Source organism: Providencia sp. PROV209 (assembly GCF_028479485.1).
In the GTDB taxonomy this organism is placed as follows: Bacteria; Pseudomonadota; Gammaproteobacteria; order Enterobacterales; family Enterobacteriaceae; genus Providencia; species Providencia alcalifaciens.
Genome location: NZ_JAMPNR010000016.1, coordinates 115,344 through 173,014, shown reverse-complemented (window position 1 = coordinate 173,014; position 57,671 = coordinate 115,344). Strand labels below are relative to the sequence as shown.

Below are 57,671 nucleotides of genomic sequence, written 5' to 3'. Positions count from 1 at the left end.
CACCCCTCGCTCTACTGGCAACTTATCTTATTTATAAGAAAGTCGAAAAAGTCGCTAAAATTACTTGTGTCATTGTTATGGCGTTTGCGGCTTTAACCTTAATTTTCCATAGTGATGCCTTCATTAAATGGAAAGTCACTATTATTTATGGTTTATTCGCTTTAGCATTATTAATTAGCCAATGGTTTACCAAAAAGCCCATTATCCAAAGAATGCTGGGAAGTAATCAGGAAATTAAATTAGCTGATAGTTATTGGCTGAAACTGAACACCGCTTGGGCAATCTTCTTCATCGCTTGTGCCGGTATCAATATCTATGTCGCATTTTGGATGGCGCAAGACGTTTGGGTGAATTTTAAAGTGTTTGGACTCACTGCCAGTACCTTAATTTTTACGGTTCTGAGTGTCGTGTATATTTTCAAACACATGACTAAAGAGCCCCAAATAGAGAAGCCAAAAGAGTAATTTATTTCTCTAAAATAATATAAAAATAAATAAGCTGCGCACTTTCGCAGCTTTTTTATGCCTATCACAGCGATTTGTTACAATTATCTGTGACTGGATGTACTCTAGCGGTTTACTATACTTATATTTGTTTGCTATAAATGAGCAACAAAATCATAGTGTTTAATTCCCTTTACTAAAGAGTTTGATATGCAATTACCTAACGGTGAGCTCGTTTTACGTACTTTGGCAATGCCATCAGATACCAATGCGAATGGCGATATTTTTGGTGGCTGGCTAATGTCTCAAATGGATATTGGCGGCGCGATTTTAGCAAAAGAAATTGCTCTTGGTCGCGTAGTCACAGTGGCAGTCAATGGTATTAAATTTCAAAAACCCGTTGCTGTTGGTGATGTCGTTTGCTGTTATGCTCGCTGTTTAAAAACCGGAAAAAGTTCGGTGACAATCAATATCGAAGTGTGGGTAAAAAAAGTGGCAACCCATCCAGTTGGTCAGCGTTATCAAGCGACTGATGCTGTATTTACTTATGTAGCCGTGAATGATGACAATACCCCACGCGCATTACCTGAAGACAAACAACACTTTGAATTAGAAAGTTCACAACCTCAGGCTTAATCATTCGAATATCAAAAAAGCGCTTCATATGAAGCGCTTTTTTATTTTTACTCTTACATATTTAGTGTGTTTGCTTTTCTATACTTGGCTAACCGTTCCATCCACTTTGAAGTAGATCTCGGTGGTATAACCTTTTGCAGGTAATTTTTCATATTTCCAACGGTTCATCGCGCGTTTTACATCACGCTCAAACAACCCTTTTGGCGACGCTTCGACAAACTCAATATTTTGGACTCGCCCATCATCATCAATATCATAACGCACTTTTACATAGCCATTTTTTCCAAGGCGACGAGCACGATCAGGGTAATCTGGCGCTTGTTTGCTTAATGCTTTTGGACCGCGACTCCCAGAGGACTGGCTAGATACTGGCGCATTATTTTTGGCTGTGGTCTCGGCTCCACGCGTATTTACGGTGTCTTTTGATAGGATATCCGTGTTGGTAGCGGGGGTTTTATTCATTGCGATCTGTTTTTCAACAGGCTTTACAGGTTCCTGAATTTTTTTCGGTTCTTTTTTAGGTTCTTTCTTTGGTTCAGGTTTCTTTTTCACTACCGGCTTTTTCTGCGGTAAGACAATTGCAGGTTCCACTACAGGCTCAGGTTCAATGATAGGTTCAGGCTCTACCACAGGCTCAGGTTCAATGATAGGTTCAGGCTCTACCACAGGCTCAGGTTCTGACTGTGTTTCTGCAGGCGGAGTTGAAGCAGGTTCAGCAAAGGAAAGCATCGCTATCGAGATAGGCTCCTCAGGCTGAGGAAATTTCGGTTGATTAAAAATCCATGCCATAGCTAGGCCCGCATGAATTAATAATGAGATAGCAACGATGACTAACAGTCTGATACCACGCATATGCAATTTTTACCCTACACCAGTTTACTTATTGAATATGAGCAATAGTTTAAATGCAAATAGCAATCATATTCAATAAGGTTTAGCGAACAAAGTGAAAAATGTGAGTATAAACGTGAATACCCTTACTCAATCCACTGAGTAAATAACAGAGAATGGCGACGTCGATAGATATCCATTTTACGAATAGCATAAATTTTCATGTTACGGCGAGAGTGTCTTTCTAACCAACGGCGGCGGCGAACGACCTGTCTTAACATTCTCCAGCGCCCCACTTCTTGCCTACTGCGTCTCATTTTTTAATCCTTATCAGGTGGATGGTCATAACGACGAAATATTATATGCCTTTGTTTGCGAGAACCAAGAAGAAGTTATCCGCAAAAATACGAAAATGGTCAGTTTAATCATGATCCCGTTCTAGAGAACTTACCATTAATTGCACTTTTATTTATTTAACTCAGTTTTTATTCAGAACTTTTAGCAAATTCTGGTATGTTTATTCTTAGTCTATATTTAATAAGACATATTTTCTTTTTTCGACTCTTTTTCTCTTTGTCAGTGAGGCTTGTTATCCATTATGGCAACCGTCTACACCTTAATGAGTTGGTTACTTTTTTTCCTCTATTGGTTAATTGTTGCAGGGGTGACCATACGTATCCTTGTGACACGTCGCCCCGTCACTTCAGCGATGACATGGTTACTGATCATTTATATCCTGCCGTTGGTTGGTATCATCGCCTACGCAGCATTTGGTGAGCTTCATTTAGGTCGACGTCGCATCGATAAAGCACATCAAATGTGGCCATCGGTTGCCACTTGGTTAGAAAACTTGCGTCTCTCCAAGCATATCTTTGCCACCGATAATAGCCCCGTTGCAGAGCCATTATTTCAGCTGTGTGAAAAGCGCCAAGGCATTGCTGGCGTTAAAGGTAATCGCATTCAATTACTGACCACCAGCGAAGATTCGTTACGTGCGATAGCTAACGATATCAACAATGCTCAGCATACGATCGAAATGGTGTTTTATATCTGGCAACCTGGCGGGTTAGTGGATGAAGTCACTGAAGCATTACTCAATGCAGCGAAGCGTGGTGTTAAATGCCGTATTATGGTGGACTCTGCAGGCAGCTGGCATTTTTTCCGCAGCGATTATCCGGATAAAATGCGGGCTGCTGGCATTCAATTTGTCGAATCCCTGAAAGTTAACCTAATGCGTTTTTTCCTGCGTCGAATGGACTTACGTCAACACCGCAAAATTGTGGTCATTGATAACTATATTTCCTACACCGGCAGTATGAATATGGTCGACCCTCGTTACTTTAAACAAGATGCAGGCGTTGGTGAATGGGTCGATATTTTAGTGCGCATGGAAGGTCCTGTCAGTACCACATTAGGGATTGTGTATGCCTTTGACTGGGAAATGGAAACAGGGCAACGAATTTTACCTCCTCCGCCCGATACCAATATCATGCCATTTGAGCAAGATAATGGTCACACTACCCAAATGATTGCGTCAGGTCCCGGTTTTCCTGAAGAGTTAATACAGCAATCATTGATGACCGCCATGTTCTCGGCACGTAAACAGTTGATCATGACAACGCCGTATTTTGTGCCAAGTGATGACTTACTGCATGCGATTTGTACCGCTGCCATGCGCGGAGTTGATGTCAGTATCATCATGCCACGTCACAATGATTCTTTCTTAGTTCGCTGGGCTAGTCGTTCTTTCTATACAGAATTATTGGAAGCGGGCGTGAAGATCTACCAGTTTGAAGATGGATTACTGCATACCAAAAGTGTCTGTGTCGATGGCGAGCTAAGTTTAGTGGGATCAGTCAACTTAGATATGCGCAGTTTATGGCTGAACTTTGAAATTACCGTGGTCATTGACGATAAAAGTTTTGGTAGCGATCTCACGCTGGTTCAGTATGATTACATGGCTCGCTCCACACGTTTAGATATTGAAGAATGGGAACAACGCCCATTCTGGAATCGTGTCATTGAGCGCCTATGCTACTTCTTTAGCCCACTATTATAGTTTGATGCTTATTTATATAGTATTGACCGTTAGGAAAACGTCATGAGTCAAAATTCAAATATTAACCTAATCGATGAAGATGAAATCATTGAAATTGCCTATGACCTTTTCCTTGAAGGTGCAATGGAGAATTTGGAGCCTGCGGATCAAGTTATTTTCGCATTACAGTTTGAAGACTGCGGGGCTGCTGAAATTGTTCCGTTTAGCCAAGATTGGCATATTCTGGCGACTCAAGGGCTCCCTTTAACGCAAATGAGCGAAATCGTGATTGGGCTGGCTAAAAATCCTGAAGATGACATTGATGATATTTTTGCACGAATTCTGATCAGTCGAAATCCAAAACACCCTTTCCAACATATTGAATGGAAACAATAAAAATAAAAGATGGGGGAAATATTCCCTCATCTTTTATTAAACTTTATTCTGCTAAATCCAACTGCAAATGATGCTTCTTAATATAGAGACGCAGATTATTGCGAATATAATCACTCTTATCTAATGGGTATTTTTCCCACGCCGCCACAATATACGGTTCCACCCCATCAGCAAATTCAGGTGAACGCGCCACAGCTTGGATCGCGGTTAATGCAATTTCACTCTTATCCGCAATCATATACTCAAAGTAGTGATCGACCTTTTGACTAAAATTGACATCGTGGGAAGCAGCATTTAATGCACTGACAGCAATCTGACCATCCACATGACTAAATAAGTGTTGAAAATCTTCCACTTTGACCGCTTGTAATTCCTTGAGGATATACCCCGAAAAACTCACCGTATCTGCATGCTCGCTCTGTGCTAATTTGGCTAAAATAGCCGATTGAAACTTCGCTAAATCGGCTTTTTGATACCAATAAATCAGTTGTAACCCACGATTGATTTGCGCAGGATCTTGGCTCTCAAGCGTTTGGGCTAAATAGTCCGATGAAGCAGCAACGGAATATTTAGCTAATACTTCCAGTGCCTTCACATGGTAAATGTTGAGTATTTCGTTATCTAATATACGAGTGAGTTGCTCAATGCCCTTTTCCGATAATGACGGTAACTTTTTCAGTCCTTCTAGCGCCGCCAGTTTCGTTTTTTCATTATCTTCATGATGAAATAGGTTGAATAACGTCGTTTCATCACCGCCCATCCGATGCCCAAACCAGCCAGTATCATATTGCTGAATAATTTCATCTAGCCAGCGTTCATACCAATCCAAGAAATGACTTTCATAAGCAAACTGATACGGTGTTGGCGAGTCACACCATTCGTGGGTATAAACCAGTCGCCCAGCATGTTTGCCCGTCACCACCAGCAGAATGTCATAAGTACAACCGCAAGTTCCCAGATAAAATAGCCCTTGATGAAGTAAACTTTCTCGTGAATCGTACTCTTCGTCAGTGCAATCATCCGCCATTTGGCTCAATGTTTGCCACTCTTCATCGCTCATCGTTGGGCTAAGTACCGAAGGCAACGCAACTGAATCATAGCGACTCTCGCTGTCCTCAAAGCGTTCAATGCCATAATACGGTCCTGCACCGCCATTACCTAACTGAGTCATAAATGTCACATACTCATGTGGTAATTGTACCGCCATCCGATGCTGCCACTGCTCTATCCGCTCAATATCTAAGGGTGGATTGAGCTGATAATTGTGGCTATCTGCACCAAACAATGCCTCATCTATATCAACTTGTTGGGCGAGAGGGAGTTTTTGTTTGATACGTTGAATTTGATCATCCGCATAGCACTGATTAATGTTCTGCCATGTTTGTTGTAATTGTTGTAACGGCGGCGAAAGGTGGTTCATTAAGCGTCAATATCCTATAGATTGCATCGTATTGATTTTAATATCATATATAACACATTATTTTAAGAGACAACGATGATTGAAAACTCTGAAAATTGTCCCCCATAAAAAAGGCTCCGCTTTATTCATCTAAAGGGAGCCTTGAAAACGTGGATATCACCAATTATAGAGGATCAATTTTCAAACATGATACCGCATGCTTAAAGCTCCCTTCTAATAATGGACGTGTTTTCGCACATTCTGCATCAGCACTTGGGCAACGAGTTCTAAATACACAGCCCGACGGTGGATTAATCGGTGAAGGTAACTCTCCATCAAGTAGCTCAATTTGCTTGTTTTTTTCCTTATCAGGATCAGGAACGGGTACCGCTGACATCAATGCACGCGTATAAGGATGCAGTGGGTTGTTATACACCTCGTCATACGTCCCCAATTCCACAGCATGCCCTAAATACATCACCAAAACTCGGTCTGAAATATGCTTAACTACCGCCAAATCGTGAGCGATAAAGATCAATGAGAGTTTCATTTCTCGCTGAAGTTCTTGCAGTAAGTTAACCACCTGCGCTTGAATTGACACATCCAATGCAGATACGGGCTCATCACAAATAACCAGTTTAGGTTCTAATATCAGTGCGCGCGCAATACCGATTCGCTGACATTGCCCACCGGAAAACTCATGAGGGTAACGGTTAATCAGGTTTGGTAATAACCCTACCCGCATCATCATTTTCTTCACTTTTTCAGTGATTTCTGCCTGTGACATCTTAGGATGATACGTTTTTAATGGCTCCGCAATAATATCCCCGATAGTCATCCGTGGGTTAAGGGATGCCAACGGATCTTGAAATATCATCTGAATATCGCTGCGTACATTGCGCCATTGCTTATCGTTCATGGTCAGCAAATTTTGCCCAAGCCATGTTACGGTGCCGCTAGTGGATTTTACTAAGCCGATCAGAGCACGAGCGAAAGTCGATTTACCACAACCAGATTCGCCAACAACACCAAGGGTTTCCCCTTCATACAAACGTAATGTCACGCCATCGACGGCCTTTAAGCTTTTATCGGGTTGCCAAAACCACTGTTGTTTATCCCTGATAGAAAAATGCACTTTGAGATCGTTCACTTCCAACAGCACCTGCCTATTTTCTTGGTTGGTCATACTAATTCCTCCACAGGCTTAAAGCAGGCACGCAAACGAGATTGGGCAAAACTGGATAATCGAGGCTCTTCCTCTACACAGTGTTGATTCGCATATTGGCAACGCGGTGAGAATGGACAGCCTTTCGGTAAGCGTAAAAGATTTGGTGGATTGCCCGGAATGGTTGCCAAGTTATCATCATCACCGTCTAAGCGAGGCACGGCGGCTAATAAACCGAGTGAATATGGATGGGAGGGTTGGTAGAAAATATCCCGAGCGCTGCCATATTCCATGGTACGCCCTGCGTACATCACCAAAACCTTATCACACACACCCGCGACAACACCCAAATCGTGAGTGATTAAAATGATCGCCGTATCAAATTCCTGTTTTAGCTCATTCAGTAATGTCATGATTTGCGCTTGTACAGTTACATCCAATGCAGTGGTTGGCTCATCAGCAATGAGCAGTTTTGGCTGGCACAAAAGTGCCATCGCAATCATCACGCGCTGGCGCATACCACCTGAAAATTCATGTGGATACATATTCATACGTTTACGCGCTTCAGGCATTTTTACGGCATCGAGCATACGAACTGACTCTTCAAATGCCCCTTTTTTACTCAGTCCCTTATGTAACATTAAGACTTCAGAAAGCTGAGTACCAATCTTCAAATAAGGATTAAGCGATGTCATTGGGTCTTGGAAGATCATTGAAATCTCTTCCGCACGCATGCGATTAAGCTCTTTTTCCTTGAGATTTAAAATCTCACGACCATTAAACATGGCTGAGCCACCCACTCGACCATTTTTTGCCAGTAACCCCATGAGTGCGAACGCTGTCTGCGATTTACCTGAACCAGATTCACCCACAATACCCAGCGTTTCTCCCGCACTCAATTCAAAGTTGAGTTTGTTAACCGCTGTCACATTCCCATCTTGGGTTGCGAATGTGACGTTCAAATCATGCACCGATAATAAAGGGCTTCTGCGTGTTGAGTTTTCCATAATAAGCCCCTTAGCGATCTTTCGGGTCGAGGGCATCACGTAAGCCATCGCCGATAAAGTTAAAACAAAACAGCGTGATAACTAAGAATCCAGCGGGGATCAACAGTAACCACGGCGTGACTTCCATAGAGTTAGCGCCATCACTGAGTAAAGCTCCCCAGCTACTGAGTGGCTCTTGCGTTCCTAAGCCAAGGAAGCTTAAGAATGACTCAAACAGGATCATACTTGGGACTAATAATGATGCGTAAACCACGACTACACCCAGTACGTTCGGTACGATATGACGCAGGATAATGTGGCGCGTGCTAACACCGCAGACTAACGCCGCTTCAATAAACTCTTTGCGTTTTAACCCTAATGTTTGCCCACGCACGATACGCGCCATATCCAGCCATGACACCATACCAATTGCGACGAAAATCAGCAGGATATTGGTACCAAATAAGGTGACCAACAAAATAACGAAGAACATAAATGGGAAGGAGTTTAAAATTTCCAATAAGCGCATCATGATGGAGTCGACTTTACCACCCACATAACCCGCTAACGACCCATACAATGTTCCCACGACAACCGCCACCAATGCCGCTGCAACGCCGACCATCAATGAAATTCGTCCACCAATTGCCACACGTACAAGTAAATCACGACCTGAAGCATCCGTTCCGAAATAATGCCCCGTAGCCCAATCGGGTGCTGTGGACATCATCTCCCAATCCGTATCGTCATACAGAAATGGCGATAACATAGGGGCAAAAATCACAAACAAGGTGATACAAAATAGGACACATAAGCTGACAATCGCCGCACGGTTATGCATAAAACGCCGTCTTGCATCTTGCCAGAGGCTGCGCCCTTCAATATCCAGTTGCTCAGAAAAATTTTCCAGAGCTTCACTATTTTTGTTGTTTAATAACATAGTGTTTCTCCGGCTTAGTAACGAATTTTCGGGTCGATGACAGCGTATAACACATCGACAATGGCATTAAAGGCAATGGTTAAAACCCCAACTAAAATAGTCAAGCTGAGCACCAACGAGTAATCACGATTTAAAGCCCCATTCACAAATAGCTGGCCAATACCAGGTAAACCGAAAATGGTTTCAATGACCATTGAACCTGTGATTATCCCGACAAAAGCCGGTCCCATATAAGAAAGCACAGGCAACAACGCCGGTTTTAAGGCATGGCGGAAAATAATGGTACGCAGTGGTAACCCTTTTGCGCGCGCAGTACGAATAAAGTTTGAATGCATGATTTCAATCATCGAACCACGAGTAATACGTGAAATACTGGCAATATATGCCAAAGAGAGCGCCACCATTGGCAATATCATATGTGTCACATTACCGCCATCCCAACCCCCACCGGGGAGCCATTTCAAATGAATGGCAAAAATCAGCACCAAAAGAGGTGCCACAACGAAGCTTGGGATGACAACCCCCGTCATGGCGAATCCCATGACTGTAAAGTCCCATTTAGTATTTTGATTTAAAGCCGCAATGACCCCCGCTGTAATACCAAATAACACCGCAACCACAAACGCCGTTGCACCGAGTTTTGCAGATACAGGAAAGGCTTTCGCGACTAGCTCATTCACACTGTAGTCTTTGTACTTAAAGGAAGGACCGAAATCCCCTTGTGAAAGTTGGATTAAATAATTGAAGTATTGCTTATACATGGGATCATTCAGGTGATATTTCGCCTCAATATTCGCCATAACTTCAGGAGGCAATTTTCGCTCACCCGTAAACGGACTTCCTGGCGCGAGTCGCATCATGAAAAATGAGATGGTAATGAGAATAAATAAAGTCGGAATTGCTTCAAGCAAACGACGTAAAATAAATTTAAACATTGCCCTTTCCTACTTCTGTTGCCATTTAGGCTAATGGCTGGCTCACGCGGAGCCAGCCTGTTGTAATTAGTGTTTGATGATATACAGATCTTTAGTATGTAAGTTATCTAATGGATCTTTACCCGTATATCCACCCACATACGGTTTCACTAATCGGGTGTTAACATAATAGTAGAGAGGGACTATCGCAGAATCTTTGTCAACAATCTGTTCTGCTTGTTTGTATAAATCAGCACGCTCGTCATCTGTTTTTACTTGAAGCGTCTTTTTCATCGCGGCATCAAAATCTTTGTTTTTATAATGTACGGTGTTATTACTGCTGTAAGAAAGCAGCATATTTAAGAAGGATGACGGTTCGTTATAGTCTGCACACCAACCTGCACGTGCGACATCATAAGCACCTTGGTGACGGCTATCTAAGAAAGTTTTCCACTCTTGGTTTTCGAGTTTAACCTCTGCACCAATATTTTTCTTCCACATGGATGATGCGGCAATAGCAATACGTTTATGTAAATCTGATGTGTTATATAACAAGTTAAATTTCAATGGGTTTGACTTATTATAACCCGCCTCTTCAAGCAACTGTTTCGCCTTTTCATTACGCTGTTCTTGCGTCATGTTAGTGTACCAATCTGGTTTTTCAGCTTTCATACCATTGGTAAATGGTGGTGTAAAACCATAGGCAGGAATATCACCCATTCCCTTGATTTTATTAGCGATAGTATCTCTGTCCATTGACAGTTTTAATGCTTCTCTAACGCGAGGATCATTAAATGGCGGTTTCTCATTATTAATTTCGTAATAGTAAGTACATAAATATGGACTTACACGTAAATCCTTCTGCATTGTTTGTTGAATGTTTTTAAATTGTTCGATAGGTAAATTGGTATACGTCATATCAATTTCGCCGCTACGATAACGGTTTACGTCCGTAACTTCCGATGAAATTGGTAAGAAGGTGACTTGGTCAATGACTGTATGTGCATTATCCCAATAGGTTGGACTACGCTCTAAAACAATACGTTCGTTAACGGTCCAATCTTTCAATTTATAGGCACCGTTACCCACAAAATTACCCGGTTGAGTCCATTTAGCCCCAAATTTTTCAACGACTTTTTTATTCACTGGCGACATTGATGGGTGAGAAAGTAATTTAGGAATATACGGTACGGCTTCGCTTAATGTTAGCACCAACGTTTTATCATCTAACGCTTTAACGCCTAATTCTTCTGGTTTTTTCTTGCCGGCAATAACATCATCCACATTCTGTACGTGGGCATATTGCAGATAGCTAGCGTAAGGAGACGCGGTGTCTGGATCTGCGAGTCGGCGCCAGCTATAAACAAAATCCTCAGCCGTGACAGGGTCACCATTTGACCATTTAGCGCCATCGCGAATTTTAAAGGTCCACTCTTTGAAATCTTTATTTTCCCAGCTAATCGCGGAGCCAGGTAATGTTTCCCCTTCAGGTCCAACAATCGTAATCCCTTCCAATAGGTCCCTTGCTAAATGGGATTCAGGCACCCCTTCAATTTTGTGCGGGTCAAGGGATTGTGGCTCGGAGCCATTATTACGTACGATAACTTGTTTATCGGCTAGCTCCACGCCAGCAGGAACAACTGCAGCATAACTTGTCGCCATCGTCCCTGCCATTAACCCAGCAGCAACGCTTAAAGCAACAAAGGTCTTATTCAGTAATTTGCTCATGATTTTGGTTACTCCCATACTCTTGTTTTGGTTGTGTTGTTGATGCATCCGATTACTGAGTCAGTAAACAGTTATTTTGTTTATTACAAAATTATTGATTAGTAGAATTTATATATAACCGCTTAACATCCATATGATCAAGAGGGTCTCCTCCTTTAAATCCTCCAATTGTGGGCTTGATCATTCTTGCACTCACGCGGTAATAAACGGGAACCAGCGCAGAGTCTTTGTCTAGCAAGGACTCTGCTTGTTGATAAATTTTTTGACGAGATTGGTCATCTGGTGCAGTCAAAGCCTCTAATAGCAATTGATCATAAGATTTGTTTTTGTATGCAGCCGTATTGTTACTGTTATCCGACAGTAATGAATTCAAAAATGCAGAAGGCTCGTTGTAATCAGCACACCATGTTGCTCTAGCGACTTCATAGTTTCCTTCATGGCGGTTTTGTAAGCTGGTTTTCCATTCTTGGTTTTGCAAGGTGACTTGAGCACCAATATTTTTTTGCCACATCGATGCGGCAACAATAGCTTGCTGCTTATTTTGATCTGATGTGTTGTACAGTAGAGTAAATTTAAGGGGATTTTTCGCCGTGTATCCAGCCTCAGCGAGCAGGTCTTTGGCTCGTTGGTAACGCTGTTCCGCCGAAAGTTTCGCCCATTCAGGTATGGCGAAATGACCATTATGAATAAATGTCGGTGTAAACCCATAAGCGACAACCTGTCCTTGGTCGATGATTTTATTTGTGATCGTTTCTCTGTCTAAACCTAATTTAATCGCTTCACGCACTCGTGGGTCGGTAAAGGGAGCTTTCTGGTTATTAATTTCATAGTAAAACGTACACAGATATGGACGAACATACAGCTCGTTAGGTTTCTCTGCCTTCATTTTTTTAAACAACGTAGGAGGAATGGCAGAGTTACTAATGTCGATTTCACCGCTGCGATAGCGGTTGTTATCACTGACTTCAGACGTGATAGCTAAAAAAGTAGCTTGGTCAATCTGCGTTTTTGCATTATTCCAATACAGTGGATTACGCTTAAGAATAATTCGCTCATTGACTGTCCATTCATCCAAAATGTATGCCCCATTTCCAATAAAGAAACCGGGTTGTGTCCATTTATCACCATATTTTTCAATTGCTTTACGGTTAACCGGTTTCATTGAGGTATGTGAAAGCATATCGATAAAGTAAGGGACTGGATGGCTGAGTGTTACCTGCAAATGTTTATCATCAATAGCTTTAACACCCAATGATTCTTTCGGTTTCAGCCCTTTTAAAATCGCTTCTGAGTTTTCGATATAAGCATTTTGTAAATAACTGGAATAAGGTGACCCCGTTTTCGGGTCCGCTAGTCGCTGCCAGCTATATACAAAATCCTCTGCGACAACAGGTGTTCCATCACTCCATTTGGCATCATTGCGTATAGTGAATGTCCATACGGTGTAATTTTCATTCTGCCAACTGCTCGCCATACCAGGAACCGCTTTACCTTCAATATCCTCGTAAACCAGCCCTTCTAACAAATTAAGAATAATATTACCTTCCGGCACCCCTTCAACTTTATGAGGATCAAGAGAAGCAACTTCAGAACCATTGTTTATGGTAATCGTTTGTGGTGATTTATTTGAGGTAGGTAACGCTTGAGCAAAAACAGTAGATGAGATAATGAGACAAGAAAGTAAACAGTGTCTGGATGTTAATTTCATCGTTGCGCCTTCTCCATTTCATAATTAAATTTTCAACATTAAGTCGAATGGTGTTTTTTTAGCCTTTCGTTATTGACTCATAAAGGCTTTTAGCCATTGTTTGCTAATAACTTTTTTACTTTAACCTCCCAAAAACGCCCTTACTGACTTTAATCTATACAAAAGGCATATAAAAAAAAGCCGCAAAAAATCACATACACTTAACATTTCGAGCATTAAATCATCATCAGAATAACTGAAATGTACGTAACAATGAAAATAAAACAATAAAAACAATTAGATAAAAAAACACCTTAAATAATGCTTAAGACCTGCAATGACAATAATCCAAACATATCATTAACAATCTCCAATGAGAATAGTGAATAAATTTACGCAGCTCACATTTCCTTACTTTTTATTCCTATATTTGCAAAAAGTGCGACACATAATCACATTTTATATTTATCGTGCAGAGGAACTATTTCGAGCATCTTGAGTAACTCAAAAAAATTAAATGGATATTGTCGATTGAGATGATGATGTGTAATAAAAGAGAGGCAGGAATAGCCGTCCCGATAGACGGCTAAATACAATGAGTTATAAAAGACCTGGAAATATTGCTTTCACACCCGTTACAGCAATTTCGATACCTAATGACATTAATAATAACCCCATAATACGGGTGACGACGTTAATACCTGTCTGCCCTAAATAACGAACCAATAAAGATGCCGAACGGAACAACAACCAACAACAGAAAGCAAATAAAATACTGGTTAACGCTAATCCAATAAAATTTTGCCACCCTGTCCATCGTGAAGACCACACGATACATGAACTGATCGCACCGGGTCCCGCCATTAACGGAAGAGCTAATGGAACCACACCAATGCTATCGCGCACTGCTGTTTCGGTTTTTTCTTGTTTGTTTTGTTTATCTTCACCAATTTTACCGCTGATCATCGATAAAGCGATAGTAACAATTAGTATTCCCCCCGCGATACGGAACGAATCAATTGAGATGCCAAACAGCTGTAATATTGAGTCACCAACCAGTAAAGACGTACATAAAATAATTGCCACTGATGAGTTGGCTATTGTATTTGTTCGATTACGGCTCGCGATAGTTTGGTAGTTTGTCATACTAATAAACACAGGTAGGATACCAACCGGGTTTACTAACGCAAATAGACCAATAAAAAATTTAATATAGCCTGATAAATCAAGTAATGTTGCGCTCACCCATTAATACCCTCATAAAATTCTTAAACAAGAAACGCTTACCTGAATTAATTTTATCACTGAAATGACTAAAATCCTTAGTTAAAGAACAATTTTGTGCATCTTAATAGAATTATTTATTGCAGGTTGTCTCACCACTCAAAAATCGACGTTTTATTCACCCATTTTTAGCGATTCATTAATCCTTTTTTTGCAATTTCTACTAAAACGTAAAAATGCCATGCTGAAAGGAGTCAGCTTGCATATTTTGTGATTTAGATCACTTTATTAATTCCCCTTTTTGTTAATCTGTTCTTAACTAATAAACGTTATTATGAATCAGTTAATTTTTACTTTTTGAGCTATTTATCTGAGATTTATAAGCCAATTAGCATGAGTGAAACGCATTATTGTTAAGTTTATCTATACTGTTGTTTTAGGTGGTCTTGTTACAACAGCTTTTTTTAGATGCTTTGCTCATTGGCTTAAAAATTTTAACTTTATCAGGAGTAATCTATATGTCCGTAACTAATGTTACCGAACTCAATGAACTCGTTGCTCGTGTCAAAAAAGCTCAACGTGAATTTGCCAGCTTCTCTCAAGAAAAAGTCGACCGTATTTTCCGCGCTGCGGCTCTCGCTGCGGCTGATGCTCGAATTCCATTAGCTAAACTAGCCGTTGAAGAATCAGGTATGGGTATTGTGGAAGATAAAGTGATTAAAAACCACTTCGCTTCTGAGTATATCTATAACGCGTATAAAGACGAAAAAACCTGTGGCATTCTGTCTGAAGACCCAACCTTTGGCACCATTACTATCGCTGAACCTATTGGCATTATCTGCGGTATTGTCCCAACAACAAACCCAACGTCTACTGCCATTTTTAAATCTTTAATTAGCTTAAAAACTCGTAATGCGATTATTTTTTCTCCACATCCGCGTGCTAAAATTGCGACTAACCGTGCGGCAGAAATCGTATTAAATGCAGCGATTGAAGCTGGTGCACCAAAAGATATCATCGGTTGGATTGATTCCCCATCAGTCGAGCTGTCTAACGCATTAATGCATCACCCAGATATTAACCTAATCTTAGCAACCGGTGGTCCGGGCATGGTGAAAGCAGCATACAGCTCAGGTAAACCCGCTATTGGTGTAGGCGCAGGTAACACCCCTGTTGTTATCGATGAAACCGCCGATATCAAACGTGCCGTTGCGTCTATCTTGATGTCAAAAACTTTTGATAATGGTGTAATTTGCGCATCTGAGCAGTCAGTTGTCGTGGTTGATGCAGTTTATGATCAAGTTCGTGAGCGCTTTGCTACCCATGGCGGTTACCTACTACAAGGTAAAGAACTCAAAGCTGTCCAAAATATTATTTTAAAAGATGGTAACCTAAATGCAGCAATCGTGGGTCAACCAGCATTTAAAATTGCAGAAATGGCAGGTATTGTCGTTCCTGAAACCACCAAAATTCTGATTGGCGAGGTAAAACTCATTGATGAATCAGAGCCTTTTGCCCATGAAAAACTTTCTCCACTTTTAGCAATGTATCGTGCTAAAAACTTTGAAGATGCAGTGGAAAAAGCAGAACAATTAGTTGAAATGGGCGGTATTGGTCATACGTCTTGCCTCTACACTGACCAAGATAACCAACATGCTCGAGTAAGCTACTTTGGCGAAAAAATGAAAACGGCGCGTATTTTGATTAATACCCCAGCATCTCAAGGCGGTATTGGTGACCTGTATAACTTTAAGTTAGCACCATCCTTAACCTTGGGTTGTGGTTCTTGGGGAGGTAACTCTATCTCCGAAAACGTAGGACCAAAACACTTAATCAACAAGAAAACCGTGGCAAAAAGAGCTGAAAATATGTTGTGGCATAAACTCCCTAATTCAATCTATTTCCGCCGTGGATGTCTTCCTATTGCTTTAGAAGAGATAGCCACTGATGGTGCAAAACGCGCCTTTATCGTCACCGATGGCTATTTATTCAATAATGGTTATGTTGATGAAATTGTTGATGTGCTGAAAAAACACCATATTGAAACGGATGTTTTCTTTGAAGTAGAAGCGGATCCTACCTTGTCTGTTGTACGTAAAGGCGCCGCTCAAATGCAAGCATTCCAACCAGATGTGATCATCGCGTTAGGTGGTGGTTCCCCAATGGATGCCGCTAAGATTATGTGGGTCATGTACGAGCACCCAGAAACTCACTTTGAAGAATTAGCGTTACGCTTTATGGATATCCGTAAACGTATTCATAAATTCCCGAAAATGGGCGTAAAAGCAAAATTAGTGGCGATTACAACCACGTCAGGTACAGGTTCTGAAGTCACACCATTTGCCGTTGTGACTGATGATAAAACAGGTCAAAAATACCCATTAGCGGACTACGCATTAACACCAAATATGGCGATTGTTGATGCAAACTTAGTCATGAACATGCCTAAATCGCTAACTGCATTTGGTGGGTTAGATGCCGTGACTCATGCTCTGGAATCTTATGTTTCTGTACTGGCGAATGAATTCTCTGACGGTCAAGCATTAAAAGCACTAAGCCTGTTAAAAGATTATCTGCCAGCAAGCTACCATGAAGGGGCAAAAAACCCTGTAGCAAGAGAGCGGGTTCATAATGCAGCAACATTAGCGGGTATTGCATTTGCCAACGCCTTCTTAGGAGTTTGTCACTCCATGGCACATAAATTGGGGTCTGAATTCCATATTCCACATGGTTTAGCTAATGCCCTATTGATTTGTAACGTTATTCGTTTCAACGCAAATGATAACCCAACTAAGCAAACAGCATTCAGCCAATACGATCGCCCTCAAGCTCGTCGTCAATATGCTGAGATTGCTGATCACTTAGGATTGACCAAAGCAGGCGACCGTACGGGTGAGAAAATTGAACGTCTACTTGCTTGGCTAGAAGAGATGAAAGCGGATTTAGGTATTCCTAAATCTATTCGTGAAGCTGGTGTTGCCGAAGCGGACTTCTTAGCTCATTTAGATAAATTGTCTGAAGATGCGTTTGATGACCAATGTACTGGAGCTAACCCACGTTACCCGCTGATCTCTGAAATCAAACAACTGTTACTGGATTCTTACTACGGACGTGAATTTACTGAAAAAGGCGCAGAACTTGCTGCACCTAAAGCAGAAAAGAAAAGCACGAAAAAATAGTTAGCATTCTAATGGTATAGCCATTAATCGATAAAAAGGCTTCAAAAGATTTAGGATCCCCCTAACGCTTTTGGAGCCTTTATCTTTATTCAAACATCCCAAAGATGGATATATGATAAAATCACCGCCCTAACCACCTTACTATTATTTGTCTAAGCAGTCGTCTTCTCTCATTGCAGTATTCGTTTACTCCACAATACCGTCGTTAGAATATCACCTATAAATTAGGTTGATCTCATCAGACTTATTGATAACCCAAATATAAACCTTGGTATATGTATTTCCGAAATATAACCACGCTGCGGTATCAGCTAACTTGAGTCACTTTATTGAAAACAGTTGAAATGCTTAGTAAAGCACCAATAAGGATCAATTTCATAAAACCTTTTATATTTATGTTAAGTCCCATCCAGAAAAACATGAGTCTATAAATGAACTCTTTTCAATCAACCATGACCTTTTCTTTTCTCGGGACGACATAAATTGATATGAAAAAACTGGCTGATTTTACCTATTTAATTTTACTGTGCTTGAGCTTTTCAGCCTACAGCGTGGGCTTACGTCTGGAACCAACAAGATTAATATTAAACAGTGATCACCCCTCCACCACATTCACGGTGATTAATGGGGATTCAATCCCCTATTTCATTCAGGCTACCGTGACTGAACAAATTGAAGGTACGAAGTCACCTTATTTTTTGGTTACCCCCTACTTATTTCGATTAGAAGCAAACAGTCAGTCTAGCGCTCGCGTATTATTAAAAAATAACAGTGAATTACCAGCCGATAGAGAATCTCTTTTCTTTTTAAATACACGCGCTATTCCAGCAGAAAAACACCTTCGAGAGCGAGCAAATAAGACTAAACCCACGTTTGTCACCAACATCATCATTAAAGTATTTTATCGACCTAGTCATCTCAGTGCTCCCAATAGCCATATTTTCCAGCGAGTGACTCTTCACCAACAACAAAAACTGTGGAAATTTAATAATCCAACACCTTACTATCTAACTGTTGTAAATATTAAATATAACCAGAAAAACTATAATAAAAGCCTGATATTGGCACCATTTAGTGATACAGAAATACCCAATATTCAAGGAAATATTTCCCTAGCTCAATGGCAAATGATTAATGATTTTGGTGGGCTTTCCGACGAGTTCACTTACCTACCAGCTATTGTCACTGAATAAGGCATTAAACGCGGTCAGCCTGGATAAAAAGCGATGAATGATAGCTAACTCAACTACATCCACTAGCCCGTGACAACAGCGTATCGATGAGGAAAGATAGTACAGAGAGGACATTCACAGTTACCTTAGCTTCCCCTAGCGAAATGGAAACATGAAGAAATGGCTAGACGTTATAATCTCGTTGTCACCTTATGAACAAAAGCAGTCGATTTTATTCCAGTCAATGCTCTTTTCATTAGTCTTCGTTTCACTGCCACGAGCATATAATCAACCCTACCTTATATTCCTATTACCGTAGGCGTATTCCAAAGCAAAGAAACAATAATAAAAACTTGTCGTTTTTAAGATTTGAGATGTTAAATTTCATTACGCGCTACCATTTAAGCACATTTGCATTTTTTGATTATAGGATAATGTGTTCATGTATAAAATTAATCCACTAAAAAGCCCCATGTTAAAAACATGAGGCTTATCAAATTTTATTCAATCCGTTTTAAACTTTTTTTGTTACGAACCATTTTTAACTACAAGTAGATTGAGTATTTTATTAATTTATTTACCTTATTTGACAAAAATGTCTTAATAACCTGATATTCCTATTTGTAAACTATATGCCTAATTAATCTTAATCTTCATTTATTTGAAGTTAAACGGTGTTTTCTCTATCGCTCCACTATTCATTAATTGAGCTTGTTTGATAGCATCGGAGTAATGTTTGCGACAGACTGAGATATACTTTTCATTTCCACCAATATCCACCTGTGCTCCTTCATACACTGGTATACCATCACCACCAATGCGTAAAACTTTATTTGCCTTACGCCCACAATAACAGACGGTTTTTAACTCAACTAATTTATCTGCCCACGCTAATAAATACTGACTTCCTGCAAACAATTCCCCAGAAAAATCCGTACGCAAACCATAGCAAAGCACTGGAATGTCTAAATTATCGACTACATCACATAATTGTTCTACTTGCTGTTTTGTCAAAAATTGGCATTCGTCAATGAGCACACAATGTACTTTCTGAACACTATTTTCATTTTTGATAATTTCCGCCATATCCGTTATAGGCGAAAATAATAACGCATCTGCAGATAACCCTATCCGAGAAGACACCTTGCCATGACTAAAACGATTATCAATTTCAGCGGTAAAAATCAAAGTACGCATTCCACGTTCGTGGTAGTTATAGGAAGATTGTAATAATGAAGTCGATTTACCTGCATTCATTGCAGAATAATAGAAGTAGAGCTGTGCCATTGGGCGGTTTCCTAAAAATAATGTTTCAGAATATTTTAGCATAAAGGCATTTTAAGATTAACTGAAACTCTATGCTGATAAGTAAGTGTATGAATTTCCGCCCATCACTATGTTAAATTAGTGACTTTAAGTCACATTCTTTTTGTGTGCTAGACAATTAATCTCAAACTGATATTAACTTTCCTTGGTATAGCCATTGGCACATATTGCTAATTTTATTATGTCAAAAAAAGAAAATTTACGTTAAAGACATCCATTGATACATCCCCAAACAAAAGGTAATGCTTATCATGAGCCTATTAATATAAATTTTATTGGCATTTCCTAATTACCTTTTTTCATTAGTTCCGTTATTGATAATAGCGAAATTTATAGCAACGAAAATTTTTATAATTCTTTTGTAAAAAAATTGCATTCGTTAAAGATAACTTTTAAACTACGAAAGTAATTTAGCTATTGCAGAATTTAAAATAGCACTCTATTATTACTGTACACATGCCAACATATAAAATTGAGACCAGGAAAATGAGCGAATCATTAAAAGCCTTAAATAACATCCGTACTCTTCGTGCTCAAGCACGTGAAGTTACTTTAGAATCTTTAGAAGAAATGCTGGAAAAATTAACCGTCGTTGTTGATGAGCGTCGTGAAGAAGAAAGCCAAGCTCGCGCTGAAGTCGAAGAACGTAATCGTAAACTGGAAAAAGTTCGCGAAATGATTTTAGAACAAGGCGTAGATTTAAATGACCTTCTGCAAACTATGGATTCAGGTAAAAGCACTAGCACCCGCGCTAAACGTGCAGCTCGTCCAGCAAAATATAAATATGTTGATGAGAACGGCGAAACTAAAACTTGGACAGGCCAAGGTCGTACTCCAGCAGTAATTAAAGTTGCAATCGAAGAACAAGGTAAATCTTTAGACGATTTCTTAATCTAAGATTAACAACCTTTCAAATTCTAAACACCCTTTTTATAAGGGTGTTTTTATTTATAACAACCCCAATATTATCCATCCTTCATCTTTCCTAATCCGTTTTTCTTCATCCAGCGCTAATCAAAAATAATAGTACAAAATAAAATATAGCGTTAAAGTAAAGTTACGTAATCTCATCAGATAAAATTCTTGAACTCACCTTGATAGGTCTTACGCTAATTAATTCACACGCGACACAGGTGTTATAGATTTATATTATATCACTGACATTTAATGACACTTAAAATCCGAATACTCCCTTTATAGATTTGTATAAAAAAAGCTAACCATTTTGGTTAGCTTTTTATACGCATAAAGGGAGTTTATCTATTAATTAGATTTCGCAGTAGTATCTAAATTAGCGGCTAACTCTTGAATCCATGCGGAAAAATCATTTCCTAACGTATCGTGTTGCATGCCATATTCTACGAAGGCTTTCATGTAACCTAATTTATTTCCGCAGTCATGGCTTTTACCACATAAGTGGTAAGCTTCAACAGGTTCTTTATTTTCCATCATTAAAGCGATGGCATCTGTTAATTGAATTTCGTCGCCAGCACCTGGGGCAGTTTTTGCCAATGCATCCCAAATTTTTTCAGATAATACATAACGCCCTACAATTGATAAATTTGATGGCGCTTCATCACGCTTAGGTTTTTCAACCATACGAGAAATAGGTTTACTATCGCCTGGTTGTAATGTCACACCATTACAATCCACAATCCCATAGTTAGAAACATCTTCTTCTGGTACTGGCTCAACTAAAATTTGACTAGCTCCTGTTGTTTCATAATGTTCTAACATCTCTTTAAGATTGAACTTCGTTAAATCGGTGCTGTAGCGATCTAAAATAACGTCAGGAAGAATGACGGCAAAAGGTTCGTTACCCACTAATGGCTTAGCACATAGAATCGCATGTCCCAAACCTTTAGCAATACCTTGGCGCGTTTGCATAATCGTCACATGGCTTGGACAAATAGACTTAACCTCATCCAACAGTTGGCGTTTCACACGCGCTTCTAAGATAGCTTCAAGTTCAAAGCTCGTATCGAAGTGGTTTTCAATAGAATTTTTAGATGAGTGTGTTACTAACACAATTTCATTAATCCCAGCAGCAATACACTCATTAACTACATATTGGATTAAAGGCTTATCCACAACAGGTAACATCTCTTTCGGGATCGCTTTCGTTGCAGGAAGCATCCGTGTTCCTAAACCCGCTACAGGAATTACCGCTTTACGCACCTTGCGTTTGATCATCTTGAGAACTCCGAAAATTTAATAAGCACCATTTATCTTGTCAATAAACTATACTGGCGCGTTTTTAGTGCGCGCCAGTATATCAGGATTCATTATTGAATAAATAGAGATAGCCCCATTTAAGATAAATAGAACCCATATTCATTAAATACATGCATTATTTCTGAGCATCAGGATTAAACATCAGCTTAATTTTTTGATTCGAATTATGAATAAGGCATCTCCAATTCTCACCTTGAAAATCTAATCGATTTGAATGGTATGTTTTCAAGGTGCCCAATGGAATGTTGCGCGCTAAGTGGTAGTGATCATTCCCCGTGGTAATATCAGCTTCGAGCCCTGCACTCGCCAAAATCACACTTTTGGACTTAGTATTAAAGTAACCAAGCAGCAAAGGAAATTGACCAGAAAAACCTGACTCTTCAAGTAGATGATTTATTTGGTTAATAATGTTATCAATTTGAGGCAATTTTTTATCTCGGTTATTTACTGCGCTCTTTAGCAAATCATTAAATACCACTCTAATTAAAAAAGCCGCCATGATACCTTCATGCGGAGAACGCTCTATATCGATACAATAAAAGCCAATTTGTTCTTCTGATATTGCTGCAATATCCAACAGTAAACCAAAACGATTCGCTTCATTTAATTGTCTATAGTTTATCTTATAGCCATTAATGACCTGTACAACGGGAGGTTGCAACTGTTTTAAAATGGCCAACATATCCAGCTTGTCATTATTTAGAATATTCGAAATATTTTGTATTTCATTCTCAATCAATGCTTCGGGATCATATTGTTCAGGATACAACGCCGCATGGATCGTCACTTTGACTTCATCAAGATTTTTTATCGGCTTCAATAGTGCATCTTTCGCTCCAAGGCGAAACATGCGATCCAATTGAGTAAAATCCGTCGTTGCTGATATGACAATCACTGGCACATTAATATTGCGTTCTACCAGTTCTGCCATAAACGCTTCCCCGTTCATGACGGGCATATTTAGGTCACATAAAATCACATCAGGTTTCACCTGCTGTTGCGTGATCAGTTCAAGTGCAAGCGCACCATTATCCGCGATATAGACGTCGGTTTCTAAACTTTCGAGGTATTCACGAAGAATAGTACAAAAAATTTTTTCATCTTCAACTATGAGTATTTTTCTATTTTTCATATCATACCTACCACGACTACCCTGGTTTAATAAGTCATATATTGTGACAACAATAGTCATATCGCAAAATCATTAACGACTATATTTTTTAAGTATAGTTATTTTATCGAGAAAAGAATGAACCAATCTTTAAAAAATAATTGTAGTTGCGGTCATCCTCTGCCGTTTGACCAATGCTGCTCTCCGCTGATATCTGGGCAGACTATTGCTGAAACTCCAGAGCAATTAATGCGCTCACGATACAGTGCTTATGTTCACCGAGATGCAGATTACCTCATTAAAACATGGCACCCAGATTGCCAAGCACAAGAGTGGCGCGATGCTATCGTAGAAAGTTTTGAACAAACTGAATGGCTAGGACTGCGTGTCATTAGTTCTTCTCATGCTAAAAATCCTGACGAAGCTTATGTCGAATTTTCGGCTTGCTTTATTGATGAAAAAGCTGATCATAAACAGCTTATTCACGAACGTTCCCGTTTTCTTCGCATTGATGCACAGTGGTATTACATTGATGGAATAACACCAAAAGTTGGGCGTAATGATAACTGCCCATGCGGCTCAGGAAAAAAATTCAAGAAGTGCTGCGATAGTTATTAATTCTCTGTTTATCAATTCGCATATTCTTTGCACATATTACGATGAGTCTAAATTATTGGACTTTTGTTAGTTAAGGATTAGGCAGTTCCATGCAACACAAAAACGTACAGAAAAAAATTCTCAGAACTATTTGCCCTGATGCTAAGGGATTAATCGCTAAAATTACCAATATCTGCTACAAACACCAGCTTAACATTATCCAAAATAATGAATTTGTCGATCACCGCACTGGTCGTTTTTTTATGAGAACGGAACTGGAAGGCATTTTTAACGACGAAACATTGCTAGCAGATTTAGATGATGCGTTGCCAGAAGGTTCTAAGCGTGAATTAAACTCTGCGGGACGCCGCCGCATTGTCGTTATGGTTACCAAAGAAGCTCACTGTCTTGGGGATCTCCTCATGAAGAGTGCTTATGATGGGTTAGATGTGGAAATTGCCGCCGTTATTGGCAACCACGACACGCTAAAAAATCTTGTCGAACAATTTGGCATTCCTTTCCATCATATCAGCCACGAAGGATTAACTCGTGATCAACATGACGAGAAATTAACCGCTCAGATTGATCAGTACCAACCTGACTATGTTGTACTGGCAAAATATATGCGTGTACTAACACCTGCCTTCGTTCAGCGCTATCCAAACCAAATTATTAATATTCATCATTCATTCTTACCTGCATTCATTGGTGCACGTCCTTATCACCAAGCCTATGAGCGCGGTGTGAAAATCATTGGGGCGACAGCCCACTTTGTGAATGATAATTTAGATGAAGGCCCTATCATCACGCAAAACGTTATCAACGTAGATCATACTTTCACTGCGGATGATATGATGCGCGCTGGTCGTGATGTTGAAAAAAACGTGCTGAGCCATGCCTTATACTGGGTTCTCGCACAACGTGTCTTTGTTTACGGTAATCGGACAATTATTTTATAACAGAGCATTTCAGTTATTAATTGCATTAATTTGTTGATTTATCACACGTTAAGATTAAAAATCCAGCATTCAGACATTTTTTTTCAATTAATACTTTACAGGGGCGCGTCATTTGATATGATGCCGCCCGCTGTGAACGATTACAGCAATTCAAAATCTGGTGGGATACCCAAGCGGCCAAAGGGAGCAGACTGTAAATCTGCCGTCACAGACTTCGAAGGTTCGAATCCTTCTCCCACCACCATCTAAGCAGTCTCTTTTCCAAGTTTATCTACAACACCAATAAATCGATTTAACACACTTGAATGTGACTTTGATTTATAAATGTAACAATCACTTTTATCCAAAATCCCGTTTAGTGACACATAAATCAGTGATCTGTCGATCAATTCATCCTCAGGATAGTGGTCAATGATTCCAAGAAAATCCCCATCTTGAATAAAACTTTGGCAACATCCAATATTGTCCATCTGTCGGATACTGGATTTACTTTCAGCAGTCTCAACTTTTGCCAACAAATCACTCATTAGTGAGCTCTTGTAAAATGACGGATCGCATAACCAAGTACTTTGTTGAAGCAATACCACTACGTCATGATTGAATTTTTCATATAACTCTTTTCTGCAATAAATACCTAACGGCGCATTCTCTATTTTTTTTTGCAATGAAAATCTTTCACTGATAACTAATTCAGAACTTAAAATTAAAGTATTTCCATCATAGTCAACAATTTCATCTACCTCATCATAGTTAAATCTTAATATATTAACCTGAACATTATTTTTATGTGCGGCTTGATACAAATTAATTAAATGATTTTCCTTCCCCCAGTCATAATAAATATTAGCTTCATTAACGATGTAACCAGAAAAGTGTTTCTTTGTTATTTCTTTTTCCTGTAGGTAAAGATCTCTGAGATCATTATAAAGTTCTTGGCCATCCTTAGTTAATGTCATTCCAAATTTTTCTCTTTTAAAAAGCCGTTTACCCAAACTCGTTTCAAAGTCTTTTATGGATTTTGCGATGGGGGGTGTCGTGCGGTTCATCACCCTTGCAGCCTTGCTTAGCGAGCCATTCTCAACAACTGCCATAAACGCCTCTAATTTTCTTGAAAAGAACATATCTATGACCCCATTCTATTTATTGAAATGTAAACCAACATAATTATTTTTAAATAACAATATGTTGATTAACCCATAATCTCGAACACCAAATAAAAATTTAAATAAATTTTTTCATTTGATGGTTAACAATATTTCATAAAAGTATTTTTATATTTTCCAACATAGCAAAGCAATATATTATACTGTTTCATTTGATTATTTTTTATTGCCCCACCATTAAATCACATTAAAATATAAATAACCAACTGACTTTAAATGAACTTTTAGGTAGTTAATTATAAAACTAACAAACATTTTTTAATTAGCATCTATAGATATATTATTATCAAAAATTAAAATTCACTAATAAATTATGGGCAATTATATAAACAAAAAATATTTAATAGTTACACTATTGTTAGCTTCTGCTAGAATCTCTTCAATCATATTTAAAGCAATGGGTGATAAGTAACCATGAAATTTATTTCGTTCAACATTAATGGTCTAAGAGCACGTCCTCATCAACTGGAAGCGATTATCGAAAAGCATCAACCTGAAGTGATCGGGTTACAAGAGACGAAAGTCCATGACGATATGTTCCCTTACGAGGAAGTCAGTAAATTAGGCTACCATGTTTATTATCACGGACAAAAAGCCCACTACGGTGTGGCATTACTGTTAAAAAATGAGCCAATCGCCGTCAGAAAAGGTTTCCCTACTGACGATGAAGAAGCTCAGCGCCGTATTATCATGGCGGATATCCAAACTAATGAAGGTATCCTCACTGTCGTGAATGGCTACTTCCCTCAAGGAGAAAGCCGTGATCACCCAACCAAATTTCCAGCAAAAGAAAAATTTTACCGTGATCTACAAGATTATGTGACATCAACGCAAACTGCAGATTCTCAACTACTCATCATGGGTGATATGAATATCAGCCCAACCGATCTAGATATTGGTATTGGCGATGCCAACCGCAAACGCTGGTTAAAGACAGGTAAATGCTCATTCTTACCTGAAGAGCGTGAATGGTTAGAGAGATTACTGGGTTGGGGGCTTGTAGACACTTACCGTGAACAGCATCCTGATACCACTGACTGTTATTCTTGGTTTGATTATCGCTCCAAGGGTTTTGATGATAACCGAGGACTGCGTATTGACCTTCTGTTAGCGTCTAAAAAGCTCGCAAGCCGTTGTCGTGCCACTGGTATCGATTACGACATTCGTGGAATGGAAAAACCGTCTGACCATGCACCTGTTTGGGCTGAATTTGATCTGACTAAATAAGCTCGACAAAATTATTCGCTTTTAGGGCAGCACGATTTTGTCCTAAAAGCTTTTTACATTATGCTTTGCACTTGACCGTTTTTTACATCAGTCCTTGGTGTAAGCTAAAATCGATTAACCATCCCACGAGATAAAGTGCAGATAAGCAGCCTCCCGCTGTCGCCACCTTTCCATGACAAACAAATGGCTGCGCCATAAATTCTACTGATAATGCGCTTAATGCCGCCTCTGCATCTCGATGAGTTGTGGCTTGTCGTTTGGGTAATAGATTTAACGCATGAAGAATGAATGCCCCTGCACAAATAGAACCTATATGCTGCCTTGATGGGTTCAAATTGAACGATGACAAAAAGTTAGGGTTAACAAGCGCTTTTGGAACATCTCCTTGTCACTACTAAAACGCTTTTTCAAACTCTTTTAGCGATAAACACGAATTGTCTGATAACACTTATTTTGATGAGGCAGATTTATTTGCTTTACTGGCACCAGAGGCTTTTTTCAAGCTCTTTTTCATTCCTTTTGCATTGGGCGGAGGCGGTAGTTCTCGAAATGCACGAAGATTGGTATATTGTCTCGCTTGCTGAATCAAATTAATCAATGTTTGGCTTAACGGTTGCATAAAATCATCATAGCGCGTTTGCTTTTCACTGATCTGCGTGAGTCTTGATTCCCAATGAGCAGTCATATCAGGTAGTGTCGCCATATCTGGTAAAACGTGGATCAACGCTCGCCCAGCGGGAGATGCATGGATATAGCGCCCTTTTTTAAAGAGAAACTGACGCTTAAAGAGTAGATCGATAATGCCTGCACGGGTCGCTTCGGTCCCTAAACCATCGGTTTCACGCAATACTTTTTTTAATGCTTTATCTTGTACAAAACGCGCAATACCTGTCATGGCGGATAATAAGGTTGCATCCGTAAATGGTCGTGGAGGTTGGGTCTGTCGTTCGACCACTTCCCCTTTTTCGCATAAAAGATCATCGCCTTTCTTCACAATTGGCAATGGCATCCCATCGTTTTCTGCATCACGTTCTTTGCTGCCTAATACCACGCGCCAACCCGCTTCGGCAAGAAAACGGGCTTTCGCATTGAACTTGCCATTTTCGATATCTAAATCGATAGTACATTTGCGATAAACCGCATCAGCCATAAATTGAATAATGTACTGACGAGCAATCAGTTGATAAACATTGCTTTCATTTTCAGTTAAACGCACCGCCGCCGTTTTTGCTGTTGGAATAATCGCATGGTGCGCATCCACTTTTTTGTCATCCCAGCAACGGTTTTTCTTATCGAGTTCAGGTAATGCGAACTCCGTTAATTCGGGTTGGTGTACAGCAATTGCATTCAATACGGCATGGCGCCCAGCAAAATGCTCATCAGGCAGATAGCGACTATCTGAACGTGGATATGTGATAAGTTTATGGGTTTCATACAGTTTTTGGCAAATATCGAGGACCTCTTGAGCACTCAGTCCATATTTTTTGGCAGCTTCAATTTGTAATGCGGATAAAGAAAACGGTAACGGCGCAATTTCAGACTCTTTTTTGTCCTGATATTGCGTGACAATTGCCGGCTTTCCTTCAATACGCGAAATCACATGTTCCGCTAACGGACGGTGGATGAGACGCCCTTCTTCATCTTGAAAATCGATGCAAGATTCACTCGGCTGCCAAATTGCCACAAAACGCTCATCTTTCGGTGTCACAATATGTGCTTTGACTTCAAAAAAATCTTTTGGAATAAAGTTTTCTATTTCTTCATCACGTCTAACGACTAAACCTAAGACGGGTGTTTGAACACGTCCAACAGAAAGTACACCTTGATAGCCACCTCGTTGCCCCAACAACGTATATGCACGGGTCATATTGATCCCATACAGCCAATCAGCACGAGCACGGGCTAATGCAGAGACGCATAACGGAATAAATTCACGGTTTTCACGCAAGCGGTCGATAGCACGCTCAACAGCTTGAGGGTTTAAATCGTTAATTAAGCAACGTTTTACATTTTTACGCTTTTCCGGATCAAGTTTGAAATAATCCAAGACTTCATCCACCAGCAACTGCCCTTCTCGATCAGGGTCTCCGGCATGAACAACGACGCTCGCTTGCTTCAAGAGAGCATCGATAGTATTTAGTTGCTTGGTTACTGCGGAACGAGGCTTCAACTGCCATTTTTCAGGAATAATGGGCAAGTCTTGCAAATTCCAACGGGCATAGCGCGGATCATAAGCGTCCGGCTCTGCTTGTTCTAAAAGATGTCCAATGCACCATGTGACCATTTGGTCATCACCACATTGAATAAAGCCATCCCCTTTACGATGGGGTTTGGGCAGTACATCCGCAATTGCCCGTGCAAGGCTGGGCTTTTCCGCAATAAACAAACGCATAGATTAATCTATCACTTCAATTAAAGGCACATTGTCCTGTGGGGGTAATAATTTCCCGATAGACTGTAACAAAACACCTTGCTGCTGTGCAATGTCTTTAATTTTAGTAACTTCCGATGGTTTAATTGCGATGAGCAAACCACCTGAGGTTTGAGGATCACACAACAATTTGCGTTGCATGTCGCTCATTGGACCAATCAAGTGACCGTAGCTATCAAAGTTACGTTGAGTACCACCCGGTACACAGCCCGCTTCAATATATTTCTCAACATCCGCTAATTTTGGTACCTGACTGAAGGCAATTTGAGCTCGAACGCCTGAACCTTCACAAATTTCACTTAAATGCCCAAGTAAACCAAAACCGGTCACATCCGTCATTGCAGTCACACCGTCTAATGGTGCAACAACCGCGCCGAATTTATTCATCTGACACATAGTTTCCGCAGCAAGATGCTCATGCTCGGGTGCCAAAGCCCCTTTTTTCTCTGCGGTGGTCAACACGCCAATACCAAGCGGTTTAGTTAAAAACAATTCGCAATCTGCACTCGCTGCACTGTTTTTCTTCACATAATCTGTATTTACCACCCCAGTTACCGCCAAACCAAAAATAGGTTCCGGTGCATCAATGGAATGTCCGCCAGCTAATGAAATACCCGCATCAGCACATGCTGCACGCCCACCTTCAATCACTTCACGCGCCACTTCAGGTGGCAATTTTGCAATAGGCCAACCTAGAATGGCAATCGCCATAATCGGCTTTCCGCCCATCGCAAAAATATCACTGATCGCATTAGTCGCCGCAATGCGTCCAAATTCAAATGGGTTATCCACGATTGGCATAAAGAAATCTGTGGTACTGATAATACCAATGCCATTACCTAAGTCATAAACCGCCGCGTCATCTTTGGTTTCATTGCCCACTAATAAATGGGGATCATGGAATTTAGCTTGCTCAGTATGCAAAATTTGTTCTAATACTTTAGGTGCGATTTTACATCCACAGCCTGCACCGTGACTGTATTGGGTCAATCTAATTTTTTCTGTCATTGTCTATCTCTTTAGAAATATGTCACAAAACCTGTCATATCAGGTTGCTGAGCTTTTGCAGGTGCCTTTAATTCTGGCGTTCCTAAGTAAAGAAAGCCGACAATATGGTCATTCTCTTCACAGCCTAACCCTTCCCGCACAATCGCATCTTCTGTCCATGAACCTGAACGCCAGATACCGCCAAACCCTTGTGCTAACGCCGCCATCTGCATTGCTTGAACCGTACAGCTTGCTGCAACAATTTGTTCCCACTGAGGGACTTTTGGGTGATCTTTTACTTTTGCAATGACAGTAATGATAAGAGGTGCACGAAATGGTGCATTGCGCGCTTTTTCTTCCACTTCTGCCCCAAGTTTACCTTCCACTGCGGCTTTTTCGAGCAACTGACTAAAGCGGGTAATTCCTTCATCTTGCATCACAACAAAATGCCATGGCTTTAACGCGCCATGATCCGGAGCTCTCATCCCAGCGGCAAGAATATTTTCGAGTTGTTCGCCTTGCGGCGCAGGTGAGGTTAAACGTGAAGCTGAACGACGGTTCAACAAAAGGGTTAATGCATCCATATTGATCTCCGATTAAGAGTAAGCTGATGTAGTGCACAGCAAAATAGAAATACCATCAGGCTATTGTACAACGCTCGCAATGGTTTTGTTATGAATAATCCTGTATTACATTATTTGGTATCTGTCATCGTTTGATACTGTATAGGATTAAATCTATTGATTAATCTATCTATTAATCAACCATCAAATAAATGATATTCTAAATCATTCGCGTGCCATTTTATGCCGCCAACCTTGATTGATATCCTCACACTGGAGAAAAAATGCGACAACTCTGGGATATTTTCGCCACAGTCTTTAAGTTTAGCTGGCGAATCATTAATTTCATTCGACAATTTATTTTCAACGCAATTTTCTTCGTGTTGTTATTTTTAGTGATCGGTGCCTATTCTCTATTGCAAACGGACAGTAAGCCAGAGAAAAACTATTTTGGTGCACTGGTCGTTGATCTTCAAGGTATCGTTGTTGACCAAGTTTCATCGCCTGATCCTTTTGGTCGTATGAGTCGTGAATTATTAGGTAGCTCTAATAACCTCATGCAAGAAAACTCGCTGTTTGATATCGTCGACACTATTCGTACCGCTGCCAACGATGACCGCATTACAGGTTTAATATTGCGTTTAGATAATTTGGTCAGCGCAGATCAACCCTCTATGGCATACATTGGTAAAGCCATTGAAGAATTTAAAGCCTCCGGAAAATCCGTCTATGCCATGGGCGACAGCTACACCCAAGCTCAATATTATTTAGCAAGCTTCGCCGATGAAATTTACCTTGCGCCTCATGGTACAGTGGGCATTTACGGTTTCTCAACCGATACACTGTATTACAAGTCGTTATTAGAAAAACTGAAAGTCAGTAGCCATATCTTCCGTGTCGGTACCTATAAATCTGCGGTAGAGCCGATGATGCGCGATAATATGTCCCCTGAAGCCCGGGAAGCAAACCTGCTCTGGCTAACCACTCTATGGGATAATTATTTAGGATCAATCGCACAAAACCGCAAAACCCAAGCAGAACACATTTTCCCGGGTGCCGATAAGCTAATTGCCCAACTCCGCCTCGTGAAAGGTGATACCGCACAGTATGCCTTACAACAAAAATTGGTGGATAAGATCTACACCCGAGAGCAAGCTGAGAACGTGTTCTCCAACCAATTTGGTTGGAATAAAGACGATAAAACGTTCAATGGTATCAGCATTTATGATTATTCCACCCAAATCGCCGATACCAGCAACAGCGAAGGTAATATCGCAGTGATTGTGGTACAAGGTGCCATCATGGATGGACCACAAACACCCGGTATTGCTGGTGGAGAAACCCTTGCTGCCCAAATTCGTGATGCGCGATTAAACGACAATATCAAAGCTATCGTATTACGGGTCAATAGCCCAGGAGGAAGCGTCAGCGCCTCTGACTTAATTCGTAATGAATTAGCCGCAGCCCGTGCGGCGAAAAAACCTGTTGTGGTTTCTATGGGGGGTATGGCTGCATCCGGCGGTTATTGGATCTCAACGCCTGCGGACTACATTATTGCCAGCCCAAGCACGCTAACAGGCTCCATTGGTATTTTTGGCGTGATCAACACCTTTGAGAATTCACTCGAATCTATCGGTGTTTACACCGATGGCGTCTCAACTTCACCATTGGCTGGCGTTTCTGTTACTAAAGGGATCAGCCCACAATTTGCTGATATGATGCAAATTACTATCGAAAACGGCTATCAAACCTTTATCGGCTTAGTCGCTCAATCACGCCATAAAACGCCAGAAGAGATAGATAAAATTGCTCAAGGTCGCGTTTGGATTGGGAAAGACGCACTAAAAATAGGTTTAGTTGACCAATTAGGTGATTTTGATGATGCTGTCGCAAAAGCAGCTGAACTAGCGCAAGTGAAATCAGTTGAATTGGATTGGATGCAGCCTGAACTCTCCTTTATGGATCAATTAATCCTTGAAGTGACTAACAATGTTCAAGTCATGATGCCTGACGCATTGCAAGCTTTCCTACCGCCAGCCGCGGTGACGGATATCCGCCGCCAGGCACAGTTTTTCTTGAAAATGAATGATCCGCAAAATCGTTATGCTTTTTGTTTAAACTGCGCGGAAATTAACTAACTGTCGCCCCCTCTATGGTCATCATAGAGGGGATACCTTAAAGGGAAAATACCTAGCGTAAAGCGTTCTTGCCATCACAACAATCTGCAATATATTGTTTTATCCATAGATTATCTCCGGCAAATAAGCCAAAATCCTTATAATCCAAATTATTCACACACAGAACTTCATCTGTCATCGTCAGGTAACAAAATGCAGAAGAAATCGATTTATGTCGTTTATACGGGTGGCACCATCGGTATGCGCCACTCTCCGCAAGGTTATATTCCCGTTTCAGGTCACTTACAAGCCCAGCTAGCGCAAATGCCCGAATTCCATCGCCCTGAAATGCCAACATTTACGATTCGGGAGCATCAACCATTAATCGACTCTTCGGACATCACCCCCGAAGACTGGCAGAATATCGCCGATGACATCAGCGAAAGTTATGATAAATATGATGGGTTTGTGATTCTACATGGTACGGATACCATGGCATTTACTGCCTCTGCGCTTTCATTCATGTTCGAAAATCTTAAGAAACCGATCATCGTGACAGGGTCACAGATTCCACTCGAAGCACTACGTTCCGACGGGCAAACCAATCTACTCAATGCACTTTATTTAGCGGCAAACTATCCTATTAATGAAGTCGGTTTATTCTTCAATAATAAATTGTATCGCGGTAACCGTACCGTAAAAGCACATGCTGATGGTTTTGAAGCGTTTACATCACCAAACTGTTCACCTTTGATGGAAGCAGGGATCCACATCCGTACTTTCAATACTTGCCCTGCTCCAATTGGTATTGGTGAACTCAAAACTCATCGTATTACTCCACAGCCGATAGGTGTTGTCACATTATATCCAGGGTTATCGATTGAAATCGTACGTAACATTCTTCAACAACCTGTAAAAGCGCTTATTTTACGTTCTTATGGTGTTGGCAATGCACCGCAACAACCTGAACTCTTGCGGATCCTCCGTGAAGCAACGTCACGCGGCATTATTGTGGTTAATCTCACTCAATGTATTTCAGGTCGCGTGAATATGGAAGGTTATGCTACCGGACATGCGTTAGCAGAATCTGGAGTGATTAGTGGTTTTGATATGACTTTTGAAGCCGCATTGAGTAAATTACATTATTTACTAAGCCAAGATTATACCACTGAGCTTATTCGCGAATTAATGCAAAATAACTTGCGTGGAGAGTTAAGCTACGCCGATGAGTAAGCCATAACCTACTGAGAGAAATGATGAAATCAGCGTTACTGTTAGTCGATTTACAAAATGATTTTTGCACTGGTGGTGCACTTGCGGTTCAACAAAGTGAACAGGTCATTGAAACAGCAAATCGTATGATTGATACTTGCCAAGCGCAAGGAACGACGGTGATCGCCAGCCAAGATTGGCATCCTGAAGATCATCTGAGTTTTGCCGTTAACTCTGGGCACCCTGTTGGCACACTGGGTGAATTAAATGGATTACCGCAAGTTTGGTGGCCTGAACACTGCGTACAAGGTTCTCATGGCGCTGATTTTCATACTCAACTTAATATCCACGCTATCCAAAAAGTCTTCACTAAAGGCGAAAACCCGCAAGTGGATAGTTACAGTGCTTTTTTCGATAACGACCGTATCAGTCAAACGGAGCTGCATCCATGGCTCCAACAACAGGGAATTCGCCATTTAACCGTTATGGGAATTGCGACCGACTATTGCGTTAAATTTACGGTGTTAGATGCACTGAAATTAGGCTACTGCGTGGATGTTTTAGTTGACGGTTGTCGTGGTGTGAATTTAGCCCCAGAAGATAGTGAACTCGCCTTAGCCGAAATGCAAAATGCGGGCGCCAAGTTGATGAGCTTATCATTTTAAGCTTAAGCCGTTTTATCGGTGTCATTCTCAATTACCGCCCCATCATTCATGGGGCGATATTATACGCTTAGTCGTTTTCTTGCGGTTTCAACGTTGCCAATCTATCCCCTTGAAACAGGGATTTTAATTCTTGCTTACTCTTCATTGTAATTTGACCATCTGTGCCAACAGTCATATGTTCCGCATCATGATTATGGCGAGATTGCCATAACATGACCATCTGCAATGTGTTTTCTTTCTGCTCAGGTGTCAACGGTACGCCATCAGGCCATTTACCTAATTCGACAGCCGTCACTAAGCGCTGATAAATTTCAGGGGTCATCACAGACAGTAGTTGTTCTATTTGTTGTGTATCCATTTCTACGCTCACGTTACGCCTCATAAAACGAATAAAGTGATAATGAAGATTATTTTAATTATATCTATTTAGCTGAATCGTTACTTCCGAGTGGCAACTCGTGCTTCAGCAAGCTTCAGCAACCTACCCAACGGTCTTTTCACCCGTTTTGTCATCTGTAAAGCTCAGTGATGCTGAATTAATGCAGTAACGCTGCCCAGTGGGTTGAGGTCCATCAGGAAATACATGGCCAAGGTGAGCGTTACAATGACCACAACGCACTTCAATACGATGCATTCCGTGGGAGAAATCTTCGATAAATTTTATCAAACTTTCATCTATCGGTTGAAAGAAGCTCGGCCAACCACAGCCAGCATCAAATTTTGTCTCAGAAAGGAATAAAGGTGTGCCACAACAGAGACATTCATACACGCCATCTTTACGGTTATGCAATAATTGACCACTAAATGGTGGCTCTGTACCAGCTTCCTGCGTCACATACAGTTGGACTTGGTTAAGCTTTGACAAATCAATAGTTTGCTTATCTTTATTCGACATCGATTACCTACTCTTTTTCAAAAAGGCGCTTGCTGAAGTCAGCATGCCCCTATTTCAAGCAACAAAAACTTAACAACGTTCAGTGAAAAACTATTCTAGACTATTAAGGTTAGAACTTTACGGTTTGATTTGTGATGAGTCTCACATATATCACTGAAGGATGGTTTCATTATGCTGAACAATCCCGATAATACGTGCGGCTGTATTTGCTGCTGAAGTGACTGACAAATATGCAGATAGTGGTTTCAGAATTGATTTTTTTCAATAATTGACACGATTCCGCTTGACGGCTGGCAAGGTTTTGGTAACTTTAAGTACATCTTAATTCACGAAATAAAATAGCTGGTGGAAATACTATGACTATCAAAGTAGGTATTAATGGTTTTGGTCGTATCGGCCGTATCGTTTTCCGTGCTGCACAAGAGCGTTCTGACATCGAAATCGTTGCTATCAACGACCTGCTCGATGCAGAGTACATGGCATACATGTTGAAATACGACTCAACTCACGGTCGTTTCAACGGTACTGTTGAAGTTAAAGATGGTCACTTAGTTGTTAACGGTAAAAAAATCCGTGTTACAGCAGAGAAAGATCCTGCGAACCTGAAATGGAACGAAGTCGGTGTTGATGTTGTTGCTGAAGCAACAGGTATCTTCCTGACTGACGAAACTGCTCGTAAACACATCCAAGCAGGCGCGAAGAAAGTTGTGTTAACTGGTCCTTCTAAAGATGACACTCCAATGTTCGTTATGGGCGTTAACCACAAAGCTTACGCAGGTCAAGAAATCGTTTCTAACGCATCTTGCACAACTAACTGCTTAGCTCCACTGGCTAAAGTTATCAACGACAAATTTGGTATCGTTGAAGGTCTGATGACCACTGTTCACGCAACAACAGCGACTCAAAAAACTGTTGATGGTCCTTCACACAAAGACTGGCGTGGTGGTCGTGGTGCTTCTCAGAACATCATCCCATCTTCAACAGGTGCTGCTAAAGCTGTAGGTAAAGTTATCCCTGAGCTGAACGGTAAACTGACTGGTATGTCTTTCCGTGTTCCAACTCCTAACGTTTCTGTTGTTGACCTGACTGCACGTCTGGCAAAACCAGCAACTTACGCTCAAATCTGTGATGCTATCAAAGAAGCAGCTGAAGGCGAACTGAAAGGCGTTCTGGGTTACACCGAAGATGACGTTGTATCTACCGATTTCAACGGCGAAAAACTGACTTCAGTATTCGATGCTAAAGCAGGTATCGCACTGAACGACAACTTTGTGAAACTGGTTTCTTGGTATGACAACGAAACTGGCTACTCTAACAAAGTTCTAGACCTGATCGCTCACATCTCTAAATAAGAGTTGTTACGCAATTAGTGTGACTGAGCCGCCTTTTGGCGGCTCTTTTGTATCCTTCGTACACGCAAAATTAAAGCCCAGCTCAATATACTCCAAGCTGCGTCTCCCGCTTCACTCAATGCAACTTGCAGTATCGTGAGTTTGTTATATTGTTATTTCTAGTTACTGCCCTATTTATAGGCGCTGTTCTATTTATAGTCGCTGATTTAGGTCGTGATGATGGACCAACAACCACAGGCGCAAGACAATGCATGATAAAATTTTTGCTTTACCTGTTATCAAACAGCTTTCTCCTTATATTACCCAACGCCAACTTGGTGAGTTGCCACTCATCGTAGTTTCACACCCCAAAGTACGTGGTGCGGTCAGCCTACAAGGTGCCCACTTAATTGACTGGCAACCCGCAGGTCAAAAACCCTGCCTTTGGTTAAGTCCGGAAAGTGCGTTTAAAGAAGGGATTGCCATTCGTGGCGGTATTCCTATTTGCTGGCCATGGTTTGGTCCAGTGAATAGCCCTAGCCATGGTTTTGCCCGTATTTTACCTTGGCAATTTACCGCCCATAACGAACATGATTGTGGCGTGATCCTCACATTCACTCTGACCGACAATGAATACACTCGTAAACTATGGCCGCATGAGTTTACACTGATACTGCGCATGAAGCTTGGTGAAACCTGTGAACTTGAACTAGAAAGCTATGGGGATTTTGAAGCGACAGCGGCATTGCACAGTTACTTCAATATTAGTGATATTCAAAAAGCCACTGTGTATGGTCTCGGCGGACATTACATTGATAAAGTAGCAGATAGAGAAGCTTACATTTCTGAACCACTGAAATTCAATAAGCACACCGACCGCATTTATACTGAACCCGAAGAGTACAGTTTATTGCGTGATGATGGCTGGAATCGCACTATTGAGTTGCACCATTATCATCACAGCGATGTTGTGTGCTGGAACCCTTGGGCGGAGCTATCTTGCAGCATGCAGGATATGCCTAATAATGGTTACAAACAGATGGTTTGTGTGGAAACGGCTCGCATTCATATGCCAATGAAATCTGAAGCGCAGAGCCCTTCTCGCCTTTCTCTCGTGATGGTATGCCGTGAAAATAAACCGCAGCCACAGCAAGAATAACTACGCGTAAAATAATCGTAAGAATACATGCAAAAATAAAACCCCAAAACAGCCTAGCCATTTTGGGGTTTTTCATTCTATTCCAGCGTATAAATTAGAAGGTGTAAGTCACACCACTCCACACAATGCCAGAATAGGATTTGTTCACCATCGGGCTATCTTTCACTTCGTTAGACAGCTTATCAACACGTCCTAGCGCAAATAATGACCAGCTGTCAGTCATGCGATAGTTAGCTGATAATTCAACATAAGGTGTCCAACTTGAGTTTGGCTGGTAACGCTCTAAACCGCTTTTTGCGGACTCTTTCGAGGTCACTCCAAACTCATAACGGTTTAACTTCGCACTATCCCATTTAATACCAATCCCTGGGGTTAGTGACCAGTTATCGCCTTTAAATGCGTATAGATAAGCTGCTTCAGCACGCATGCCTTCGCTTTCCCATAACATATCGAGAGAACCATTGAAGCGTAATGTTCCCCAATCCGCGTTATGTCTGTAGGTGAAACCACCCATCACAGTGTCACGACGACGATCTAGCTTACGCATATCTGCATTATCGTTATCTTTTGGCTTAAAGAAATGCGGATAGTAATATGCATCTAAAGAAAGTTGGTCTTCTTTATCATTCCACAAGTAGTAACCTACAGCTAATGTGCGGAAGTAGAAATTTTCACTCTCATAATTCACGACGGGAACTGGCGTAATGTAATCGCTAGTTTTGATGCCTTTATAAGGCGTTGCTTGCGCTAATACGGAACCACCAACAGACCAAGTTCCAGCAAAAGCAGCGCTTGAAATCGCACTTAACGCAATGGCAAGTGTGGTCATTTTAACTGTTTTAGACATATTAAATTAAACCCAAATTATTCAAATGAAGTTAATAATAAACGATGAATAACGCAGGAGTATCCCCTACGTTAGTGAGATGGTTCACATTTAAAGCTAAATTGCATTCATTGTCTATCTTTCTCAGCAATGAATATAAGCTAAGCAAATGAAAAGTGATACTTATTCATTAAAAATCAATGGGTACACGACGTGCTAGTGCGCATAATAATTCGTAACCAATTGTACCCGCAGATTGTGCCACATCATCAACGGGTAAATTCTCACCCCATAGTTCTACGGGAGTGCCAATTGTTACTTCAGGGCAATCACTAATATCGATAGTCAGCATGTCCATGGAAACAGCACCTAAGAGTTCACAACGTCGCCCCTGACACCAAACAGGCGTGCCTGTCGGTGCATGGCGTGGATATCCATCCGCATAACCGCAGGCAACCGTTGCAATACGCATTGGTTTTTCTGAGGTGAACTTACTACCATAACCAATAGATTGACCCGCCTCGATACGGTGTATCGCGATAATTTCAGATTGTAAGGTCATTGCCGCTTTTAAATGATATGCGGCAATATCTGCCCACTTACCGCTTGGTGATGCCCCATACAGCACAATACCGGCTCGCACCCAATCATAATGTGTATTTTGATGCCATAACACCGCACCAGAATTTGCAATGCACGTGGGTAACGATAACGATGAGAAATGTTGAATTTTTTCCAATGGGGCTTGAGTTCCACCGGGTAAATCTGAATTGGCAAAATGGCTCATTAAAGTTACGTTCGCCACATTTGCCATGTGCGTCAGCTGATCCACAATATCGGAATATTCACTCACAGAGAATCCTAGGCGATTCATTCCACTATTCAGTTTAATGTACACAGAGATTGGCTGGCTCAATGTCGCTTGCTCAATTGCAGCTAACTGCCAGCGGCTGTGCACACTGGTAGTCAGCTGATACTGGTCAATAACCGCTAAGTCTGCGGCTTGGAAAAAACCTTCTAGCAGCAGAATCGGACCTTGCCACCCTTCTTCTCGCAATAAAACCGCTTCATGCAGATCCAGAACAGCAAAACCGTCTGATGCTTTAAGCCCACGCCATATTCGTTTTATACCATGACCATAACCATCGGCCTTCATTACCGACCAGATCTTAGCCTGACCAATTTTCTGACGTATAATGGCTAAATTATGTTCTAAATTATGAGGGTGAATAATTGCACGAATTGGGCGTGGCATTGCTATTCCTTATTATTGACATTTTAAATTGCTCAATTAACGCGCAGGCGATAAATGACCCGTATGGACTAATTTTGTATTAAAACCATCGGTATACCTGAACACAGACAAATCATCCGCAGCGATGTCAGGCGTATTCCCTGAAATTAAATCAGCCAACAATTTGCCAGAGCCGCAAGCCATTGTCCAACCTAAGGTTCCATGCCCCGTATTCAGATATAAATTACTGAATTCTGTTGGTCCAACAATTGGAGTACCATCTGGTGTCATTGGTCGTAATCCTGTCCAAAATTGTGCTTGGCTAATATCTCCACCGCCTTGATATAAATCTTGCACAACCATTTTCAATGTTTCACAGCGTTTTTGTAGGACATCAAGATTAAACCCAACAACCTCAGCCATTCCTCCAACACGAATACGCTGGTCAAATCGTGTAACCGCAATTTTATAGGTTTCATCCAACACAGTAGAAACTGGCGCGCGTAATTCATCAATGATAGGCATCGTCAGTGAATAACCTTTCAGTGGATATACAGGGATTTTTACCAACTGCTGTAACATCTGAGTCGAATATGACCCCATAGCAACCACGTATTGATCTGCCAGCAAAATCTCACCGTTAACCTTAATACCGCTGATTCGTTTGCCATCTGTTAAAATCTGTTCAACATGGCATCCAAAGCGGAAAGTAACTCCGGCTTGTTCTGCCATTTTTGCCAATTTTTTAGTGAATTGCTGGCAATCCCCTGTTTCATCATTAGGTAGGCGCAAGCCCCCAGTGAGTTTATGTTTCACAAATTCTAACGCGGGTTCTGCGGTGACTAACTGTTCTGCGGTAAGCAATTCGTAGGGCACACCCTCTTGCTGTAAAACCGCAATATCATTTGCTGCGTTCTCAAACTGTTTTGCCGTTCTAAATAGCTGCAAAGTGCCGCCTTGACGCCCCTCATAACCAATTCCGGAGTCTGCCCTTAGTTGGCGAATACAATCACGGCTGTATTCAGCAATCCGGACCATACGGCTTTTATTCATAGTGTAGTGCTGCATGTCGCAATTTTTCAGCATTTGCCACATCCAGCGTAATTGAAACAGGCTGCCGTCAGGTCTAATGGCCAAAGGCGCATGTTTTTCAAACATCCATTTTACAGCTTTAAGAGGGATCCCTGGCGCACCCCACGGTGTTGCATAACCCGGTGAGATTTGCCCTGCATTACCTGCGCTAGTTTCTTCTGCAACATCGTTCTGCCTATCAATAACACAGACTTCATGCCCTTCTTGTGCGAGATACCACGCAGTGGTAACACCAATAACGCCAGCACCCAAAACGAGAACTTTCATAGAGCCCCTCAAGAGAACAAAATGGATTTGTTATTAGCATAATATTCTAGTTTTTATTTTCCAATACAGTTGATTAACATTTTTAACAAAAAAGACAATAAAGCTGATTCAGTGGCTTTTAAATTTATAATGTGGCGAATTATTTCAGTTATAAAAACACCAAGAATCCAGTTAAAATCATAAACAATTGAAATTTAATTATTTAATTTAAAAATCAGTAGTCAAAAAAAACAAAATTCAACATTTTCTGCTTTAATTTGAAAATAATATTTTCTATGCCAATTTATCCAAATCTATACCCTATTCATTTAATACCAATAAATGGTGATTTCGTGGATTATTCAACTAAAACAGTTCGTATGATTGATATTTTCTATCTGGAATAAATTCAATAGGTTAAACGAAGAGGCGTAACAGGTTGAGAACGCGGCTTTGCTGGGAAGATAAATGAGGCTCAGTAAAACTCTATTTTTATTAACTCATATTAACAATTGATAGCAACAAAAAAGCCAGCGCTAAAGCACTGGCTTCTGATTGAGCAAACGTTGTGGGCTAAATATTATTAGCAAGGTCTGATGGCATATTGCTTTGCATGTTATGCCAAATAATCCCACTGTCTTTACCATAGTTTCTGACACACTCCATGACACGATCATAAGCTTGCTCGCGGCATAAATGACTTAATTGCTGATAAAAACTTAACGCTAAACGGCGAGCTTCTGGATTCGAGAAATAATAGCGTCCGACGCGCGTATACAACCCTCTTAGTCCATTAATGATTAAGCCGTAAATTGGGTTACCTGACGCAAATGCCAGACCTCGGAAAATGTTATAATCCAGATCGCTAAAAGCATCTGAACTATCTTCAACTTTGTCTTTACCAGCTAACACTTCCAATGAGGCTTCTGGATCATTGCGAAATGCGGTTCGAATAAAAATAGCAGCGATATTTGTACGTACTGCTAGCAAGTTATCAATTAACTGAGGTACTCGGTCATGGTCTAACTTCGCGAGGGTTTCAAGGATATTTAACCCTGAGGTTTCCCAGTAGTTATTTACTTTGGTTGGCTTACCATGCTGAATAGTTAACCAACCGTCACGAGCCAAACGTTGTAAAACTTCACGTAATGTAGTGCGCGTTACGCCTATTAATTCAGATAGCTCACGCTCCGCGGGTAAAATAGATCCTGGAGGAAAACGATTGTTCCAAATACTCTCAATAATGTACTCTTCCGCAAAACCTGCCGGACTTTGAGCTTTAATAACCATATTTTTATTATTCCAAACATTTTTAGACGGACTGCTAGAAATCATACCAGATTGTCACAATCTGAGATAGTTAGCTTTCTAATAAACCGTAGGTAAATCGTAAAAACCCTATATAATTAATATATTATCTATTAGCAAATAAGCTTAAATTCTATAAAAGATAAGAGTAGTATGTAACACGCTATCACACAACACTCGCTAAAGAGGATTAAAAGTCATAATGGATTTTAGTTTAAGAAGAGCATTTTTGAAGAATTTTTTGGGAAATTCTCCAGATTGGTACAAACTTGCTATCATTTTGTTCTTAATAATAAACCCAATTGTTTTCTACTTTGTTAACCCATTCATCGCTGGTTGGCTGCTCGTCATCGAATTTATTTTCACGTTAGCGATGGCGCTAAAATGCTACCCGCTTCAACCTGGGGGGTTGTTAGCCATTGAAGCCGTACTCATTGGCATGACTAGCCCAGCTCAAATATCCCATGAAATTAGCAATAATCTTGAAGTGATTCTATTGCTAATCTTTATGGTGGCTGGCATCTACTTTATGAAGCAACTTCTACTATTTGTCTTCACGAAGCTGTTAATAAACGTCCGTTCTAAACGAATTTTAGCGTTGTCATTTTGCTTAGCAAGTGCGTTTTTATCCGCTTTCTTAGATGCCCTAACGGTTATCGCTGTGGTCATTAGCGTTTCTATTGGCTTCTACGCTATTTACCATCAATATGCCTCTAGCCAGCCTAGCAATACCGATCTACAAAACGATGCCTTCATTGATACTGCTGAGAAAAAACACACGTTAGAACAGTTTCGTTCATTTTTACGCAGCTTAATGATGCATGCAGGTATCGGTACAGCCCTTGGCGGGGTAATGACTATGGTCGGTGAGCCACAAAACCTGATCATCGCCAAACATGTTGAGTGGGACTTTATTACTTTCTACCTACGTATGGCACCAGTCACCATCCCTGTTTTCTTCTGTGGTTTGATGGTTTGTTTCCTCGTCGAGAAGTTTAAAATATTTGGTTATGGCGCTGAATTACCAGATTCCGTACGCCAAGTATTAACCGATCATGATAAAAAGATGAGTGCAAAACGTAGCAAGAAAGAACAAGCACAGCTGATTGTGCAAGGTCTTATCGGGATTTGGTTGATTGTCGCATTAGCATTTCACCTTGCTGAAGTAGGGCTCATTGGTCTTTCCGTAATTATCCTTGCCACGACATTCTGCGGGATCACTGAAGAACATGCTCTCGGCAAAGCGTTTGAAGAGGCATTGCCATTTACTGCTCTGCTCACGGTATTTTTTAGTGTTGTTGCGGTGATCATTGACCAGCAACTCTTCACACCATTTATTCAGTATGTACTGCAATCCTCTGAATCGTCACAACTCTCACTATTCTATTTATTTAATGGATTACTTTCAGCCGTCTCCGATAATGTGTTTGTTGGAACGGTATATATCACTGAAGCCTTAAAAGCAGCAAATGCAGGGTTAATTTCAGCCGAGCAATATCAGCACTTAGCCGTAGCGATTAACACCGGAACAAACTTACCGTCGGTCGCAACACCAAACGGGCAAGCCGCATTCCTGTTCCTGCTAACTTCAGCCCTTTCCCCACTGATCCGCCTTTCTTATGGACGCATGGTATGGATGGCGCTGCCATTTACTATCGTGATGACGGTCGTTGGTTTGCTTGGGGTTGAGCTGTGGTTAATCCCACTAACCGATTGGATGGAAAGTATTGGTTTAGTTACCATCCCTCGCTAATGAATTTTGATAACCCTTTTTGTTGACTCAAAGCCGCATACTTATGCGGCTTTTTTTGTAATAAAACGTAAAAACTAAGCTAATCTTATTCTAATCTGATTTTGCTGCTTTTTTTATCACCCAGATAGAGGCAGAATAAGCCAATTATTAATGAAGGGAATTAATTATGTTCAGATTTTTTAATTACTGTTCTCAAGGACGGTCAGCTTGGCTACTCATGGCATTCACAGCTTTTATGCTTGAATGTGCAGCACTGTACTTCCAGCATATTATGAAGCTACAACCATGCGTAATGTGCATCTATGAGCGCGTTGCATTGATGGGAATTATTGCAGCGGGTTTAATTGGGGCGATAGCACCTAAAAGCACCGTTGTTAAAGTGATTGCAATTGTGATTTGGCTGTATGCCGGTTGGCGTGGGCTAGACCTGTCATGGGAACACACCATGCTGCAACTTTATCCGTCGCCTTTTGCATCTTGTGACTTCTTCGTGAATTTCCCAGATTGGTTGCCACTGCAAGAATGGGTTCCTTCTGTGTTTGAAGCAACAGGTGATTGTGCAGTAAGACAATGGGCATTCTTAGGCTTAGATATGCCGCAATGGTTAGTGGGTATTTTTGTTGCCTATATCTTAGTTGGCGTGATTGTCGCTATCAGCCTATTCTTCCCAAGTAAAAAATAACCTTTCTTTTCGCCCATCAATTTTATTTGATGGGCGTCTCAAGTTTTAAATGCAGGCTCCATTTCGGATGACCGATACCGTGCAACGCCGCCCATTAGCAAACTGGCAAACGGGGGTTTTTTCACCATTTAATTCTAAATTCAATGAAGGTAATCCACCCGCAGAAGTGCAGGCTTCTTGCGCACCTGGTCCTAAATTCACAACTTGCTGTGCATATTGAGAACCGGCGGTTTCTGCTCTTGTCATCTTACTGTTTTCCGAGCTACCGCACGCTGAAAGCAAAACGGCTAACGCCGTAACGGATCCCATTGCCATCACTGTTTTTAACAGCGATTGACCTTTCCTTTTCATTTTCTTTCTCCAACAGTATCAGCGCTGTCTCAGTTCCCTTAATGGGTGCCACTCTTAGAAAACAGGTTGATGACTAAAACACCAGTTATAATTAATAGCATACCAATAATTGCGGGTAAATCGAGTTTTTGGTTATAAATATAGATGGCAGCCACAGAAACCAACACAATCCCAAGACCGGACCAAATGGCATAGGCAATCCCCAGCGGCATCACCTTCACAACCTGAGAAAGCCCCCAAAAAGAGATGGCATAACCAATGACTACCACTAAGGATGGCCAAAAACGGCTAAAACCATCTGATGCTTTTAGTGTCGTCGTCGCAATAACCTCTGCAATAATGGACATTAGTAAAAAGCCCAATCCTTTCATAATTCACCTTTATTTATTGATTAACCTAATATTTGGCAGAAATTTAGCACACTAAAAAGCACCATACTAACCTTTAATTAGTACAGTGCTGATGAATAAAGAAGACTTAATGATTGGCAGGCACTAACTGTTTTTCTTTGAATGCTGACGTATAACGTAAGTAGATAAACAAGCACCAAGCGAGAGCTAAGATACTAATAATTGCACCTACGTAACCAATATTAGTCATTCCCATGTGGGTAATAACTTGATTGCCCAATAACGCACCTGCGCCAATACCGATATTATATAGCCCCGAGAAAATTGACATTGCCACATCCGTTGCATCTGGCGCTAAATCAAGGACTTTAACTTGGATGCCAAGGCTGATACACATAATCGCAATTCCCCAAAGTACACAAATACCTATAAGTGTCCAAACATCACCACTTAATGGCATAAATAGTGCTAAACAGAGTGTAATCAAAATAATCGATGCAGGTAAAAATGTCAGTGTAAAACGGCTACTGTATCGACTAAACAATACACTACCGAAAATGCCCGCACCGCCAAAGATTAACAATAATACAGTGGCAAAATTTTGACTCTGTAAGGCGACATCACGCACAAATGGTTCAATATAACTGTAGGCAGTAAAATGCGCCGTAATCACGACCGTGATCAGGACAAACACCCCAATTAAAGCTGGGCGTTTAAAAATAATCGGTAAGCTTTTTAAAGACCCTGAATGTTCACTCGGTAAACGCGGTAAAAATCGCAATAACGCAATCATCGTTAATAATGCCAACACACCGATACACAAGAATGTTACTCGCCAGCCCATCCATTGCCCGATAACACGGCCTAGTGGTAGCCCCAAAACAGTCGCTAAGGCTGTTCCCGTTGCAAGTAAACCCAATGCTTGCGCTTTTTTGCCCGCAGGAGCGACTCGGATTGCCAATGATGCGGTGATAGACCAAAACACAGCATGGGATAATGCAATACCAATACGTGCAACAATCAACACTTCAAAATTCCATGCGATCCCACACAGAATATGACTAAGAATAAAGATAACAAATATGCACCCCAATAACTTTCGCCGTTCAAATTTTCCCGTCATTAGCATCAAAGGGAGGGACATCACTGCGACAACCCACGCATAAATCGTGATCATTAGCCCTGTATGAGCCACTGTCATATGAAAACTTTCTGCGATATCACTCAGTAATGCGACAGGAACAAATTCGGTGGTATTAAAGACAAAAGCTGCAACGGAGAGCGCCAATACACGGATCCATGCAGTGCTTCGAGAAACCTGAGACATGGTTTACGACATCCTGTTGAAGATAATTAAGACCAATAATAGCCTTCAGTTCATTTTTGTGAATAATATCACACTCGTCATTCATCTTTAAAGGATTGAAAACTATCGTTTTCAGACTCTTTTCTTATAGAAAAACTATTATTTCTCTCTTATTTTCATACCTGTTTGAAAAGCGACAGAATCATTTCTTCTATGCTACAATCTGCAAATTACTTTTTATTCTTACAGGAATTCCTAAATGAAAACCCATTTTCCAACTGAGCCCGATGTAAACTCTTTAGCTGACGAAGTAACCTGTTTAAAAAATCTTGTTACTCACATGCTTAAAGCTATCGGTCAAGCTGATGCGGGTAAGATTCTGATCAAAATGCAGCGCGAAGTCGCTTCAATGGAAGATGAGAATCAAGCTGAGACCTACAAAAACATCTTAGAACAAATTAAGACAGGTTATCGTCAATAGGCATTTAACGATAAATGCGATTCAGCCCATTAAATAAGAATGGTCTCCTAAAGTGCACAAAAAACTAAGTTTTGCTTATTCGGATCCTTTATCTTTGATCCCGAATTAAACCATTCTTTATTCATTTAGCTCCCCCTTCAAGTCCCTACGAAGGGGGCTTTTTTTTGCCCAAACTTACCCATTACTCAAAAAAAACGCCACTCTTTCGAGTAGCGCTTTGGTTTATATCCTGTCTATCTTGATGACTAAACTTGGTCCCTCTTAAATCGGACCTAAATTTGTCACCACTGCATACACGATCGAAATAATAGAAATAATGACCCATGTTAAAACCAGAGGCCAAATAAACTTCAACCACTTGGTATAAGGAATCTTCGATGTCGCCAATACGGCCATCAAAATACCAGATGTTGGGTTAATACAGTTTACAACCCCCTCACCCATTAGTACGGTCTGTACGGTAGTTTGGCGAGTAATTTCTAACAAATCCCCCATTGGGGTGAAAATAGGTACTAAAACTGCTGCTTCACCCGATCCTGAAGAGATAAAGAAGTGCATAATCGCCGCAGTACCAAACATTGAAAGTGCAGATAACGTTTTTGGTAATCCGTCCATCAAAGAGATAATCGAATTTACAATCGTGTCTAAGATCATACCGTCAGCAAGTACAATCGCAATCGCTCTCGCCATACCGACAATAAATGCGCCGCCAACCATACCTGCGCAGCCTTTCAGGAAACCTGTCGCAATATCGTTCGCCGACATTCTATTCAATACACCCACGCCCACACCTAAGATGATAAACATCGCCATCATCTCTTTTTCACCCCAGCTCCATTCAATGGCACCAAAAATGAAGCCAATTAAACAAAATGCGGCGTAAGATAAGGTGATAACGTGGCGTAAAGAAATTTTTGACGTCTCAAATTGACTGTCATCGATTTCAACGTCAGGGCGAACCATCCCCTGACGACGGCATTTTTTAGCATACAGAGTTAAGAAGATAATCCCTGCGATCACAAAGCTAATATATACAACCGTACGGAAGCCAAATGCCGATAACAGGGGAACATCCGCTAACCCTTGAGATAAACCAACCGTCATCGGAGCCATAACGGATGCGTTAAAACCGGAATATGCAGCAACGTAAACAATCGCCGCACCAAACTTGTCATCCATCCCGACTGATTTTGCCACCAATAACCCTATAGGGACGAAGGCAATAATTGAGTTCACAACAATACCTGTGGTGCCTAGAATCGAGAAAACAACAAAGAAAATCGTGATTAATAAAAAGTCATTAAGTTTTTTACTGCGTGAAATATTACTCAGGACTTTATTAATGGCCCCAGTCGTTTCAAGCAGATGTAAAGCGCCCCCAGTAAAGATAATCAAGAAAATAATGGGCGCGGCTTTAACTAATCCATCGGCGATAGAAGTAAAGACTTGCCCTGGCAATACGCCGTGCTGTTCCGGTAAACGTTCATAACTCCCAGGAATGGTATAAGAGCTCTTAACTTGAGTCTCGACCCCATCTTTGATGGTTGTGATAACTTTAGTTTCTGATGCGTATTGACCCGCTGGCACAATCCATGTCGCAATGGCTGCCGCTACTAAGATGAAAAAGAGCAATACATATGGGTTTATCCCATCAGAACGTTTTTTTTGTGGTGTTGTTGATGTTGTTGATGTTGTTGCCATAGACTTATCCTGTTGGATTATTATTTATTTTGTGGGTCATGATTACTGCGTAATACGCGTTAATACATTAAAAAATAACTGTGCGCGCTCAGTTAAAGAAGGGATCTCAAGATATTCTTTGTCACTATGTTGATAGCCACCGATCGGTCCCAAACCATCCACTGTTGGTGTTCCAACTCCCGCTGTAAATGAAGCATCAGAGCCACCACCAGTAGAAACATCTTCCAGTGTAATTGCTAATTTATTGGCTTCTTGTTTGATGATGTCGATGAGCTCAGCACTTTCTACCGTTTTTGCCATCGGAGGACGGTTAATTCCCCCCGTCAGAGAAAGCTGGATACCCTCTAGTACAGGTTGGCTACAAACTTCGCGGACTTTTTTATCAATCTCCACGCCTTGCTGCTCTGAAGAGATCCGCACATCAATCTCTGCACGGGCATTTGGCGCAACCGTATTCACGGATGTTCCACCCGAGATCAGCCCCACATTGACCGATAAGCCTTTATCATGCTGAGACAGAGCATGTAAGCTCTGGATTTTGTAGGCCAGCTCTTGAATTGCACTAATTCCAGCTTCTGGTGCAATTCCTGAGTGGGATGCTTTTCCTTGAATCGTCAGAACATAAGTTCCTACACCACGACGTGCACTTACAATGGCGCCATTTGCGCGAGCGGGTTCCATCACTAAAGCATAGCGTTTGCCCTTGGCGCATTGCTCAATTACAGTGCGTGATGAAATTGAGCCAATTTCTTCGTCACAGTTCAGCAGAACTTCAATTTTTTTATAACGCTCATCTTGTGTTGCATAGAGCTGCTTAATGACCTGATGCACCATAACATGGCTGCCTTTCATGTCGATAACACCCGGCCCATAAGCTCTATCGCCCTCAATACTGAATGGTCTTTCCGCAACAGTACCTTTTGGAAAAACTGTATCAAGATGCAGTAAAATTAAAATTTCAGGCGTGGTAGATGGATAATAAATACGGTAGTTATTCCCTAATTTTTCATTTGGAATAACTTCAACCTCAAAGCCCATTGATTGATAGCGTTCGCACCAAAATGCGGCATGGTTATCAACACCCTCTTTATCGTATGAACCTGACTCGATATTAACGACTTGCTTCAATAAATTCAGCATCTCAGTTTCGTGTGTTAAAAAGTCATTGTGCATGTTGGTTTCCTATCATTTATTATTTTATGGCGAGTTATTTCAAATCTGAAATACACGCAGAACGATGTGCTTTTTATTCAAAATGAAATGAAGTATTTATCAACTATAAATGACAATGCTGATTAACATTCTTTTTGCGCGTAAAATCGCCACGCTGGATATGCATAAATATTGAATATACATCTTGCATGTGTGAAAAAAGAATTTAAACCAAAGGAAACAACCTTATGATAATACGGCATTCACCTTGAATAAAAAGGATACTTTTGCACCATATCACAATAGATAAATAAATTACAAACAATTATAACTGCATACTTATGCAATGATTTTTTAATTTTTAAAAAAGTAATAGTTACAATAATGAATAATAAAACTATATAAAATATAGTTGTTGATAACAAAAAATAATTGGAATTCATTAATCCTATCATGTTGATTTTAGTTAACCATAAATAATCAACATTATGCAGAATATTAATCTTCCCCATGCATAGGACTTAATACAAATAAAGTGTACGGGATTTGTTTCACTTATCTCTATTTAAATAATCACAAAGAAGTATTTAGTCTATTTATTCGACATAATGACAGTAAATAAGCACCAACACCTCGAAAATATACGCAAACTTTAAACTGTTCGTTTAACGCTTTTCAATCAGTTGACATCGGTTTTTTTGGTATGCTGATTTGAGTGTTTACAGCATAAAATGCGCCATGCTTTTCCTGCCTTGATTCTAAATCTTGCTGGCACAATTTGCTGGAATAGTTAGATAAAATGATAAATAAAATTCTTCGGCGGTGAGTTTTTGGTAGGTAATAAAAAAGGGAAACATAACGTTTCCCTTTTACATTGATAGCATAAACTCGCTGTACGACTATTTCAGGTATTGCCCTGAACGTAATGCTTCAATACGTTTGTCTAATGGTGGGTGAGATAAAAATAGTTCGCTGAATGCCTTTCCGCGGCCATTAATACAAAATGCCATTAAACGCCCTTCTTCTTGCGGCTCATAGCTCGTTTTCAGGCGCTGCAACGCAGCAATCATTTTCTCTCTACCCACTAATTTGGCAGAGCCTGCATCCGCATGGAATTCACGGTAGCGAGAGAACCACATAGTAATAATGCTCGCTAAGATACCAAACACGATCTCTAATACCATTGACACGGCAAAGTAAACCATTGGGTTGCCATTGCTGCTTTCACTTTCGCTGTCATTGTTGTTTGACATGAAGCCAGCCGCAACTTGCGCCAAAATACGTGAAATAAAGATAACAAACGTATTCACGACGCCTTGCAGCAACGTCATGGTAACCATATCACCATTTGCCACATGGCTGATTTCATGAGCAATAACCGCTTCGGCTTCATCGCGGCTCATGTTTTCTAATAAACCAGTACTTACCGCAACTAAAGAAGCATCACGACGTGCGCCTGTTGCAAATGCATTAATATCCGGTGCGTGGTAAATTGCCACTTGTGGCATTTTAATACCAACTTGTTGAGATTGACGGCTAACCGTGTTAACTAACCACTGTTCCATTTCGTTACGTGGGTGCTCAATAACTTCACCACCAACAGACTTCAGCGCCATCCATTTGGACATCAGTAGTGATACAAACGCACCACCAAAACCGAACAATGCCGCCATAATCAGCAGCCCCTGTGCACTACTTCCACGTATCCCGGTTAAACTTAAAATTATCCCGAACACAAACATAACGGCTAAGTTTGTGAGCAAGAATAAAGCAATTCTCATCATTTTTATAGGTTCCTTGGTAAAAACAAACATTACGACAAATTTACTTTATAAATAAGGTTTTTTCACACCATTTCAAGCCCATTAACAGGAAAAAGTCACAAAATAACATATCTTTACACTCGGGAATAAAAATGCCGTTTTAGTAAACGGCATTTTCATGGAAACGGCAAGGACTAAAAGGAAATGATCAGCTCACTTTACCTTTAGTTGGTTTGCCTTTAGAGACTTTCGCGGTTGTTTTTGCTGCAGCTTTAGCTTTATCGGCTTTTGCTTTATCGGCTTTTGCTTTATCGGCTTTTGCTTTATCAGCTTTATCTTTTGCTGCTTTGGTTTTGTCTTTCTCCGTTGCTTTAGCTTTGTCGGCTTTTTCCTTCACCGCTTTAGATGTTTCCTTTTCTTTAGCTTTCGCTTTATCTGCTTTTTCTTTTACTGCTTTGGCAGATTCTTTATCCGCAGCTTTTGCTTTATCTGCTTTCTCTTTTACAGCTTTAGAGGTTTCTTTCTCAGCAGCTTTCGCTTTATCCGCTTTCTCTTTTACAGCTTTAGAGGTTTCTTTCTCAGCAGCTTTCGCTTTATCCGCTTTCTCTTTTACAGCTTTAGAGGTTTCTTTCTCGGTAGCTTTCGCTTTATCTTTCACAGCTTTAGACGTCTCTTTTTCAGCTGTTTTTGCCTTATCAGTGGCTTTTGATGCTTTATCTTTTGCAGTTTTACTCATGTTGTCACCTGTCTCTTTGATAGAATCTACCGCAGATGGTTTGCTAGATTGCTTCACCACACCCGCTCCAATACCCGCACCAATACCAGCACTTTTATTGATTGAGTTTTTTAGCTCAGTTGTACAGACTTGCTCTGAACGACTGGTTGTTCCGTCATTACAGATAAATTGCCCGCCATCACAACGAGCTATTCCACCTTTAGCGCCTGAACAAGGGTAGTTACTTGCATTTGCAGAACCCATTGACGACATCATGACCGCCATGACAGTTAATAAACCTACAGATAATTTACGCATTGTATTGCCTCATTAATAAGGGATATTACTAACTGAAGTGTAGGATATTTTTGAAAAAGCGAAAGAAAACCCAATTATTTTTTGAAAAAAATTTAGGTTTAGTTCATTTAAAAAAGTAAGAGGAAATTTGTTTTATATAAAAAGTAAATTAAATCAATCTATTAATCTTATTTTTTGAAATAAAAAAGCCAGCTTACGCTGGCTCTATAGTAGGCAATTTTTATTTACTGTTTAGCACTAGAAAGCATCTTAGTGTTTTGATTCGAAAGATCTATTGCCATCTTCACCGTTTCATCTAAATACGGATCTGGCGCTTCATAATCTTTCGGTAAATCATCAATTGATTTCAATAGCGGCTTACCAAGCTTCGCATTACGCTCATTAATGCGTTTTAGTTTCGTCGCTTCAATTTCATCATCCTCTTTCTGACGCTGAGCATAATTCAATGAAATCAGATTTTTAGTTGCTTTTAATGATTTATAACGTGCAATATCTTCATCGATATATTTAAACTCTGGATCGACGCTAATACGTGCTAAGTGTTTAGTTTTAATTGGTGATAAATCAGCTTTGATATCCCCAGATTGCGTATAATTTGCGGCTGGAATGCTATCCCAAGGCAACGCGTTATCTTCAAAGCTTTCACCTGTTTCTGCTGGATCTTGCCCTGTTGGCATGACCACATCTGGAGTTACCCCTTCACGCTGAGTACTTCCACCATTCACACGATAGAATTTTTGGATAGTATATTGCACTGAACCTAATGATGGCCATTCAGGTTTAAGCATTTGGTCATAAACACGACTTAAGCTTCTATGCTGTTGCACTGTACCTTTACCAAAGGTCGGTTCACCTACGATTAAAGCGCGACCATAATCCTGCATTGCTGCTGCGAAAATTTCAGAGGCAGAGGCACTAAAGCGGTCAACCAAAACCACTAATGGACCTTTATAATAGATAACATCATCATCATCTGCATCTTGACGAACTTGACCATTATTATCACGAACCTGAACCACAGGTCCTTTATTAATAAACAGACCAGATAACGATACCGCCTCAGTGAGTGCTCCACCGCCGTTACCGCGCAGATCAATCACCAGAGCTGAAACATTCTCTTTCGCCATTTTTTGCAGTTCAGTTTTAACATCATTGGTCAAACCAACATAGAAACCAGGGATATCCAATACCCCAACTTTCTCTTTGCCTTGCTGTTTGATTGTTAATTTAACCGCTCTATCTTCTAATCGAATTTGCTCGCGAACAATCGTCACGATACGTGGTTTAGCCCCTTTCGTATCCGAAACGACCTCTAAACGAACTTGGCTGCCTTTCGGACCTTTTATCAATGCAACTACATCATCTAAACGCCAGCCAACGACATCAACGATAGGTTTACCAACTTGTCCAACGCCAATAATCTTATCACCAACTTTCAGTTCTTTGCTCTTCGCAGCAGGACCACCTGCTACTAAAGAATTGATCGTTGTATTTTCATCATCTTGTTGCAGCACTGCACCAATCCCTTCAAGAGATAAACTCATTTCTGAGTTAAATTGTTCAGTACTACGTGGTGATAAATAACTGGTATGAGGATCAATTTCACGTGCAAACGCATTCATAATCAGTTGGAATACGTCTTCACTTTGCGCCTGAGCTAAGCGTTTCAATGCAAAATTGTAACGCTTAGTCAGTTTTTCTTTGATCTCTTTGTCATCTTTGCCTGTCAATTTCAAACTCAACCAGTCATAACGGACTTTTTGATCCCATAAACGGTCGAGTTCTTCTTTGTCTTTCGGCCAAGGTGCTTTAGTACGATCAACTTCAATAGAATCCGTCGCGTTTAAATCAATAGGCTGATCTAAACGCGCGAGTGCATATTTGAAACGTTCAAAGCGACGTTGCTGAGAAAGGTTATACAGGTCATAGAACTTATCTAGCTTGCCATCTTCAAGCCATTCGCCAGTTTTTGCTTTATCTTTTGCATACTGTTCGACGTCGGATTGAAGTAAAACATTGTGACCGTAATCAATCATATTGAGATAACGGTCAAATATTTTCCCAGAAAACTCTTTGTCTAAATCGAATTGACGATAGTGAGAACGAGTAAAACGCGATGTTACCCTTTCACTCACTGTACCGTGCTGAGTATTCTGCTTTAAAAGAGGTAACTGAGCAGCAGTGACCGGAGTCACTGCCTGAGTATTAGCAATTGCAGTGCCAAAAGTCGCGAGACTAACGACAAATGCAACTTGAAGTAATTTGTTCATGACCTGAGTGACCTCCGTATCAGAACTTTAAATGTTCCGCGCGCACAATCATTGCCAAACCAGATGGCAATTGAACCCTAACACCATCTTTGGCAATTTCTAGCACAGAGGCATCCATCATACTGCTACCCACTTTCACTTTCAGAGTCTGACCGACTTTCAGTGTGTTGATATCAGTAACTGATTTCAAGTTCTCTTCGACAGGATTGCTACGAGGTTTTTTCGGAGCGGCAGTTTGTGGACGCTCTTTTTTGTCTGATGGACGGCGACGAGATGCGTTTTCTTTATTATTCGCATCATTTTGACGAGGCGCTTTGTCACTAGGCTTTTTCGCAGCAGGACGCTTTTGCGTTTTTTGTTGCTCTGCGCGTTGTGCTTGAACTCTCGCTTTCGCTTCAGCTAATTGTTGACGCGCATGGGCAATGTGCTCTGCATCTAACTCACCGCAGTCATCTCCATTTAAGTCAACACGTTTTGCGCCTTCTTTAACACCGTAAAGATAACGCCAGCTAGAGGTATACATGCGTAACGCAGAACGTAATTGCGTTTTACTAATACCGTCTTCTTCGGTTAAGTTCCCTACGATATCTTGAAAAATTCCGACTTTCAGCGGACGTGCTTCGCCTTCAGCGATAAAACAGCGTGGAAAACGCTCTGCTAAAAATGCGATAACTTCTTTACTACTATTCAACTTAGGTTGATTTTCCATGAAATTTCCTGATAACAACGATTTTGCCAACCTCACGGGCATGAACAAGCGGACATTATAATCGTGTTGCTGACAATTGCCACGTTCCTATTAATTTTACATACCAATATTTAATAATATTTTGGTATAGAACACATAGCCAAGTGTTGGCATAACTGGTCTGTAAGGTATTGAAGCCCTTTTTCATCCTCTTGATCGAATTGGCCGATATTTGGGCTATCTATGTCTAAAACCCCAATTACCTTGCCATTTACGTTCAATGGAAAGACGATTTCTGAGTTACTTGCGGCATCACAAGCGATATGACCAGGGAAAGCATGCACATCTTCGACACGCTGAACTCGCTCTTGTGAAAATGCAGTACCACAAACGCCTTTATCGAATGCGATTCGAACGCAAGCAACTTTACCTTGGAATGGACCAAGAATCAGTTCATTTCCATCACTCAAGTAAAAACCGACCCAATTGATACCTGATAAACGTTCAAATAATAACGCACTACTATTTGCCAAACTCGCAATTAAATCATACTCTCCAGCGAGAAGTGCAGATAAACTATCTGAAAGTTCGTGATAATACTTCTTTTTATCCATATTTATTTTCAGTTATACCTAAACAAGTAAAAAATCTTAGTAAGCGTAGACCGTAGGTTAGCAAGTTGTCACTTTTACGTAAATTTTTTTACACTAGATTACAAG

52 protein-coding genes and 1 tRNA gene (1 of these 53 only partly in view) are annotated in these 57,671 nt (G+C 40.7%); 19 read left to right on the top strand and 34 right to left on the bottom strand.

What is annotated here, in order from left to right; genetic code table 11:
• Both PR795_RS12895 and yciA read left to right on the top strand, forming a co-directional pair.
• Window positions 1–464 carry the 3' portion of a septation protein A gene (locus PR795_RS12895; protein ID WP_006661683.1) on the top strand. The gene continues 97 nt to the left of window position 1, outside the view, so 464 of the gene's 561 nt are visible here — the last part of the coding sequence; its start codon lies beyond the left edge, outside the window; its stop codon occupies window positions 462–464.
• A 189-nt stretch (window positions 465–653) separates the two neighbouring features.
• Window positions 654–1,079, top strand: coding sequence for an acyl-CoA thioester hydrolase YciA (gene yciA, locus PR795_RS12890; protein WP_006658727.1), 426 nt, complete (start codon window positions 654–656; stop codon window positions 1,077–1,079).
• 78 nt (window positions 1,080–1,157) lie between these two features.
• On the opposite strand, the gene PR795_RS12885 is transcribed toward yciA, so the two are convergent.
• Together PR795_RS12885 and PR795_RS12880 are read right to left on the bottom strand one after the other, a co-directional pair.
• Window positions 1,158–1,931: a TonB family protein gene (locus PR795_RS12885; RefSeq protein ID WP_181480878.1), complete on the bottom strand. Its 774-nt coding sequence runs from the start codon at window positions 1,929–1,931 to the stop codon at window positions 1,158–1,160.
• Between the two features lie 125 nt (window positions 1,932–2,056).
• The gene (locus PR795_RS12880; RefSeq protein ID WP_155251356.1) at window positions 2,057–2,227 is read right to left on the bottom strand and encodes a YciY family protein; all 171 of its coding nucleotides are present in this window, start codon (window positions 2,225–2,227) and stop codon (window positions 2,057–2,059) included.
• A 281-nt stretch (window positions 2,228–2,508) separates the two neighbouring features.
• On the opposite strand from PR795_RS12880, the gene cls reads away from it, so the two are divergent.
• The gene (gene cls / locus PR795_RS12875) at window positions 2,509–3,969 is read left to right on the top strand and encodes a cardiolipin synthase (protein WP_006658730.1); all 1,461 of its coding nucleotides are present in this window, start codon (window positions 2,509–2,511) and stop codon (window positions 3,967–3,969) included.
• Between the two features lie 42 nt (window positions 3,970–4,011).
• On the top strand, window positions 4,012–4,344 hold the full coding sequence (locus PR795_RS12870) for an HI1450 family dsDNA-mimic protein (RefSeq protein WP_181480879.1): 333 nt from the start codon (window positions 4,012–4,014) through the stop codon (window positions 4,342–4,344).
• Between the two features lie 43 nt (window positions 4,345–4,387).
• Here PR795_RS12870 and PR795_RS12865 read toward each other — a convergent pair whose 3' ends face one another.
• The 8 genes from PR795_RS12865 to PR795_RS12830 all read right to left on the bottom strand — a co-directional run bounded on the left by PR795_RS12865 (window position 4,388) and on the right by PR795_RS12830 (window position 14,408).
• Entirely contained in the window at window positions 4,388–5,764 is a 1,377-nt protein-coding gene (locus tag PR795_RS12865) for an SMI1/KNR4 family protein (RefSeq protein WP_181480880.1), read from the bottom strand.
• Between the two features lie 163 nt (window positions 5,765–5,927).
• Window positions 5,928–6,929 (bottom strand): murein tripeptide/oligopeptide ABC transporter ATP binding protein OppF, encoded by a 1,002-nt coding sequence (gene oppF / locus PR795_RS12860; protein ID WP_006658733.1) that lies wholly within the window; start codon window positions 6,927–6,929, stop codon window positions 5,928–5,930.
• On the bottom strand, window positions 6,926–7,915 hold the full coding sequence (locus PR795_RS12855; protein WP_036963771.1) for an ABC transporter ATP-binding protein: 990 nt from the start codon (window positions 7,913–7,915) through the stop codon (window positions 6,926–6,928). The genes oppF and PR795_RS12855 overlap by 4 nt, the downstream gene beginning before the upstream one ends.
• A gap of 10 nt (window positions 7,916–7,925) precedes the next feature.
• Window positions 7,926–8,834: an oligopeptide ABC transporter permease OppC gene (oppC, locus tag PR795_RS12850; protein ID WP_006658736.1), complete on the bottom strand. Its 909-nt coding sequence runs from the start codon at window positions 8,832–8,834 to the stop codon at window positions 7,926–7,928.
• A gap of 14 nt (window positions 8,835–8,848) precedes the next feature.
• Window positions 8,849–9,769, bottom strand: coding sequence for an oligopeptide ABC transporter permease OppB (gene oppB, locus PR795_RS12845; protein WP_006658738.1), 921 nt, complete (start codon window positions 9,767–9,769; stop codon window positions 8,849–8,851).
• A gap of 66 nt (window positions 9,770–9,835) precedes the next feature.
• The gene (gene oppA, locus PR795_RS12840; protein WP_006661680.1) at window positions 9,836–11,476 is read right to left on the bottom strand and encodes an oligopeptide ABC transporter substrate-binding protein OppA; all 1,641 of its coding nucleotides are present in this window, start codon (window positions 11,474–11,476) and stop codon (window positions 9,836–9,838) included.
• Between the two features lie 91 nt (window positions 11,477–11,567).
• Window positions 11,568–13,184 (bottom strand): ABC transporter substrate-binding protein, encoded by a 1,617-nt coding sequence (locus PR795_RS12835; RefSeq protein ID WP_181480882.1) that lies wholly within the window; start codon window positions 13,182–13,184, stop codon window positions 11,568–11,570.
• Between the two features lie 579 nt (window positions 13,185–13,763).
• Window positions 13,764–14,408: a YchE family NAAT transporter gene (locus PR795_RS12830; RefSeq protein WP_006658741.1), complete on the bottom strand. Its 645-nt coding sequence runs from the start codon at window positions 14,406–14,408 to the stop codon at window positions 13,764–13,766.
• 497 nt (window positions 14,409–14,905) lie between these two features.
• Here PR795_RS12830 and adhE point away from each other — a divergent pair, with 497 nt between their 5' ends.
• Window positions 14,906–17,566, top strand: coding sequence for a bifunctional acetaldehyde-CoA/alcohol dehydrogenase (gene adhE, locus PR795_RS12825; protein ID WP_006661678.1), 2,661 nt, complete (start codon window positions 14,906–14,908; stop codon window positions 17,564–17,566).
• Between the two features lie 488 nt (window positions 17,567–18,054).
• Complete coding sequence (locus tag PR795_RS12820; protein ID WP_181479955.1) at window positions 18,055–18,759, top strand: fimbrial biogenesis chaperone; 705 nt, start codon at window positions 18,055–18,057, stop codon at window positions 18,757–18,759.
• A 636-nt stretch (window positions 18,760–19,395) separates the two neighbouring features.
• Here the strand turns inward: PR795_RS12820 and PR795_RS12815 are convergent.
• Window positions 19,396–20,025 carry a thymidine kinase gene (locus tag PR795_RS12815; protein ID WP_006661676.1) on the bottom strand — a complete coding sequence of 210 codons (630 nt, stop codon included), beginning with the start codon at window positions 20,023–20,025 and terminating at the stop codon, window positions 19,396–19,398.
• Window positions 20,026–20,550: 525 nt separating this feature from the next.
• On the opposite strand from PR795_RS12815, the gene hns reads away from it, so the two are divergent.
• Window positions 20,551–20,961: a histone-like nucleoid-structuring protein H-NS gene (gene hns, locus PR795_RS12810; RefSeq protein ID WP_006661675.1), complete on the top strand. Its 411-nt coding sequence runs from the start codon at window positions 20,551–20,553 to the stop codon at window positions 20,959–20,961.
• A gap of 366 nt (window positions 20,962–21,327) precedes the next feature.
• Here hns and galU read toward each other — a convergent pair whose 3' ends face one another.
• Both galU and rssB read right to left on the bottom strand, forming a co-directional pair.
• Complete coding sequence (gene galU / locus PR795_RS12805) at window positions 21,328–22,257, bottom strand: UTP--glucose-1-phosphate uridylyltransferase GalU (RefSeq protein ID WP_006658746.1); 930 nt, start codon at window positions 22,255–22,257, stop codon at window positions 21,328–21,330.
• A gap of 157 nt (window positions 22,258–22,414) precedes the next feature.
• Entirely contained in the window at window positions 22,415–23,431 is a 1,017-nt protein-coding gene (rssB, locus tag PR795_RS12800) for a two-component system response regulator RssB (protein WP_154601008.1), read from the bottom strand.
• 117 nt (window positions 23,432–23,548) lie between these two features.
• On the opposite strand from rssB, the gene PR795_RS12795 reads away from it, so the two are divergent.
• The 3 genes from PR795_RS12795 (at window position 23,549) to PR795_RS12785 (ending at window position 25,210) form a co-directional block, all read left to right on the top strand.
• Window positions 23,549–24,028 carry a YchJ family protein gene (locus PR795_RS12795; RefSeq protein WP_006661673.1) on the top strand — a complete coding sequence of 160 codons (480 nt, stop codon included), beginning with the start codon at window positions 23,549–23,551 and terminating at the stop codon, window positions 24,026–24,028.
• An 89-nt stretch (window positions 24,029–24,117) separates the two neighbouring features.
• Window positions 24,118–24,966: a formyltetrahydrofolate deformylase gene (purU, locus tag PR795_RS12790; protein ID WP_006658749.1), complete on the top strand. Its 849-nt coding sequence runs from the start codon at window positions 24,118–24,120 to the stop codon at window positions 24,964–24,966.
• A gap of 159 nt (window positions 24,967–25,125) precedes the next feature.
• Window positions 25,126–25,210: transfer RNA gene (locus PR795_RS12785), tRNA-Tyr, on the top strand.
• A 1-nt stretch (window position 25,211) separates the two neighbouring features.
• Here PR795_RS12785 and PR795_RS12780 read toward each other — a convergent pair.
• Entirely contained in the window at window positions 25,212–26,087 is an 876-nt protein-coding gene (locus PR795_RS12780) for a LysR family transcriptional regulator (protein WP_006658750.1), read from the bottom strand.
• A 456-nt stretch (window positions 26,088–26,543) separates the two neighbouring features.
• On the opposite strand from PR795_RS12780, the gene xthA reads away from it, so the two are divergent.
• Complete coding sequence (gene xthA / locus PR795_RS12775; protein ID WP_154601007.1) at window positions 26,544–27,356, top strand: exodeoxyribonuclease III; 813 nt, start codon at window positions 26,544–26,546, stop codon at window positions 27,354–27,356.
• An 82-nt stretch (window positions 27,357–27,438) separates the two neighbouring features.
• Here the strand turns inward: xthA and PR795_RS12770 are convergent, their stop codons facing one another.
• The 4 genes from PR795_RS12770 to PR795_RS12755 all read right to left on the bottom strand — a co-directional run bounded on the left by PR795_RS12770 (window position 27,439) and on the right by PR795_RS12755 (window position 31,358).
• Window positions 27,439–27,690 (bottom strand): DJ-1/PfpI family protein, encoded by a 252-nt coding sequence (locus PR795_RS12770; RefSeq protein WP_218927357.1) that lies wholly within the window; start codon window positions 27,688–27,690, stop codon window positions 27,439–27,441.
• 114 nt (window positions 27,691–27,804) lie between these two features.
• Window positions 27,805–29,748: a DNA topoisomerase III gene (locus tag PR795_RS12765; RefSeq protein ID WP_181479957.1), complete on the bottom strand. Its 1,944-nt coding sequence runs from the start codon at window positions 29,746–29,748 to the stop codon at window positions 27,805–27,807.
• Between the two features lie 3 nt (window positions 29,749–29,751).
• Window positions 29,752–30,795, bottom strand: a complete 1,044-nt coding sequence (selD, locus tag PR795_RS12760) for a selenide, water dikinase SelD (RefSeq protein WP_006661658.1) — start codon at window positions 30,793–30,795, stop codon at window positions 29,752–29,754.
• 11 nt (window positions 30,796–30,806) lie between these two features.
• The gene (locus tag PR795_RS12755; protein WP_006658755.1) at window positions 30,807–31,358 is read right to left on the bottom strand and encodes an NAD(P)H nitroreductase; all 552 of its coding nucleotides are present in this window, start codon (window positions 31,356–31,358) and stop codon (window positions 30,807–30,809) included.
• Window positions 31,359–31,621: 263 nt separating this feature from the next.
• On the opposite strand from PR795_RS12755, the gene sppA reads away from it, so the two are divergent.
• The 3 genes from sppA to pncA all read left to right on the top strand — a co-directional run bounded on the left by sppA (window position 31,622) and on the right by pncA (window position 35,331).
• Window positions 31,622–33,475 carry a signal peptide peptidase SppA gene (gene sppA / locus PR795_RS12750; protein WP_006658756.1) on the top strand — a complete coding sequence of 618 codons (1,854 nt, stop codon included), beginning with the start codon at window positions 31,622–31,624 and terminating at the stop codon, window positions 33,473–33,475.
• A gap of 192 nt (window positions 33,476–33,667) precedes the next feature.
• Window positions 33,668–34,687 carry an asparaginase gene (ansA, locus tag PR795_RS12745; RefSeq protein WP_181479958.1) on the top strand — a complete coding sequence of 340 codons (1,020 nt, stop codon included), beginning with the start codon at window positions 33,668–33,670 and terminating at the stop codon, window positions 34,685–34,687.
• 23 nt (window positions 34,688–34,710) lie between these two features.
• On the top strand, window positions 34,711–35,331 hold the full coding sequence (gene pncA, locus PR795_RS12740) for a bifunctional nicotinamidase/pyrazinamidase (RefSeq protein WP_181480914.1): 621 nt from the start codon (window positions 34,711–34,713) through the stop codon (window positions 35,329–35,331).
• Between the two features lie 67 nt (window positions 35,332–35,398).
• On the opposite strand, the gene PR795_RS12735 is transcribed toward pncA, so the two are convergent.
• Entirely contained in the window at window positions 35,399–35,689 is a 291-nt protein-coding gene (locus PR795_RS12735; protein WP_006661655.1) for a YeaC family protein, read from the bottom strand.
• Between the two features lie 123 nt (window positions 35,690–35,812).
• Window positions 35,813–36,226: a peptide-methionine (R)-S-oxide reductase MsrB gene (msrB, locus tag PR795_RS12730; protein WP_006658761.1), complete on the bottom strand. Its 414-nt coding sequence runs from the start codon at window positions 36,224–36,226 to the stop codon at window positions 35,813–35,815.
• A 356-nt stretch (window positions 36,227–36,582) separates the two neighbouring features.
• On the opposite strand from msrB, the gene gapA reads away from it, so the two are divergent.
• Both gapA and PR795_RS12720 read left to right on the top strand, forming a co-directional pair.
• Window positions 36,583–37,578, top strand: coding sequence for a glyceraldehyde-3-phosphate dehydrogenase (gene gapA, locus PR795_RS12725; RefSeq protein ID WP_006658762.1), 996 nt, complete (start codon window positions 36,583–36,585; stop codon window positions 37,576–37,578).
• A 247-nt stretch (window positions 37,579–37,825) separates the two neighbouring features.
• A complete protein-coding gene (locus PR795_RS12720) occupies window positions 37,826–38,716 on the top strand; it encodes a D-hexose-6-phosphate mutarotase (protein WP_006661654.1) in 891 nt (296 codons plus the stop codon).
• A gap of 94 nt (window positions 38,717–38,810) precedes the next feature.
• Here PR795_RS12720 and PR795_RS12715 read toward each other — a convergent pair whose 3' ends face one another.
• The 4 genes from PR795_RS12715 to fadR all read right to left on the bottom strand — a co-directional run bounded on the left by PR795_RS12715 (window position 38,811) and on the right by fadR (window position 43,404).
• Window positions 38,811–39,563, bottom strand: coding sequence for a MipA/OmpV family protein (locus PR795_RS12715; protein WP_006661653.1), 753 nt, complete (start codon window positions 39,561–39,563; stop codon window positions 38,811–38,813).
• A gap of 169 nt (window positions 39,564–39,732) precedes the next feature.
• On the bottom strand, window positions 39,733–40,797 hold the full coding sequence (alr, locus tag PR795_RS12710; RefSeq protein ID WP_036965812.1) for an alanine racemase: 1,065 nt from the start codon (window positions 40,795–40,797) through the stop codon (window positions 39,733–39,735).
• Between the two features lie 36 nt (window positions 40,798–40,833).
• The gene (locus PR795_RS12705) at window positions 40,834–42,135 is read right to left on the bottom strand and encodes a D-amino acid dehydrogenase (protein ID WP_272516861.1); all 1,302 of its coding nucleotides are present in this window, start codon (window positions 42,133–42,135) and stop codon (window positions 40,834–40,836) included.
• A gap of 552 nt (window positions 42,136–42,687) precedes the next feature.
• Window positions 42,688–43,404 (bottom strand): fatty acid metabolism transcriptional regulator FadR, encoded by a 717-nt coding sequence (gene fadR / locus PR795_RS12700; RefSeq protein ID WP_181479960.1) that lies wholly within the window; start codon window positions 43,402–43,404, stop codon window positions 42,688–42,690.
• Between the two features lie 220 nt (window positions 43,405–43,624).
• Here fadR and nhaB point away from each other — a divergent pair, with 220 nt between their 5' ends.
• Together nhaB and dsbB are read left to right on the top strand one after the other, a co-directional pair.
• Window positions 43,625–45,175 (top strand): sodium/proton antiporter NhaB, encoded by a 1,551-nt coding sequence (gene nhaB / locus PR795_RS12695; protein WP_006661649.1) that lies wholly within the window; start codon window positions 43,625–43,627, stop codon window positions 45,173–45,175.
• 166 nt (window positions 45,176–45,341) lie between these two features.
• A complete protein-coding gene (gene dsbB, locus PR795_RS12690) occupies window positions 45,342–45,857 on the top strand; it encodes a disulfide bond formation protein DsbB (RefSeq protein WP_006661648.1) in 516 nt (171 codons plus the stop codon).
• Window positions 45,858–45,902: 45 nt separating this feature from the next.
• On the opposite strand, the gene PR795_RS12685 is transcribed toward dsbB, so the two are convergent.
• From PR795_RS12685 to PR795_RS12675, 3 genes are all read right to left on the bottom strand, one after another.
• Window positions 45,903–46,208, bottom strand: a complete 306-nt coding sequence (locus PR795_RS12685; protein ID WP_006661647.1) for a DUF333 domain-containing protein — start codon at window positions 46,206–46,208, stop codon at window positions 45,903–45,905.
• Between the two features lie 38 nt (window positions 46,209–46,246).
• Window positions 46,247–46,579: a DMT family transporter gene (locus PR795_RS12680; protein ID WP_006658773.1), complete on the bottom strand. Its 333-nt coding sequence runs from the start codon at window positions 46,577–46,579 to the stop codon at window positions 46,247–46,249.
• A 106-nt stretch (window positions 46,580–46,685) separates the two neighbouring features.
• Window positions 46,686–47,885 (bottom strand): sugar transporter, encoded by a 1,200-nt coding sequence (locus PR795_RS12675; RefSeq protein WP_036975657.1) that lies wholly within the window; start codon window positions 47,883–47,885, stop codon window positions 46,686–46,688.
• A 238-nt stretch (window positions 47,886–48,123) separates the two neighbouring features.
• Here PR795_RS12675 and PR795_RS12670 point away from each other — a divergent pair, with 238 nt between their 5' ends.
• Complete coding sequence (locus PR795_RS12670; RefSeq protein WP_006658775.1) at window positions 48,124–48,345, top strand: DUF2594 family protein; 222 nt, start codon at window positions 48,124–48,126, stop codon at window positions 48,343–48,345.
• A gap of 261 nt (window positions 48,346–48,606) precedes the next feature.
• Here PR795_RS12670 and PR795_RS12665 read toward each other — a convergent pair whose 3' ends face one another.
• The 7 genes from PR795_RS12665 to PR795_RS12635 form a co-directional block, all read right to left on the bottom strand.
• Window positions 48,607–50,046: a YfcC family protein gene (locus tag PR795_RS12665; RefSeq protein WP_006658776.1), complete on the bottom strand. Its 1,440-nt coding sequence runs from the start codon at window positions 50,044–50,046 to the stop codon at window positions 48,607–48,609.
• A 42-nt stretch (window positions 50,047–50,088) separates the two neighbouring features.
• Complete coding sequence (locus PR795_RS12660; RefSeq protein WP_006661644.1) at window positions 50,089–51,219, bottom strand: M20 family metallopeptidase; 1,131 nt, start codon at window positions 51,217–51,219, stop codon at window positions 50,089–50,091.
• An 878-nt stretch (window positions 51,220–52,097) separates the two neighbouring features.
• Window positions 52,098–52,982 carry a protease HtpX gene (gene htpX, locus PR795_RS12655; protein WP_006661643.1) on the bottom strand — a complete coding sequence of 295 codons (885 nt, stop codon included), beginning with the start codon at window positions 52,980–52,982 and terminating at the stop codon, window positions 52,098–52,100.
• A gap of 187 nt (window positions 52,983–53,169) precedes the next feature.
• On the bottom strand, window positions 53,170–53,994 hold the full coding sequence (locus PR795_RS12650) for a cell envelope biogenesis protein TolA (protein ID WP_272516860.1): 825 nt from the start codon (window positions 53,992–53,994) through the stop codon (window positions 53,170–53,172).
• Window positions 53,995–54,218: 224 nt separating this feature from the next.
• On the bottom strand, window positions 54,219–56,264 hold the full coding sequence (gene prc / locus PR795_RS12645; protein WP_006658782.1) for a carboxy terminal-processing peptidase: 2,046 nt from the start codon (window positions 56,262–56,264) through the stop codon (window positions 54,219–54,221).
• Window positions 56,265–56,283: 19 nt separating this feature from the next.
• Window positions 56,284–56,973, bottom strand: coding sequence for an RNA chaperone ProQ (gene proQ / locus PR795_RS12640; RefSeq protein WP_006661641.1), 690 nt, complete (start codon window positions 56,971–56,973; stop codon window positions 56,284–56,286).
• Between the two features lie 110 nt (window positions 56,974–57,083).
• Window positions 57,084–57,566: a GAF domain-containing protein gene (locus PR795_RS12635; RefSeq protein WP_006658784.1), complete on the bottom strand. Its 483-nt coding sequence runs from the start codon at window positions 57,564–57,566 to the stop codon at window positions 57,084–57,086.
• Between the last annotated feature and the right edge of the window lie 105 nt (window positions 57,567–57,671).

Excerpts from the sequence above, each read along its gene's own strand:
- PR795_RS12820 (WP_181479955.1), top strand. The coding sequence starts at position 18,055 with ATGAAAAAACTGGCTGATTTTACCTATTTAATTTTACTGTGCTTGAGC.
- PR795_RS12780 (WP_006658750.1), bottom strand. The coding sequence starts at position 26,087 with ATGTTCTTTTCAAGAAAATTAGAGGCGTTTATGGCAGTTGTTGAGAAT.
- prc (WP_006658782.1), bottom strand. The coding sequence starts at position 56,264 with ATGAACAAATTACTTCAAGTTGCATTTGTCGTTAGTCTCGCGACTTTT.
- htpX (WP_006661643.1), bottom strand. The coding sequence starts at position 52,982 with ATGATGAGAATTGCTTTATTCTTGCTCACAAACTTAGCCGTTATGTTT.
- PR795_RS12705 (WP_272516861.1), bottom strand. The coding sequence starts at position 42,135 with ATGAAAGTTCTCGTTTTGGGTGCTGGCGTTATTGGTGTTACCACTGCG.
- galU (WP_006658746.1), bottom strand. The coding sequence starts at position 22,257 with ATGATCAAACGCAAGGTGCGTAAAGCGGTAATTCCTGTAGCGGGTTTA.
- PR795_RS12755 (WP_006658755.1), bottom strand. The coding sequence starts at position 31,358 with ATGGATGCATTAACCCTTTTGTTGAACCGTCGTTCAGCTTCACGTTTA.
- PR795_RS12815 (WP_006661676.1), bottom strand. The coding sequence starts at position 20,025 with ATGGCACAGCTCTACTTCTATTATTCTGCAATGAATGCAGGTAAATCG.
- proQ (WP_006661641.1), bottom strand. The coding sequence starts at position 56,973 with ATGGAAAATCAACCTAAGTTGAATAGTAGTAAAGAAGTTATCGCATTT.
- PR795_RS12635 (WP_006658784.1), bottom strand. The coding sequence starts at position 57,566 with ATGGATAAAAAGAAGTATTATCACGAACTTTCAGATAGTTTATCTGCA.
- PR795_RS12675 (WP_036975657.1), bottom strand. The coding sequence starts at position 47,885 with ATGTCTCAGGTTTCTCGAAGCACTGCATGGATCCGTGTATTGGCGCTC.
- hns (WP_006661675.1), top strand. The coding sequence starts at position 20,551 with ATGAGCGAATCATTAAAAGCCTTAAATAACATCCGTACTCTTCGTGCT.
- cls (WP_006658730.1), top strand. The coding sequence starts at position 2,509 with ATGGCAACCGTCTACACCTTAATGAGTTGGTTACTTTTTTTCCTCTAT.
- rssB (WP_154601008.1), bottom strand. The coding sequence starts at position 23,431 with ATGAAAAATAGAAAAATACTCATAGTTGAAGATGAAAAAATTTTTTGT.
- fadR (WP_181479960.1), bottom strand. The coding sequence starts at position 43,404 with ATGGTTATTAAAGCTCAAAGTCCGGCAGGTTTTGCGGAAGAGTACATT.
- dsbB (WP_006661648.1), top strand. The coding sequence starts at position 45,342 with ATGTTCAGATTTTTTAATTACTGTTCTCAAGGACGGTCAGCTTGGCTA.
- msrB (WP_006658761.1), bottom strand. The coding sequence starts at position 36,226 with ATGTCGAATAAAGATAAGCAAACTATTGATTTGTCAAAGCTTAACCAA.
- purU (WP_006658749.1), top strand. The coding sequence starts at position 24,118 with ATGCAACACAAAAACGTACAGAAAAAAATTCTCAGAACTATTTGCCCT.
- oppA (WP_006661680.1), bottom strand. The coding sequence starts at position 11,476 with ATGAGCAAATTACTGAATAAGACCTTTGTTGCTTTAAGCGTTGCTGCT.
- oppC (WP_006658736.1), bottom strand. The coding sequence starts at position 8,834 with ATGTTATTAAACAACAAAAATAGTGAAGCTCTGGAAAATTTTTCTGAG.
- yciA (WP_006658727.1), top strand. The coding sequence starts at position 654 with ATGCAATTACCTAACGGTGAGCTCGTTTTACGTACTTTGGCAATGCCA.
- oppB (WP_006658738.1), bottom strand. The coding sequence starts at position 9,769 with ATGTTTAAATTTATTTTACGTCGTTTGCTTGAAGCAATTCCGACTTTA.
- PR795_RS12665 (WP_006658776.1), bottom strand. The coding sequence starts at position 50,046 with ATGGCAACAACATCAACAACATCAACAACACCACAAAAAAAACGTTCT.
- selD (WP_006661658.1), bottom strand. The coding sequence starts at position 30,795 with ATGACAGAAAAAATTAGATTGACCCAATACAGTCACGGTGCAGGCTGT.
- PR795_RS12670 (WP_006658775.1), top strand. The coding sequence starts at position 48,124 with ATGAAAACCCATTTTCCAACTGAGCCCGATGTAAACTCTTTAGCTGAC.
- PR795_RS12880 (WP_155251356.1), bottom strand. The coding sequence starts at position 2,227 with ATGAGACGCAGTAGGCAAGAAGTGGGGCGCTGGAGAATGTTAAGACAG.
- PR795_RS12720 (WP_006661654.1), top strand. The coding sequence starts at position 37,826 with ATGCATGATAAAATTTTTGCTTTACCTGTTATCAAACAGCTTTCTCCT.
- pncA (WP_181480914.1), top strand. The coding sequence starts at position 34,711 with ATGAAATCAGCGTTACTGTTAGTCGATTTACAAAATGATTTTTGCACT.
- ansA (WP_181479958.1), top strand. The coding sequence starts at position 33,668 with ATGCAGAAGAAATCGATTTATGTCGTTTATACGGGTGGCACCATCGGT.
- PR795_RS12885 (WP_181480878.1), bottom strand. The coding sequence starts at position 1,931 with ATGCGTGGTATCAGACTGTTAGTCATCGTTGCTATCTCATTATTAATT.
- gapA (WP_006658762.1), top strand. The coding sequence starts at position 36,583 with ATGACTATCAAAGTAGGTATTAATGGTTTTGGTCGTATCGGCCGTATC.
- adhE (WP_006661678.1), top strand. The coding sequence starts at position 14,906 with ATGTCCGTAACTAATGTTACCGAACTCAATGAACTCGTTGCTCGTGTC.
- PR795_RS12680 (WP_006658773.1), bottom strand. The coding sequence starts at position 46,579 with ATGAAAGGATTGGGCTTTTTACTAATGTCCATTATTGCAGAGGTTATT.
- sppA (WP_006658756.1), top strand. The coding sequence starts at position 31,622 with ATGCGACAACTCTGGGATATTTTCGCCACAGTCTTTAAGTTTAGCTGG.
- PR795_RS12855 (WP_036963771.1), bottom strand. The coding sequence starts at position 7,915 with ATGGAAAACTCAACACGCAGAAGCCCTTTATTATCGGTGCATGATTTG.
- PR795_RS12835 (WP_181480882.1), bottom strand. The coding sequence starts at position 13,184 with ATGAAATTAACATCCAGACACTGTTTACTTTCTTGTCTCATTATCTCA.
- PR795_RS12865 (WP_181480880.1), bottom strand. The coding sequence starts at position 5,764 with ATGAACCACCTTTCGCCGCCGTTACAACAATTACAACAAACATGGCAG.
- alr (WP_036965812.1), bottom strand. The coding sequence starts at position 40,797 with ATGCCACGCCCAATTCGTGCAATTATTCACCCTCATAATTTAGAACAT.
- PR795_RS12735 (WP_006661655.1), bottom strand. The coding sequence starts at position 35,689 with ATGGATACACAACAAATAGAACAACTACTGTCTGTGATGACCCCTGAA.
- PR795_RS12795 (WP_006661673.1), top strand. The coding sequence starts at position 23,549 with ATGAACCAATCTTTAAAAAATAATTGTAGTTGCGGTCATCCTCTGCCG.
- PR795_RS12685 (WP_006661647.1), bottom strand. The coding sequence starts at position 46,208 with ATGAAAAGGAAAGGTCAATCGCTGTTAAAAACAGTGATGGCAATGGGA.
- PR795_RS12870 (WP_181480879.1), top strand. The coding sequence starts at position 4,012 with ATGAGTCAAAATTCAAATATTAACCTAATCGATGAAGATGAAATCATT.
- xthA (WP_154601007.1), top strand. The coding sequence starts at position 26,544 with ATGAAATTTATTTCGTTCAACATTAATGGTCTAAGAGCACGTCCTCAT.
- oppF (WP_006658733.1), bottom strand. The coding sequence starts at position 6,929 with ATGACCAACCAAGAAAATAGGCAGGTGCTGTTGGAAGTGAACGATCTC.
- PR795_RS12765 (WP_181479957.1), bottom strand. The coding sequence starts at position 29,748 with ATGCGTTTGTTTATTGCGGAAAAGCCCAGCCTTGCACGGGCAATTGCG.
- nhaB (WP_006661649.1), top strand. The coding sequence starts at position 43,625 with ATGGATTTTAGTTTAAGAAGAGCATTTTTGAAGAATTTTTTGGGAAAT.
- PR795_RS12660 (WP_006661644.1), bottom strand. The coding sequence starts at position 51,219 with ATGCACAATGACTTTTTAACACACGAAACTGAGATGCTGAATTTATTG.
- PR795_RS12715 (WP_006661653.1), bottom strand. The coding sequence starts at position 39,563 with ATGTCTAAAACAGTTAAAATGACCACACTTGCCATTGCGTTAAGTGCG.
- PR795_RS12650 (WP_272516860.1), bottom strand. The coding sequence starts at position 53,994 with ATGCGTAAATTATCTGTAGGTTTATTAACTGTCATGGCGGTCATGATG.